Annotated in this window: 43 protein-coding genes; 17 read left to right on the top strand and 26 right to left on the bottom strand. The window is 45.3% G+C overall.

What is annotated here, in order from left to right; genetic code table 11:
* From F8L24_RS10060 to F8L24_RS10045, 4 genes are all read right to left on the bottom strand, one after another.
* Positions 1 to 1,650, bottom strand: a 1,650-nt coding sequence (locus F8L24_RS10060) for a glycosyltransferase family 39 protein (protein ID WP_294955251.1), incomplete at its 3' end; no start/stop codon positions are given.
* 2 nt (positions 1,651 to 1,652) lie between these two features.
* Positions 1,653 to 2,027: a GtrA family protein gene (locus F8L24_RS10055; protein ID WP_294955249.1), complete on the bottom strand. Its 375-nt coding sequence runs from the start codon at positions 2,025 to 2,027 to the stop codon at positions 1,653 to 1,655.
* Positions 2,027 to 2,965, bottom strand: a complete 939-nt coding sequence (locus F8L24_RS10050; RefSeq protein ID WP_294955247.1) for a glycosyltransferase family 2 protein — start codon at positions 2,963 to 2,965, stop codon at positions 2,027 to 2,029. Before F8L24_RS10050 ends, F8L24_RS10055 begins: the two co-directional genes overlap by 1 nt.
* Positions 2,966 to 3,062: 97 nt before the next feature.
* Positions 3,063 to 4,820 (bottom strand): glycosyltransferase family 39 protein, encoded by a 1,758-nt coding sequence (locus F8L24_RS10045; RefSeq protein ID WP_294955245.1) that lies wholly within the window; start codon positions 4,818 to 4,820, stop codon positions 3,063 to 3,065.
* Positions 4,821 to 4,919: 99 nt separating this feature from the next.
* Here F8L24_RS10045 and F8L24_RS10040 point away from each other — a divergent pair, with 99 nt between their 5' ends.
* Complete coding sequence (locus F8L24_RS10040) at positions 4,920 to 5,411, top strand: phosphatidylglycerophosphatase A (RefSeq protein ID WP_294955243.1); 492 nt, start codon at positions 4,920 to 4,922, stop codon at positions 5,409 to 5,411.
* Between the two features lie 15 nt (positions 5,412 to 5,426).
* Here F8L24_RS10040 and F8L24_RS10035 read toward each other — a convergent pair whose 3' ends face one another.
* The 6 genes from F8L24_RS10035 to F8L24_RS10010 form a co-directional block, all read right to left on the bottom strand.
* The gene (locus tag F8L24_RS10035) at positions 5,427 to 5,645 is read right to left on the bottom strand and encodes a hypothetical protein (RefSeq protein WP_294955240.1); all 219 of its coding nucleotides are present in this window, start codon (positions 5,643 to 5,645) and stop codon (positions 5,427 to 5,429) included.
* 60 nt (positions 5,646 to 5,705) lie between these two features.
* Positions 5,706 to 7,112, bottom strand: a complete 1,407-nt coding sequence (locus tag F8L24_RS10030; protein ID WP_294955238.1) for a DUF3482 domain-containing protein — start codon at positions 7,110 to 7,112, stop codon at positions 5,706 to 5,708.
* The gene (locus F8L24_RS10025) at positions 7,097 to 8,479 is read right to left on the bottom strand and encodes a DUF2868 domain-containing protein (RefSeq protein ID WP_294955236.1); all 1,383 of its coding nucleotides are present in this window, start codon (positions 8,477 to 8,479) and stop codon (positions 7,097 to 7,099) included. The genes F8L24_RS10030 and F8L24_RS10025 overlap by 16 nt, the downstream gene beginning before the upstream one ends.
* A 6-nt stretch (positions 8,480 to 8,485) precedes the next feature.
* Positions 8,486 to 9,790, bottom strand: coding sequence for a malic enzyme-like NAD(P)-binding protein (locus F8L24_RS10020; protein WP_294955235.1), 1,305 nt, complete (start codon positions 9,788 to 9,790; stop codon positions 8,486 to 8,488).
* A gap of 174 nt (positions 9,791 to 9,964) precedes the next feature.
* Entirely contained in the window at positions 9,965 to 12,133 is a 2,169-nt protein-coding gene (locus F8L24_RS10015) for a L,D-transpeptidase family protein (protein WP_294955233.1), read from the bottom strand.
* Positions 12,130 to 12,423, bottom strand: a complete 294-nt coding sequence (locus F8L24_RS10010; protein ID WP_294955231.1) for a hypothetical protein — start codon at positions 12,421 to 12,423, stop codon at positions 12,130 to 12,132. Before F8L24_RS10010 ends, F8L24_RS10015 begins: the two co-directional genes overlap by 4 nt.
* 218 nt (positions 12,424 to 12,641) lie before the next feature.
* Between F8L24_RS10010 and F8L24_RS10005 the strand changes: the two genes are divergently transcribed.
* Positions 12,642 to 13,304 carry a L,D-transpeptidase gene (locus F8L24_RS10005; RefSeq protein WP_294955229.1) on the top strand — a complete coding sequence of 221 codons (663 nt, stop codon included), beginning with the start codon at positions 12,642 to 12,644 and terminating at the stop codon, positions 13,302 to 13,304.
* A gap of 45 nt (positions 13,305 to 13,349) precedes the next feature.
* Here the strand turns inward: F8L24_RS10005 and F8L24_RS10000 are convergent, their stop codons facing one another.
* From F8L24_RS10000 to F8L24_RS09940, 13 genes are all read right to left on the bottom strand, one after another.
* Positions 13,350 to 13,805, bottom strand: a complete 456-nt coding sequence (locus F8L24_RS10000; protein WP_294955227.1) for a hypothetical protein — start codon at positions 13,803 to 13,805, stop codon at positions 13,350 to 13,352.
* A 1-nt stretch (position 13,806) separates the two neighbouring features.
* Complete coding sequence (locus tag F8L24_RS09995) at positions 13,807 to 14,277, bottom strand: hypothetical protein (RefSeq protein ID WP_294955224.1); 471 nt, start codon at positions 14,275 to 14,277, stop codon at positions 13,807 to 13,809.
* Positions 14,274 to 15,398, bottom strand: a complete 1,125-nt coding sequence (locus F8L24_RS09990; RefSeq protein WP_294955222.1) for a 4Fe-4S binding protein — start codon at positions 15,396 to 15,398, stop codon at positions 14,274 to 14,276. The genes F8L24_RS09995 and F8L24_RS09990 overlap by 4 nt, the downstream gene beginning before the upstream one ends.
* Positions 15,399 to 15,401: 3 nt before the next feature.
* Positions 15,402 to 16,049, bottom strand: coding sequence for a molecular chaperone TorD family protein (locus F8L24_RS09985; RefSeq protein ID WP_294955220.1), 648 nt, complete (start codon positions 16,047 to 16,049; stop codon positions 15,402 to 15,404).
* A gap of 172 nt (positions 16,050 to 16,221) precedes the next feature.
* A complete protein-coding gene (locus F8L24_RS09980; RefSeq protein WP_294955218.1) occupies positions 16,222 to 19,572 on the bottom strand; it encodes a molybdopterin-dependent oxidoreductase in 3,351 nt (1,116 codons plus the stop codon).
* Positions 19,573 to 19,583: 11 nt separating this feature from the next.
* Complete coding sequence (nrfD, locus tag F8L24_RS09975; RefSeq protein ID WP_294955216.1) at positions 19,584 to 20,531, bottom strand: NrfD/PsrC family molybdoenzyme membrane anchor subunit; 948 nt, start codon at positions 20,529 to 20,531, stop codon at positions 19,584 to 19,586.
* Positions 20,531 to 21,274 carry a 4Fe-4S dicluster domain-containing protein gene (locus F8L24_RS09970; RefSeq protein WP_294955214.1) on the bottom strand — a complete coding sequence of 248 codons (744 nt, stop codon included), beginning with the start codon at positions 21,272 to 21,274 and terminating at the stop codon, positions 20,531 to 20,533. Before F8L24_RS09970 ends, nrfD begins: the two co-directional genes overlap by 1 nt.
* Before the next feature lie 280 nt (positions 21,275 to 21,554).
* A complete protein-coding gene (locus tag F8L24_RS09965) occupies positions 21,555 to 23,111 on the bottom strand; it encodes a hypothetical protein (RefSeq protein ID WP_294955212.1) in 1,557 nt (518 codons plus the stop codon).
* Between the two features lie 114 nt (positions 23,112 to 23,225).
* Positions 23,226 to 24,245, bottom strand: a complete 1,020-nt coding sequence (locus F8L24_RS09960) for a HAMP domain-containing sensor histidine kinase (protein ID WP_294955210.1) — start codon at positions 24,243 to 24,245, stop codon at positions 23,226 to 23,228.
* A gap of 44 nt (positions 24,246 to 24,289) precedes the next feature.
* On the bottom strand, positions 24,290 to 24,706 hold the full coding sequence (locus F8L24_RS09955; RefSeq protein WP_294955208.1) for a thioredoxin family protein: 417 nt from the start codon (positions 24,704 to 24,706) through the stop codon (positions 24,290 to 24,292).
* Entirely contained in the window at positions 24,703 to 25,815 is a 1,113-nt protein-coding gene (gene dapE / locus F8L24_RS09950; RefSeq protein WP_294955206.1) for a succinyl-diaminopimelate desuccinylase, read from the bottom strand. The genes F8L24_RS09955 and dapE overlap by 4 nt, the downstream gene beginning before the upstream one ends.
* 40 nt (positions 25,816 to 25,855) lie before the next feature.
* On the bottom strand, positions 25,856 to 26,200 hold the full coding sequence (locus F8L24_RS09945; protein ID WP_294955204.1) for a rhodanese-like domain-containing protein: 345 nt from the start codon (positions 26,198 to 26,200) through the stop codon (positions 25,856 to 25,858).
* A gap of 54 nt (positions 26,201 to 26,254) precedes the next feature.
* Positions 26,255 to 26,599 carry a ferredoxin-thioredoxin reductase catalytic domain-containing protein gene (locus F8L24_RS09940; protein ID WP_294955202.1) on the bottom strand — a complete coding sequence of 115 codons (345 nt, stop codon included), beginning with the start codon at positions 26,597 to 26,599 and terminating at the stop codon, positions 26,255 to 26,257.
* Positions 26,600 to 26,701: 102 nt separating this feature from the next.
* Between F8L24_RS09940 and gatC the strand changes: the two genes are divergently transcribed.
* The 6 genes from gatC (at position 26,702) to lysS (ending at position 31,320) form a co-directional block, all read left to right on the top strand.
* Positions 26,702 to 26,992, top strand: a complete 291-nt coding sequence (gene gatC / locus F8L24_RS09935; RefSeq protein ID WP_294955200.1) for an Asp-tRNA(Asn)/Glu-tRNA(Gln) amidotransferase subunit GatC — start codon at positions 26,702 to 26,704, stop codon at positions 26,990 to 26,992.
* A gap of 4 nt (positions 26,993 to 26,996) precedes the next feature.
* Positions 26,997 to 27,341 carry an arsenate reductase family protein gene (locus tag F8L24_RS09930; protein WP_294955198.1) on the top strand — a complete coding sequence of 115 codons (345 nt, stop codon included), beginning with the start codon at positions 26,997 to 26,999 and terminating at the stop codon, positions 27,339 to 27,341.
* A gap of 9 nt (positions 27,342 to 27,350) precedes the next feature.
* Positions 27,351 to 28,409, top strand: coding sequence for a type IV pilus twitching motility protein PilT (locus F8L24_RS09925; protein ID WP_294955196.1), 1,059 nt, complete (start codon positions 27,351 to 27,353; stop codon positions 28,407 to 28,409).
* Between the two features lie 66 nt (positions 28,410 to 28,475).
* A complete protein-coding gene (locus F8L24_RS09920) occupies positions 28,476 to 29,108 on the top strand; it encodes a CvpA family protein (RefSeq protein ID WP_294955194.1) in 633 nt (210 codons plus the stop codon).
* An 11-nt stretch (positions 29,109 to 29,119) separates the two neighbouring features.
* Positions 29,120 to 29,572: a transcriptional repressor gene (locus tag F8L24_RS09915; protein ID WP_294955192.1), complete on the top strand. Its 453-nt coding sequence runs from the start codon at positions 29,120 to 29,122 to the stop codon at positions 29,570 to 29,572.
* Positions 29,573 to 29,679: 107 nt separating this feature from the next.
* Entirely contained in the window at positions 29,680 to 31,320 is a 1,641-nt protein-coding gene (gene lysS, locus F8L24_RS09910; RefSeq protein ID WP_294955190.1) for a lysine--tRNA ligase, read from the top strand.
* A gap of 53 nt (positions 31,321 to 31,373) precedes the next feature.
* Here lysS and mltB read toward each other — a convergent pair whose 3' ends face one another.
* On the bottom strand, positions 31,374 to 32,393 hold the full coding sequence (gene mltB / locus F8L24_RS09905; protein WP_294955188.1) for a lytic murein transglycosylase B: 1,020 nt from the start codon (positions 32,391 to 32,393) through the stop codon (positions 31,374 to 31,376).
* A 147-nt stretch (positions 32,394 to 32,540) separates the two neighbouring features.
* Here mltB and F8L24_RS09900 point away from each other — a divergent pair, with 147 nt between their 5' ends.
* The 9 genes from F8L24_RS09900 (at position 32,541) to F8L24_RS09860 (ending at position 43,940) form a co-directional block, all read left to right on the top strand.
* Positions 32,541 to 33,791, top strand: a complete 1,251-nt coding sequence (locus tag F8L24_RS09900) for a serine hydroxymethyltransferase (protein ID WP_294955186.1) — start codon at positions 32,541 to 32,543, stop codon at positions 33,789 to 33,791.
* 148 nt (positions 33,792 to 33,939) lie between these two features.
* Positions 33,940 to 34,440 carry a DUF1882 domain-containing protein gene (locus F8L24_RS09895; protein ID WP_294955184.1) on the top strand — a complete coding sequence of 167 codons (501 nt, stop codon included), beginning with the start codon at positions 33,940 to 33,942 and terminating at the stop codon, positions 34,438 to 34,440.
* A 2-nt stretch (positions 34,441 to 34,442) separates the two neighbouring features.
* Positions 34,443 to 37,535, top strand: coding sequence for an efflux RND transporter permease subunit (locus F8L24_RS09890; protein WP_294955183.1), 3,093 nt, complete (start codon positions 34,443 to 34,445; stop codon positions 37,533 to 37,535).
* 173 nt (positions 37,536 to 37,708) lie between these two features.
* Positions 37,709 to 38,494: an SPOR domain-containing protein gene (locus F8L24_RS09885; protein WP_294955180.1), complete on the top strand. Its 786-nt coding sequence runs from the start codon at positions 37,709 to 37,711 to the stop codon at positions 38,492 to 38,494.
* 4 nt (positions 38,495 to 38,498) lie between these two features.
* Entirely contained in the window at positions 38,499 to 39,905 is a 1,407-nt protein-coding gene (locus F8L24_RS09880) for an anthranilate synthase component I family protein (protein ID WP_294955178.1), read from the top strand.
* A 1-nt stretch (position 39,906) separates the two neighbouring features.
* Positions 39,907 to 40,704 carry a shikimate dehydrogenase gene (locus F8L24_RS09875; RefSeq protein WP_294955176.1) on the top strand — a complete coding sequence of 266 codons (798 nt, stop codon included), beginning with the start codon at positions 39,907 to 39,909 and terminating at the stop codon, positions 40,702 to 40,704.
* Positions 40,701 to 42,032 carry a multiheme c-type cytochrome gene (locus tag F8L24_RS09870; protein ID WP_294955173.1) on the top strand — a complete coding sequence of 444 codons (1,332 nt, stop codon included), beginning with the start codon at positions 40,701 to 40,703 and terminating at the stop codon, positions 42,030 to 42,032. The genes F8L24_RS09875 and F8L24_RS09870 overlap by 4 nt, the downstream gene beginning before the upstream one ends.
* 71 nt (positions 42,033 to 42,103) lie before the next feature.
* A complete protein-coding gene (locus tag F8L24_RS09865; RefSeq protein WP_294955172.1) occupies positions 42,104 to 42,757 on the top strand; it encodes a response regulator transcription factor in 654 nt (217 codons plus the stop codon).
* On the top strand, positions 42,750 to 43,940 hold the full coding sequence (locus tag F8L24_RS09860; protein ID WP_294955170.1) for an ArsS family sensor histidine kinase: 1,191 nt from the start codon (positions 42,750 to 42,752) through the stop codon (positions 43,938 to 43,940). Before F8L24_RS09865 ends, F8L24_RS09860 begins: the two co-directional genes overlap by 8 nt.
* 108 nt (positions 43,941 to 44,048) lie before the next feature.
* Here F8L24_RS09860 and F8L24_RS09855 read toward each other — a convergent pair whose 3' ends face one another.
* Together F8L24_RS09855 and cmoA are read right to left on the bottom strand one after the other, a co-directional pair.
* Complete coding sequence (locus F8L24_RS09855; protein ID WP_294955259.1) at positions 44,049 to 45,404, bottom strand: class II 3-deoxy-7-phosphoheptulonate synthase; 1,356 nt, start codon at positions 45,402 to 45,404, stop codon at positions 44,049 to 44,051.
* A gap of 285 nt (positions 45,405 to 45,689) precedes the next feature.
* Positions 45,690 to 46,400 carry a carboxy-S-adenosyl-L-methionine synthase CmoA gene (gene cmoA / locus F8L24_RS09850; protein ID WP_294955168.1) on the bottom strand — a complete coding sequence of 237 codons (711 nt, stop codon included), beginning with the start codon at positions 46,398 to 46,400 and terminating at the stop codon, positions 45,690 to 45,692.
* Between the last annotated feature and the right edge of the window lie 188 nt (positions 46,401 to 46,588).

Raw genomic sequence — 46,588 nt, 5'->3', positions numbered from 1 at the left:
GTAACGGAAGTCCGTGTTGCAGACCGAAGGGTAGTCGAACATGAATTTCAAGATGAGCAGCAGGTTCAGCAGCAGGGTGGCAAAAAGCAGTTTGTCAAGCAGCGATGCACGGTAGAGCCTGACGATGTATCCGGCGAAACCCAGTACAAAAAGCAGGCCGAGCAGCAGTACTGCCTGCATGACAGGGTGCAGCCAGGTACTTTTGTTCAGGAAATAACTGTAATCGAACTCTCCGAAGAACATAGTGCCGTACTGGTAGGTCAGGAAAGAGAAACGTATGGGGTCTTGCCCGAAAACATGGCTGCAGCCTGCCTCAAAAAGTGTACCGAAATGGAAGGTACCGAAATAGTCCACTCCCAAAGCTGTGATGCTCTGCCCAGGGTAATGGCCGCTGCTGTTGACCATGTGCAGGATGCCTTCAGCGGGCATATAGACCCGCAGCAGTGTCATACCGAGCAGGAACAGCCCTGTAACACCAAAAAGGTAAAGGGCCCTCCCCGTCTGCTTCCGCTCACGCTCCCCTGCTCCTGCATAGGCAACGATCAAAAGAATGAACAAAAGCACCTCCATCGGTACGGTAGATATCTTCGTCATAAAAAGAAGGCTGACACCGAGAAGCGCTGTGTAGAAATCTTTCCCGAACCCACTGCGGTAACTTTTCACCACGTAATACAAAGAGAAAGCTGAAAGCGCCATGACCAGTACATCGTTGTTAATGCGGGCAGACATATAGACCAGGGAAGGTGTTAGGGAGACAAAAAGCACCGCGATTCCCCTCACCCACTCATTTTGTGTCATCAGCGCCATAAAACGGTAACTGTAATAGAGAAAAACAAAAGAGCACAACAGGGAAAAATAGCCTATGCCGAACCATACATCTTTCTGCGCCAGTCCAAACCTGGTCAACAGTGTGTCTATGCCGCCCGTGATAAGATAGTAAAGCGGCTGCTGCGGATACTCCAAACCTTTGGAAGGCAGAGGGAGCGACCAGTGGGCCGAAATGTACTTGATGAACTCTATGTGCCCCTGCCAGTCATGCTGAAAAAGCATGACACCGAACTTGTGAAAGTACAGTACCCGTATGAGCGCTCCGGCAAGAAGTATGCCCAGTATCCATTTGGGAAATGTCTGCATCGCCGATGCTCTTTTCTCTACAGAGGCAGGTGCTGCAGGGCCATTCTTTTTTTTCAGAAGATCAAGCCCCCCTGTCAACAGGTAAAAAAGGAGCGTATAGAGCGGAATACCCATAAAAATAAAAAGGAGCGTATAGTCAAAATAAGTGAGTTTTTGTTTGACAACAGGGGTATAGGGACGATGAAAATTGTATACCTCCACACGGCATACATTGCTTCCTTTTTTCAGGGGGAAGGTACCCTCTTCGGCCATATCCCGGAACCATTGCACTTTTTTATAGGGGAAAAAGATCTTCTTTCCGGCACACTCAATGCGCTTCAGTTTAAAATTGCCTGCCGCTATCTGCAGCTTGGCTGTGTGGGCTGTCTTTGCGTCAATGCTAAATGAAAAAGCGCTTGCCGTGCTGTATGAATGTTTGATATCGATAGGCTTCAGATTTATGAAGTAGTAATATCCCAATCCGAGACAGAATGACAAAAGAAGCAGGAGTGGTTTCATCCAAATATTTCTTTTCATCTTTATACCTTGAAAACCATAAATTTTGCAAGCAGAAAAGAACTGAGCGTATAGACAGCCCCTGCGCCTATCTGTGCCAGATAGGGGTTCATCATGCCAAGAAGCCACTGGAGAGTAAAAAGGTTCAGAAGATAGGCGATGAAGAGAACGGAAAAGAATTTTACCGCGAGCAGTGTGCTGTGCTTGACCCCGCCGAAAGTATATTTTTTATTGAGTATGTAGGAAAGCAGTGCACCAAGCGCATACCCGACGGCATTGCTCGATGTTGCCCCGACGCCAGCGAACATCAGTACAAAAATGATGGAAAAGCCAAAAAGGGTATTGACAATACCTACAAGATTGTAGGTAACGAACTGTTTGAGTGTTTTGACCGGCACTATATCTCTTTGTCGATGATGTATCGCGGACGGGCTTTGCTTTGCTGAAAATTCCGCCCGACATACTCACCGATGATCCCCAGACTCATGATTTGTATGCCCCCTATGAGATAGATGGAGATCATGGTAGAAGCCCAGCCCTGTACCGTACTGTCAAAAAAAAGTTTTTCGATGGCAATCCAAAAAATGGCAAGCAGGGAAAACATAAAAAGTATGAAACCTACCATTGTAATAAGCCGTAGCGGCATAATGGAAAAAGAAGCTATGCCGTCCAGCGCAAAGAAGATCATCTTTTTAAGCGGATACTTGGTCTCCCCGGCAAAGCGTTCTGCGCGTGTATAATAGACAGAACAGGAACGAAAGCCCAGGAGCGGAACAATACCGCGCAGAAACAGGTCCACCTCTTTGAACTGTGCAAGCGCATCGAGTGCTTTACGGCTTAACAGTCTGTAGTCTGCATGGTTGTGAATGGTTTCGATGCCCATGAAATGCTGAAATGTGTAAAAGAATTCCGCCGTTCCCCTTTTGAACTTCGTATCTTTGGACCGGTCTTCCCTGACACCGTAGACAACATCGTAGCCCTCTTTGTATTTTTGCACAAACTCCCTGACCACATTGATGTCATCCTGAAGGTCTGCATCCATGGAAATAAGTGCATCGGCAGTATCTTTAAGCTGCATCAATCCGGCGATCAGTGCATTCTGGTGCCCAAAATTCCGTGAAAGCTTGATACCCTTAAAATACGGTGATTCTTTTTGAAACTGTTCTATAAGCTGCCACGTTCCATCTTTGCTGCCGTCATCGACGTAACAGACAAAACTCTCTTTGTCGATTTCACCGGTTTGGATCATTTCATCGAGCAGTACCTGTAGACGTCTGCTCGTTTCACCCAGGCCCTCTTCTTCATTGTAGCAGGGTATGACTATGCCCAGTTTCATTGCGCTGACTCCTTTATCGTTTAACTAAGGTTTTTGGAGCAGCGACTGAAGTCGCATCCCCATATTGTATGATTGTATTGACCTAATGACATTCTCTTCATAGCCACCAGCCCGGAAACCATTTCAAGCTGTAGTCCACATAGACCTTTGGTACTTCGTATCCGCTCAGTACCGGGTAGAAGGCCAAAAACAGCAGAGCGGTCAATGCCAGATACACCAAATAGTATTGGCGGTATTTCGGGAAAGACCGCGCTGCATCTCTCAACATATAGACAATGGCAAGCATCATGAACGGCACGGCATAGTAAAAATGGTAAATGAACATCAGCCGCCCTACAAAAATATAGGGAAGGTACAAACCTAAAAAAGCAAGCAGTATGAAAGAGGCTTCCAGCGTATTTCGTCTCACCGCGGCATAGATCATATAAAAGAGAGACACGGTTCCCACCCAGAAAATAGCGGGGTTCCCAAACGCCGTTACCGACCTGAACAGCGTACCGTGGATTTCCCTTGTGTAGCACATAGGTCTAAAATCGATCGGCCAGCTCCACCATGGCGAACTGTACGGATGGGTAGCGACCAGTCTGGTATGGTAATCGTACATACTGAACTGGTAATCGATGATCTTATGCCAGCTTCCCGTTTGAAGATAAATATCGAAAAAAGAGACAAAATAGACTGCCCCGGCAATGATACCGTAACTCAAAATACCGTACAGCAGCAAGCGGTACCCGGAAAAACGTTTTTCAAGCGGATAACGGCTGATCAGCAGGTAGACCGCAATAAAAATGAAGCCCAGTGCGGCAAATACAGCCGCCCATTTCACGGCACTTGCCAGGCCGAAGAAGAAACCGCTCCACAGGAGAAGCGAAAGTTTCTGCTGCCGGATGAAACGGTAGAGAAAATAGTAGGAAACGAACACGAAAAAGACACCGAAAGTATCTATGAGCCCAATGCGTGACTGGGTGAGGTGCATAAAACTGTAGGTAAGCAGAAAAGCTGCAGAAAAAGCATAAAGACGTTTTCTAAAAAGCTGCAGGGCAAAATAATACATCATCCAGATAAATGCTGCAGCAAAAAGAACATTGGTAAAACGCCAGCCGAACGGTGTCATTCCAAAAAACTCTATACCCGGAATGATCAGATATTTACCCAGATAGGGATGGGTCGTCTCATACACCTGCATACCGTGCAGTATCTCATACGCTGTTCTGCTGTGATAGATTTCATCAAAGAACATTCCGCCGAAATAGCTTGTATCAATGGCCAGATTCTGTTCATCATTCAGCGATGTTTTGTTGGAGGTGAAAGGGATGGTCCTTCCCTTGTCCATAAAACGGACTTCGCCCAGCATCATTTCATTTTTAGTGACAAACAGACGCGCTTTGGATACAGTGGCATTTTCCTTGACACATCTCCAGCGGAAAGAAAAAGGGAAATTCTCTTTGTACTCATATATTTTCTGCCATCTTTTCCGGTCAATACCGCTAAGCACAAATTTGACATTTTTGTCAATGCCTATGTAATAGCACATTTTGTCTATGTGTACAGGTTTTCCAAAATCGAATGTAGCAATATTGCCCCGTTTCAACGTTTCAAACGTTTGCGGAGCTTCTTTGCTGCCAAGACCGTGAAAAGCATACAGCAGAAAACTGACAAGCAGTATGGAGAGGAGTGAATACCGGATAAGCGCAACATTGTGCCGGTACCGGTAGAGGTTGATCCCCAGCAAACCTGCCAATACCGCGGCCAGAAGCATGTAAATAGAGTTATTATGGGCATAAATGAGGATAAAAAGGATCGGAGGAAGGGTACTTACCAGCTGCATACCCAGTCGTAGTTTATTGGTTTTCATGCTTATGTCTTATAGGTTATTTGGGTTGAATTATAGCATAAGATGTAAAAAAGTATAAAACTTTGATAAAATATGAAAAATAAAACAGCGAGGTCATGCATGACACTACAGAAACTTTTTCTCACTTTCTTCGGTATCGGCCTAAGTACCAAAGCACCGGAGACGGTCGGTACCCTTGCCGCACTCGCGGCGGGGGTACTCATACTTCACTATCTCGGGACGGAAACCCTTTTCATGCTTACCCTTGCCGTTACCGTTATCGGTATTCTCGAAATCAACAAATATGAAGACAACACAGGCATTCACAACCCGCAGGAAATTGTTATTGACGAGGCGGCAGGGATGTGGCTGAGTCTGATGATCGCCTCTTCCGTAGCGGCGACCATGCATTTCCCCTATGCGGATATTTCAGCCATCATACTGAGTTTCGCTTCCTTCAGACTTTTCAATATATGGAAACCTTCCACCATAGGTTGGATAGACAGAGAGCTCAAAGGCGGTCTGGGTGTCATGATGGATGATATTGTTGCCGGAATCGCCGGCGGTTTTTTAGCGGTGGTGGTTATGATGGGGATAGAAAAACTCTTTTAAGGCAGAGCATCCCGATCAGCCAAGATCCAACGTATTTTTGAGAGAAGCATTTCGTTTAACAAATTTTTGATATTCAATCTCTTCAAATACTTTTTCAAAAGAAGAAAGATAGGCACGGGGAATAAAAACACCTTTTACCTGATTGGTCTTTTTATTCACAACTTCCGCCAAATCATCAAGTTTGTCAAAAAGAGACGGATTTTTACTAATATCTGATATACCGACTTTTAGCATCTATTATCCTTTTTTAATATAGGATAATTATATCTGAAACAATACAGGGAGTCAATCTGCTTACTGCACCAAACGTTTCAGCACTGTTTTTACCAGAGATTCATACGTTTTCAATACTTCGGGTTTAACCTCATTCCCCGAACGGAATGCCTTGTGGCATTTGTCCAAAGACTTGCGAAGCGCATCATCCATCCATCTGTCTGTAAAATCCCGTCCCATTTCAAGCATAACTTTGTCTCTGAGCGCATGTGACCTGCCGGCTATTTTGACAGCATGGAACAGGGCACGGTTCAGCAGAATATAGGGGAAATTCACATTCTTCATCGGCCCAGTCTCCAGGTAGCGTTTTCCCAGTTTCTGTCCAAGCACTTTAACATCCGAAAGTTCGCTGAAGCCGAAAAAAGCACTTGTACCGCCTACGACCGCACCGATGGCAGAACCGAGAAAGAGTGTAGCGCCGCCCAGGAGTAGGTCGATTCCCGCACCCGTCACCGCACCGCCGGTTGTACCGGTGATCAGCAGTTCTTTTCTGCTCAGTCCAAAGAGCGAGGCACTCTCTTTGGAGAAAAGATCCATCCCGTCAAAAAGAAGTGCCTGCTGTGCTTTTTCAAGATTTTCATGGTGCCAGACCTGTTCCACTCTGTGCTGTGAGACTTCTTCAAAGGTTCTGAGTTTTGCTTTATAGCGTTCGAATACCAGTATTTTCTCTGCTTCTGTAGCCTCTTCTGTCCTGAGCGGAAGCCTTTCCACATGGGAAAGTGACCTGTACAGCAAATGTGTAATGCTCTGCGCAGTCTGTTCAAACATTTGTTCGTGGTACGTCTTGAAGAGTTCTATGGATTCGCTGACCGGCCCGATCCACTCCTCTTTGAGCTGCGCAATACTCTGAAGCAGGGAGAGGTGCTGAGGGAAAGTCGCTTTCATCGGGTTAAAAAGACGCACCATTTTGAAGTACTGCCCCAACGCCCGTTTCCACTCCTCGACATAATTCGTATCGTCAATAAGGTTGATCAGCGCCATAGAAGGCTGTCCTGTCCAGCGCAGTATTTCCATTTCTGCTTCATACTCTTCCCCGTAGGGCTTGGAACCGTCCACCACGTAAATAATACCGGCACCGTCCATAATGGGCTCAAGCAGTTCTATTTCATCGTTATAGCGGGGATTTTCCCGGTGTTCACCGATAAAGGCCCGCACCGTTTCAGGCCGTTTGTCCGCAGTCACTTCGTGCTGCTGAAGCCAGGAAAGGACAGAGCGTGCCCGCTGAAAACCGGGTGTATCAAAAAGCTCATAGACCACTCTTCCGTCAACCGTGAGCGGAAAACTGCGCTTTTTCGTCGTGGTACCCGGAGTATCGGAAATCTGTACAGAGTCATCGAATGCCAGTGTGGAAACAATGCTGCTTTTACCCTTGTTCGGGTGCCCTACCACAGCAAATTTCGGATGCAAACCGGTCATATTTTCAACCATACTTTCTTCTCTCCCAGATTTTGAAGCTTTCTGCCCCATACGGCAAGTTCCCTGTTTCCGGGAAGATAAGCTTCTTCGCGCATCCCCACAGGTGCCACAGTGATCGTGTCGGCTGTTTTTGCCAAGTCTTCGAGAAAATCAACAAAATCCATCGTGGGCGGTTCCCAGGCTTTGACATAAAGCAGCACCGATCCTTCCGTCCGGGAAACGATCTTCCTGTCTTCTTCAAGACTGTTGGTACCTCCCACATCTTCCATCATCGGGGAAATGACGCCCATTGCATCATTCAGAACTTTCAGGTCATCTTCTGACATTGCCCATCCAAGGGTTCTGTCATAGGCATCGTTAAAGACGTTTATTTCTCTGCTGTAATGCTTTCCTTCTGATTCAAACGCCGGTTCACGTTTCGATGAAGATGTGGTAATGACAGGTTCATTCATTTCTCTTAAAAGTTTTTCCGATCCGTCAAGGTTGAAAAAAGAGCGCTTCAGTATCCGTCTGTATCCGGCAACGGAAAGCAGCCACATACAAAAACGCAGGATAATGGCATAAAAAAGTGTGGCACAGGCAAGAAATTTCCACCATTCACCAAGCTGTGAAGCATGTTTTACCATCTCTGGATTCAGTTTTTCTCCGAGCCGAAAATACTGGCTCTGCTCTATCAGGCTTAATGAAGGGACGGCAGAAGGGAAAAGTCCTTTCCACGGCAGTGCAACTGTTTCAAGCATACGATGGAATTCCTGCGGGGCAATATGCAGTGTGGTACTCCACGCAAAAGCGATATCTTTGGTCACTACCATACCCAGAAGCGCCAGAAGCAGCCCGGCAGAGAAGATCAGCGCAAGCATTTGGGAACGTTTAATTATAAGCCAGTTCACAATGGCCGGATTGATTTGTACCTCATCGAAGGTTTTTTTGACCGATCCGGGGAAAAGACGTATTATTTTTTCCATCCAGTAGGCAGGAGAAAGATGTACCAGAAAACTGCGTGAAGCACCGGCACGGAACATCGAAATGAGGGCCAGAGCCATCGTAAGAAGAGGAAGCAGAATGACCATAGCCATAAAATAGACGACATTGACCGGTTCATGTCCGCTGTAATTCAACAGTGCAATACCCGAAAAAAGGCCGAGTAAAAAAGCGATTATGCCCAATGTCAGGGTAATACCGTAAAGATAGCTGCCTATCTTTTCACTTAGGCGAGGCCGTTTCAAACGCCCTCGGTATTCCTTTGTCCAGAGTAGCAGCTGCTGCAGAGGTTTTTCTTTGAGATTTTCATGTTCCAATCCGAAAGCCCGCCTCTCCTCGCGGCTGCCGCTCTTCTTGTCCAGCAGCGCATACAAATCGAGGTAGGAGGTTAGATTCATATGATTTTAGTGTTTGCCGTCCAGATGCTCAGCCAAATGCTGAAGCTTCTCTCTGTAGGCATCGATGTCAAACTCTTTTATCCGTGCCACACCGTCTTCCACTGCTGCCTGCGCTACGGCTGAAGCAACATAGACAAGTACTCTTCTGTCAAAAGGAGAAGGGATGATGTACTCTGTTCCGAATTCCATTGTCTCACGACCATGTGCTTTTTTAACGCTATCAGGAACTGTCTCTTTTGCAAGTGAAGCCAATGCTCTTGAAGCTGCCATTTTCATATTTTCTGTAATTTTTGTCGCTCTTACATCCAGTGCCCCGCGGAAGATTTGCGGGAATCCGAGTACATTGTTGACCTGGTTGGGATAGTCACTTCTTCCTGTTCCGATGATAACATCCGGACGTGCCTCTTTTGCAAGTGGCGGCTTGATCTCAGGATTTGGGTTTGCACAGGCAAAAATAATTGGGCTTGTATCACTCATTGTTTTTACCCACTCAGGGTCAATAAGGTCAGCACCGGAAAGACCAAGTACCATATCGGCACCTTTCATCGCATCTTCAAGTGTTCTGTCTTCTGTATCAAATGCAAACATTTGTTTTTGTTTATTGAGGTCATCTCTACCACTGTGAATGACACCTTTAGAGTCAAGCATGGTAATATTTTTTACACCAAGTCTTTTGTACATAGAGGCACATGCGATACCAGAGGCACCGGCACCAATAACAACCACTTTTAAATCTTCTGCTTTTTTACCACTCATCTCAAGTACATTGATGAGCCCTGCTGTTGTAATCACGGCTGTTCCGTGCTGATCATCGTGGAATACAGGCACATTACAGATCTCTTTAAGTCTATCTTCGATCTCAAAACATCTTGGTGCTGAAATATCTTCGAGATTGATACCGCCAAAACTGTCAGCCATAGCCGCAACGATCTTGATAATTTCTTCTGTATCTTTGGTATTAAGTTCAATGTCAACTGCATCTACATTTGCAAAAGATTTAAAAAGAACCCCTTTGCCTTCCATAACCGGTTTACCGGCCAAAGGCCCTATATCGCCAAGTCCAAGCACTGCGGTACCATCACTGACAACGGCAACCAGGTTGCCTTTATTGGTGTACTCGTACGCTTTTTCTTCATCTTTTTCAATCTCGAGACAAGGATATGCCACACCGGGACTGTATGCCATAGAAAGTTCCTCTTCTGTATTACACGGTTTTGTTAAAAGTGTTCCTGTTTTCCCGTTCGTATCAAATTCGCCTTTGGCTCTATGATAATTCAGTGACGCTTCCTCAAATGATAATTCTTTTGACATTTTCAACCTTTATAATTTTGATATGATGCTATTATACAAAAAAAATATTAACACTAGAAAACATAAAATACGCAGTCATCTTCCACTTCGGCGAACTACCCCATAAAAGCGAAATTCTCTGCCCCTTGCAGTAAGGTCATCATATTATAATATAAGCCAAAAGCCATGTTGCCGCTATGATGCTTTGGTATTTTTTTCCTGAGAAGAAGAGACTTTCACTTTCGGGGAAGGCAGCCATTTCGCTGTTTCCATTTGAAGTGCATCATAACCGTAGATATCATCCCTGAACTGTACTTTTCCGGTTTTGTCGACCCATGCGGTAATATAGATCATATCTATGGGTATGGAGCGGGAAAGACGAATCGGTGTTTTTTTATTCTTTTCAAGGATCTTCTCTGCCTTTTCAAAATCTACCTTCTTGTCCATCTCCGCAAAAGCTGCCAGCATATCGATAGGTCTGGCCAGCCTCACACAGCCATGGCTGTAGGCACGGATATCTCTTTTGAAAAGTGCTTTCTCCGGTGTATCATGCATATAAACGGAATAACTGTTGGGAAAAAGAAATTTTACTTTTCCAAGGGCATTGAAATTACCCGGAGACTGCATAAACTTATAGGGCGGCAGTTTCCTGCCGTATTTGTGCCAGTTGACTTTATACGGATTTACCCGCGGAGAATGCTCGGAATAGCCGGTATGGATCTCTATATGCTTTTTGTTCGTATAGCCCGGGTCTTTTTTCAATTTCGGCAGTGTTTCATGACGGATGATACTCGGCGGGATACGCCAGTACGGATTGAGTACGATCCGTTTGACCCTGTTGTAGAAAATAGGTGTTTCATGTCCTTTTCTTCCGGTAACGACACGCATCTTTTCCATCGGTTTCCACTCATCATATACAGTGATCATAAAGTCCGGGATATTCACGACAATATGGTAACGGCTGTTATCACGTTTGAGCCATTTCAGACGCGCAAGATTAAGTCTGAGCCGGACATATTTATGTGCAGCCGTTTCTGCCAGTGCCTTACGCGTCATCTTTCCGATGTAGCCTTCTGCTTCAAGTCCGTGCCGGGACTGGAATCGTTTCACGGCTTCAAGCAGACAGCTGTCGTAATGTATACTGTTCGCAGCGATACCGGCACACGGTACATAATCTCCTTCGATCTTCAGTCTTTCACGAAGCAGCGGTACTACAGACGAATGCATACCCGGTTTAAGGTCCTTGAAGTCAGGCAGTTCGGGCCAGCCGCCTGCCTGCGCGATCTTTCTGTACGTACGAAGGGCCTTGACCATGGCATCGTACCCGGGATACGCCGGTTTGACTTTTTCAAATGCATGTTTGAGCGTTTTCTTCTGCACCGATTCGATCAGGAGCAGTTCAGGGGAAAGAAGCACATCATGCACGTCCCATGCCCCGTGTTTATGGGTTTTCCGTAATTTTTGTTTGAACTTCTTCCAGTCGATCGCGCCGTAAAGCAGGTAGCCCATATAGTCCTGATAGAGTTTGGCGATCGCAAATTCTCTGGCAACGATCTCTTCTTTTGTTTTGGGCACCGGAAGGGATTTAAGCTTTTCAAACGTTCTGTAGGTCGGGCCGCTGTGATCGAATATCCTGTCTGTTTCAATGGTATGAAACAATTCTTCGGTATACGAAGAAAGTCCTTTTTCGCTTACCCAGACCGGATGAAAATCCAAACACTTATACATTTCTTTCAGGCGCTCTTTGTCACTTCCTCTGGTCAATTTTTTCGTCAGGTTCCCATCGATCCTGATCTTGCTGCCGAGGATACGTTCATTTTTCCTGATTACCGGTGTCCGTTTCTCAATACGTGCGCTGGCAAGAAGGTTGAAACTGTGTACCAGGCTGTCTCTTTTCAAGGATTCTTTCAACAGTACGGCAGGCGTGAGCCTACTGTCCGTTCCTTTGAGAATGGCATCGATGTAGTCGACATAGAGCTGCATCATCGCCCGTTCGACCTGCAGCTTTTTCTCCATGGAAGAGGATTCACTGAGATCTTTACTCATTTTGATGACAGCCTCATACGGTTGTTTCAGCGACAGAAGTGCCCCATGGTCAAGGTCATCCTTCAATTCCCCGAGAAACATTACGCTGAAAGAAGAGAGATATTCTTTATCTACCCATACCGGCTTGTAGCCGATCGCTGCATAGACTTGCTGTACGGCTCCGGAAGCGGAACCGGCACTGCTGCGTATCTGCGTTGAGAGAGCCTGGCTGAAAGCCCTGTTCGCTTCTTCATGGATCTTTCTGAAATCATCCGCTGAAGCATACAGTACCGTCAACGACAGAAAAAGTATTGCAAAAACCTGTATCATATATCTCATTGGACGGATGTTCCTTTGCAGTGCAAACGCCCATGCTCCCAGCCGGCACGGTAGGATTCATTCGTCTTGAAGCGTCCATGGTCTTTGGTATAGTCCCCGTCTGTCGTACGGCATCCGTCCATAACCCCGCGTCGGTAATCACTGTCCCTGTCCGGACCGAAATCATGTCCTCTGTAAACGAAATCTTCGATGCCCGGTGCCACACTCGACTCGGAACTGACACAGCCGGAGAATAGAAATACCGCCAAGGTACCGGCTGCCAACATTGAAATTTTGGTAAAACGCATCATCTTTTTCCCTCTTGATCATTGATAATTTGGATTAAATTATAGCGGAGATACGATTGAATAACAATATGAAAATAGAGAATTATCATATTTGGTACAAAGTGTTCAGACATATGATAAATTTATGATTATCCCCTCTCTTTTGTGTCTCTTCTCATTCAATCATAATCGCAGACCTGCTACCATAAATCAATTAGATTACATTCTGAGGAGGATTTTCCATGATGAAAACAATACGACTTTTGCTTACGGCATTCCTGCTGTTCACCGGTGTACTGACGGCCCAGACATACAGAAAACACCGTGTGAACATCAAACCGCTCAGTGCCACGAAATTTGAACTGACCGATGTCAATTTTCAGAATCCGCATATCGTGGACCTGAGCGGAAAGGACTTCTTTGTCGTCTCAGTAAGAGAACCCGGCAGCGACGGGCAGGTATATGCAGTTGACCGTGACGGTACCATCTGGTGGCACGGGAAGATCTCTTCAGGTGCCGGCGGCGGACATTTGAAAGAGAAGAACGGCAAATTTGTACCTGTAGGCGGTCATGAGACCAACAACAATCTTTTCCATGTCCTGGCCAAAAGACGTTTCCATATGTCAAAAACACACCCGGACCCCAGCGGTATTAACAACATGGACTTCGAAGTGCAGTTCACTCCTGACGGACAGGCACTCCATCTGGGGCATACCGCTGCCATGTCACACGGATGCATCCATGTGGGAAGACAGGATATTTCAGCCCTTTTCAAGTGGGCAAAAGTCGGTATGCCTGTTGTCGTCATGCGGGGACACTACAGCCAGTTCCTCCATCAGGAAGTGGATCAGTTCAAAAATGATGTCAGGGAATATGATGCCAAGAGAGGGGTAAAAAGCAATTAGACAAACAGAAGCTTTCCCCTTCTTTTGTCTATGGAGCAATAGCGGCTAATCGAAGTACTCTTTGATGATCTGGGGAAAGAGTTTTATCGTTTTTCTTGCTTTGTCGATTTTGGGCTGAAATATTTCCGCAGAAGCAGGGAAATCGCTTATCAGCTCTTCATAGATCAGGATCTTGTCTTCCATATGCTGCTCCAGCGCATCGAGTACAAGTTCCATATTTTCTTTGTCCGCCGCATACTTCATCAACAATTCGAACATACGTTTACGCGGATGGATCGCCATCGATTCTCCCGCAACCAGTGCAATATCCTTGATGTCCCAGCGTGATATATAGACACCGCTGACATACGGTGCGACAAGCTTGGCATACAGCACTTCCGTATAGGAAGGATAATCCTTTAACTCTACCTCTTCGTCACTGCTGCATGTACCATCTGCACATGCGTCTTCGTTCAGGGTAAAGTTCTCAAATTCTTTTCTCAGTGTTTCCATATCTCTCATCTTATTCTCCTATTAGCAGTGGAATATCATCCACATCGATTTTTGCATTGAACCAGCGGGAAGCAAGCAGCATCGTTTTGGCAACAAAAAGTATCTGGTCATCCAGATATTCCGGTTTCCCGAACAGTGCTTTAGCCTCATCATCCAGACAATAGCCTTTGACCTTTCCCTCTTCCACTTCAACAAAATCCACACGACCCTCTCTTTGAGCCGTTTCATTCAGCACGTCACAGTAGGCAAGTGCCTTTTGTGCGAACTCTCTTTCTATCATCATTTTATCCACTTTCGACTGGCCCACACTGCTCATGGTAAAGTCAAAATGTTCATCACCGATATTCAAAGCGATCGCTGTTGCATTGATATGCTGCTGCTTCATGATCTTGTTGAAGTACCTGCGCATATATCCTGTCTGGGCATTGTAGCCCAGAATGGTACACAGACCGGTATCAGGTTTGATCTCTTCAGGTCTCATTCTTTTTCTCCGAACATTTTCTTGGCATTTTCATGCAGAAAGACCGCTTCTTCCTCTTCAACAGCACACCTTGGACATATCTGTTCTCCGCCGCTATAGGTAAAGTAGTTCCCGCATTCATCACAACGCTTTACATCAAAAGATGCCAGTGTACGCTGTGTCGGTTCAAAAAATTCTTTCACTTCAAAACCTTTTTGCAAGTGGATCGCATCGGGTTCACAGGCATCATGGCAGAGACGGCACTTGACGCAAAGCATCGCATCAAAATGGATCATAGAAAACTTTCCGTCCGACGAAAGTGCTCCCGTAGGACAGATGCGGTAACAGATCTGACAGTTGGTACAGTGATCATCTACATATTTCTGGGAAACAAAACTCACATCTTCTTCCGCCAGGACTTCAAAGGTATCCGGCACCTCCGCACGTTTCAGTGTTGTGAAAAGTATTTTGCGCTTGTCCGGAAGCTGTTTGTTTCTGATCTTGGCCACAATGGCATCATCGATCTCAAAATGCTGAAGTTCCTCGGCATTGACTGCTTCGTCAAAAGCTTTTTTCTGCTTGAGCACTTCTTTGACAGACGTTGTTCTTGTCAAAAATTCCCGCCGGGAGGCTACATCTTTTTCATCCTGCTTCCGGATATGCTCGGAATGAGGTATGTCTTGAACATCATCAAGATTGGTCAACAGGGCTTTGTCGGAAAAAGAAGAGAGTACAAAATTGGCTTCTTCAATGCGGTCTTCAATGAGTTCAAAAAGCAGTGTCCCCTCTTCATAGGCTGCCAGGTCAAGCATTACCGGCTCGTCGCTTGCCAATGCCAGTGAAATGAGATGTTCCACACTCAGGACGGAAATACACGGTACATTGACCCTCGGAGAGATGAGACGTACTTTGGATTCCAGAAACGTAAAGAAAAATTCTGTAGTCGAAAATCCGCTCAGGGCAAATGCTTCCGTGGGACAGGCACCCACACAGGCAGAAGCTTCAACCCCTGTCGCTTTTGCAAATTCGGGCAGCTGCTCCGTGATCTGTATACTTTGGGGAGCAGCATCAACACACTTGGTACAGTTGGAAAACTTACTGGCTGCCCTTACGCAGCGTGCTGCATCAAAATGTAATTTCATAGGCTACGCAATATCTTCACAGTAATCAGAGAGCTTCTCTGTGATATATTCATAATCACTCAATAGAAATTCCAGTGCCAATTCGGCACCGTCATGGTACAGCGGTGTTCTCGATTCTCTTTTTGCATTGATGAGGAACATCGGTGCCCATTCAAGAAGGTGGTCCTTCATAAACCCTTTCTGTATCTGGAAAAGTTCGCATATCCCTGTTTTGTCTTCTGCTTCAAGCGCTTTGAGCTGTGCATTGCAGAGCATATACATAAACTCCAGTTCCACACCTATATGATCGCCGCTGACCACTCTCGCTTTTTCAAGTTCCACCCTGAAGTCCAGTGCATCATACAGTTCGATCACAGGATTGCCTTTGCCGCTGTCGATCATTTGGTCATCCCTGACATAAAAACTTTCATACGGTACAAGATGCATTAAAAAGAGACTGGTATAGTCGACATTGTAATACTGCTCAACCAATTCCTTTCGCGTATACTTTTCACGCTTGGACCAGTTTTTATAATTGGGGAACATGGAGAGGAACTGCTCCTCTTTTTCAATGATCTCCAAAAACGCTTCATCCACTTCCGTGACCATCAGTCTTGAGATCAAGGCATAAAGCGCACTTCGGTTTTCCAATTCCTGTTTCATACTATTCATCGTGTGTTGAACCTTTTGTAGGGTACTGTATTCCCACAGCATCCTGCGTTATTATGGTGTGACTATACCACTTTCAAAATAATTTTGACTTAAATAAAACATAAATTATTTGGAAAATCCTATACACAGGGGAAGGCGGGCAAACTGCCCGCCGATATGTATCATATACCTATCAGGTAATATCTACACTGTACGCTTTGAGTGTCAATGGCACAGCCGGTCTTTTAATGTGTACCGGTCTTCTCAGTTTGTCACCACGGGCCAGAGGACGTGTCAGTTTGTCCCTCCATGCCTGATACACTTTGAAGTTATTGTCATAATTGACCCAAATATCACCGATCTTGTCCGTTTTCGATGCAAGCTCAATGCTTACTTTCTGATGCCAGGCATGATTACCGCCGATTGGGTCCGGATGTGAAGGCGCCACAGCATTCTGCCATGCACCTGAAAGCCCGTCCCACCAGATATTGTCAAGGTCTTTATTGAACTCTTTGAACTGCCATGTATCTCTACGCAGCAACATACCTTCCTTGATACCTTCTTTAGGTTTCATGGTACCCACTTTGCCATCCATCGTCATATCGAAGAGCGGTGCACCGAGTCCAAGTACACCCAGCTTATGTCTAAAGCCAGGGATTTCTACCGCATTTTTGAGTTTCCATCTTCCGGCATGGTGTGAACAGTGAACGACACCATGCATAGAACCTTCTGTAGGCACAGCCATTGCGATGAAGTAGCCGGACTCGAGACCGGAAACCGTATCTGAAATAGTCACTTTGATAGCATCGCCTCTTTTGATACCGAGTTTTTTGGCATCTTCTGTATTGATCCAAACCGGGTTGTGGTTCTGAGAGATCTCCATCAAGTGTTTCGAGTTCGCAGAACGCGTATGAATGTTGTACGGCAGTCTGAATACCGTATTTAACGCAAATTCATTCTCTTTTTCCATAAAATCATGGTGTACCTGTGTAACAAGGTGTACCATTCTTTGGCGCTCTATCGCATTTCTTGGGTAGATCGGTATCGCGTATTCAGGCCATTTCCACTCTGCGAGCCACTTGGAATAGAATTCCAGTTTTCCGCTGAGTGTATGCCATCCCTGTACGATCTTTCCGTCAACCTCTACACCGATCGGCTTCATACCGCCGAAGACATGGTCCTCAACCAGCAGTGTACCATACTCGTCTTTTTCAATATCACTTTCATCATATTCATGACCGTGAGCGATATATTTGTCTCCTACTTTTTTGAGCGGTCTCTCCTGAGGTCTGTAGATATGATCTTCTTCAAGCCATGTTCCTCTGTCTCTCATAAACTCAAAGTTTGGATACTTCGAATGCGGATACGCTGCTTTTGCCGCTTTTCTAAGATTCGGCACTTTTTCAAAGGCAGCCTGATACCACTCAGGTATCGTTGTCGCTCTTGACGGATCTTCTTTGGATGCCCAGAATTTTTTGACACCGAGATCTCCGTCCGGATCAACATAGTGAACCATGATATTCATCCAGAATTCCATCTCTTCCCAAATCTCACCGAGACCGGCAGTCATATGCGCTTCCAGTGTTGCACGTGTCGGATCTTTCGGTTTCCATCCAAGTTTTTCAAGTGCAACCCTGAGTGCAGGGTTCTTAAATGCAATAATTTTTGCCGGTTTCGTCGGTTCTGAAGACTGGTCGTGTCTCTCACCCGCAAGACCTACCGGCAATACATAGTCACAGTACCAGTTTGTTTCTGACCACATAGGGGAAAGGTTGAATGTCAATTCGACTTTGTCTTCACGCTTCAGTGCTTCGATCCATCTGAATCCGTCCGGGTTGATCCAGACTGGGTTGTACATACGAGGGATCCATACTGCCAGTTTTTCAGGAATTTTTGTCAAACCTTTGGCTTTCCATTTTGCTCTCCACTCGTCGTCAAGAAGCAGGTGAGGCAAGATATGACTCATTTCAAATGTACTGAGCGGATATTCAGGCGGCCATGCAAGTTCGTTCCATACATCGACACGAGGAGGTCTTTCTCCTGCTACCGTTGCCGCATCACCTTTACCGTTGACAGAAACAACATGCCAGTGGTGCATACCTGTACCACCGATATTTCCTGCAAGCGCACCGCGAAGTGCCAGAGGGAAGAAACCTGCACGTGTATTCATCCAGCTTCCTCTGTGACCGATCGTACCGGCTCTCCAGAGGAAAGTAGATATCTGGTCTCCCGCATCGATGAACATTTCGAACAGTTCATCGAGCTTGTCTCCATATCCTTCCATTCTACACTCTTTGATCACGAATTCTTTCGTGTAGGGAGAATAGATCTCTTGAAGCATTTTAATAAAGCTTGCATAGCTTTCATCCTGAGGAACTTTTTTCATATATCCTTTGGAAACCATTAGTGCCAGCTGTTCTTTATCTGTCATCAGCTGATCCCAGTTGACCCAGTTTTTAAAGAAGGCATGGTTTACCAGCGGTTTTCCGTGCAGATCCGTTTCATTTAGAATTCTGTTCGCAAGGTGAAGATAGAGCGCTGCTTCTGTACCCGGCCATGTCGGAATCCAGAGATCCGCCATACCCGCAGAGTTGGAAAGTCTCGGATCCATAACGACCAGTTTTGCCCCTTTTCTTCTTGCATCGGCAATAAATCCTGCTGACTGCTGGAAGTAGTGTCCTGCATCCGCTGCGTGGGAAGACTGAAGGAAGACCAGTTTTGCATTTGCCCAGTCCGGAGAGTTCCTGTCATCATTCGCCCACTGGATCGTACCTTCACGGGCACCGGCAGAACAGATGTTCGTGTGGGAATCATATCCGTCACATCCAAGAGAATGCGGAATACGGTGGCCAAAACCGTTCTCGTTCGGACGGCCTACATGATACATGATAGATTTTCTGGAAATCTCATCTCCTGATTTAAGGGTATCATGCATTTTTTTACCGATGGTCGCCATTGCTTCGTCCCAGCTGGTTCTGATCCACTTTCCTTCACCTCTTTTGGAGCCTGGAGCTCTTTTTAGAGGGAAAGGAATTCTGTCCGGATCATACATTTGCGTTTCCGCAGCATATCCCTTGGCACAGTTTCTACCGCGGGACCCTGCATGCAGCGGGTTCCCCATGTATTTTCTGACAAAAAGATCTTTCGGGTTCTTTGTTCTTTTATATTCACCGATCTCGACCCATGCAGTCAATCCGCACTGTGCTTCACAGTTGGAGCATACTGTTGGAACCAGCATATATTCATTGACTTTGATCCCGTTGGGATTGTCTGCACTTCTAACGCCGTTTCTTTCTGTACCGCCTCTTTTCCAGTCATCTCCGTCAAGTTCTTTAAAACTGTCCCACTGTTCCAGCGGCGGATAGAATGAAAGTGTTTTGGGTGTAGCCGAGAATGTTTTATCCTCTGCTGCTGCCGGTGTTTCAATGATCGTTTCAAAAACACCCGCTGCCAGTGTTGCTCCTGCAACAGAATAAGCGGTTCCCTTAAGGAAGCTTCTTCTACTTTCTATAAAATTATTATCATTTTTCATTGATTTTGTCATACATATCCTCCTTAACTCAAGTTTAGCATTTGTGGGATCTTAAGCCAGACATCTTTTGCAAGATACAGCCCGATCAATGCCAGTATTGCTGCAAATCTCAGCAGCGTTCTATTGTCTTCTTTCATGTTTCTCACAGCAAGGAAGAACGGAATGATGAATCCAAGTACCATTGCGAACCAGAATTCTGCATTGTATTCACCGCCTGAATGGACATACGCCAGTGTCGCTTCCGCTTCAGCAGACTTGAATGAGAAGAAATATTCACCCATATACATCAGGAAGGAAAAGAGTGTCGCAATCGCCAATACCAGTGCAAGGTCTTTTCTGCTTTCTTTGCTCCAGGAACCGGAAATCATGATCAGTCCGGCAGAACCTGCCAGCAGTGCCGCCCAGATCATTTGCATCACTTCCGCAGGTGTCTGCCACAATTCTCTCGCTGCAGCTTCAGCCATAATGATCGCGGTATAAAGCGTTACCGGAAAAGCAAGAAATACAACGAAAGGAAAGATCTTTTCGTAAAAACTGCTGTTTTCTCTTGCCACTTTTGCCAATTTCCAATTTTTTCCGGTATACGGATGTGCATCAAAATAGCCGATCACCAACATCACTGTGACCAGTGCTGTGAACAGCGATGCCATCCATGCGCCTACAGTAATTGCAGAAGTCCAGTGCGGATGCAGGAAAATGTTGACCATTCTGTACGGATGATGGAGATCTGTCAATGTAAACAGCAGGAAAATATTCAAAAAGATAAACGAAATCAGCGGCATTTGCCATCTGAGGTTCGGCATCTCTTCTTTTTTATGTCTGTAAAGAAGGAACGCTCCTACAATAATGACACCTGTTCCGATACTTTTTGCCCACATATTCAATGTGATCATCCAGCCCCAGATAATACCCGGAAGCGGAACGTCCAATGTTACAACAGCCTGTGTTGCATGAATACCATGTTCTACCATTAGTGACCTCCTTCATATGCTTTATTGTCAAAGTCGACAAAACTTCTGTTATCGAGCTTTTCTTCCGTTTCGAACGGTTCCAGGAACCTGTCTATTACGCTCTCATGCGGATTACCTATATGCTTCAGATGCGTAACATTATTAAAGAGACTGTATCCTTCGATCCTCTGCTGTGCAAGCGGGTTGAGTGTCTGATTGCCTCCGCCGACATAGAAGTGTTTCGGTATCGTATTCTTTTCAGGTTTACGTACCTGAACTGCACCCTGATGCTCCATGATATAACGTGAAATGTGACTCTCGTCATCATCGATATCACCAAAAATATTTGCCTGTACCGGGCAGATCACCACACAGGCAGGCATCATGCCGCTCTCTACACGGTGTGCACAGTACGTACATTTATCCGCCGTATTTGTCTCCGGATCCATGTAGATTGCTCCGTAAGGACACGCCATCATACAACCGGCACAGCCGATACATCTGCTGCTGTCCACGTTCACAATACCGTTTTCAAGATAGTGCAGAGCAGACACCGGACAGATACGTTCACACGGTGCAGATTCACAATGGTTACAGCGCAGCGGCGTAAATGATCTCGATGCTTCGGGGAATGTCCCGATATCAATATATTTTACACGCAGACGCCAAGAGCCTAGCGGTACTTCGTTTTCCACTTTACAAGCTACTTCACAACCTTTACACCCCATACACAGGTTAAGGTCAACTAAGAAACCTAGTTTCATACTTCCTCCTTGAATTTTTTGCTGAACTTATAATAGTTATAAGTACCCGTTAAACCTTGGTTTTACGGGTATTTCGCATGAATTAAGTCTATAAAAGATTGCATTAAAAACGCTTTATAATCTCCAAGAAAGAGATGCATTTTGCTTCTATGTATCAAAAGCGGTACTTTTCATCAATTGTTATGACAGCATCCATAAGTAATAGTGTACTTTGTTTTATTTTGATTGCAAAATCGGAAAAAACAGGTATTCTGTTTTATTACAGTAACTGTTTCTATGGCTAAAAGAGGTAATTGAATTCCAAACGGAATTCATCATATGACCAATCTGGCTTAAATTTCCCAGGCTTCGTGACACTTGGTGTATTGGCATCAGCAACTACGTGTCCGTAACGCATTCTCATCTGAAGGTCTTTTGTAATATTTGTCCATGTATCTATATTAACAATACTGGCGTCTGCCGGGACCGGTTTTGTATCATCATAGTCTTCCACCGCATAACGGATACTGGCTTTCCATGTAGAATTGAACTTGTATACACCTCTGATCATCATTGTTTCTGTATTCGAGAACCAGTTATATTGTGCCATGGCTCTGGTAAATCCGCCTGTAGGGAACCCTCTCCATGGAGCAACGATATCTGCCTCATCCGCTACCTTCGAGTACCCCACTCTGAAGAAACCTTTTTTATCCGGCATCAAAACATCTATTCTGCCGTTAAAGAGATTTGAATCCAATGAACCATTTACACTTGAATCATACCCTATAAGCTTTGCACCCAGAGCATTTGAGTTGCCGGCTACCTCTCCACCGCCATCATCGAACTGCATAAAATACCGAATACCCGGTCGTACTGCCCATCCTGTATCAGAAACAGGCACTTTATAGTGTGCTTCTAGAACGGCATCTTTCAGTACACCAGGGATCTGAAGGTAACTTGCGATGCACTTCAGATTCTTGATATAAGTCGACTTGAAATCAGCAACATACATATTATGGTTAGGATTCTTACCTGCTGAAACAAAGTTGTCATACGTCAGCCCCTTGTGTCCTCCGGAATCGTCATTGTTGTTCCATTTTCCGTATTGGCTGCCCGAACCATCCTTGAATGTGATCACATCATGGTGCTTTTCATGGTCTCTGAGTTTTTGCCAGCCAAACCATGCTACTCTGACTGCTGTTTTCGGCGCAATCTTCAAAGTACACGAAATACCGTCAAAGGTATTGGGGATCATTTTTGTATCGTTTGATTTGGTAAAGACAGACTCAAAAAGCTGGCGTCCGGCCTTCACATCTACTGTACCGTTATGATATTCCAGAAATCCCTGCCCCGGAGTATACAACCCGAAACCGCCGCCGGTTGCGACTTTGTAACGGCTGAATGTATCTTTACCCGCTTTGGCAAAACCGACTTCATCAGCATCCGGTCTGAAAAAATACGGATTCATCGAAGCATAATATCCCAAGGTAAAACCAAAGTGGCTCAAGATGGCAGATTTGTAGATCAAACTACCGCCGATACCCAATTCCTTGGGTGCTTTGTTAGGATAGAGAGGGTCAGTCCAGTGCCAGTAAAAACTGTTTAGCCTGATCCTTCCGTAGAACACACCTTTGGAGAACATATCATATATATTGTCCACGCTTGGCGGGAGTACATTGTAGTGCAGTGTCATATTCCCGTTCAGGGTTCTTTTCGGTTTTGAAACTGCTGCAGTTTTGAGCGTTACAGGCATTGCTCTTTTTTCTATATATCCCATCTGTCCGTCAGCCACGGCATTGCTGCCTATCAAAAATAAAACTGTCGTTAACAGACTTAACGGTATTTTTTTTACTTGCACTGTTCTTCCTTCTGCTGGCATCTTCGCATCATTCAGAATTTTCCTGATAGTTCCATAGTATATTTTTTTTGCATTCTTTCGATATCAATATTTGAACATATTCCTGTCAGAACACTATAGTTGAAAAGAGAAGGTAGAGCCTTCATCCAGTTTGCTTTCTATTTCAAGTGTACTGCCGTGCAGTGTCAACACTGTTTTGACAATGGAGAGTCCCAGGCCCATAGAGTTGTCCCAGTTATGTGTGCCTGAACGGTAGAATTTCTTGGTCACTTTCCCCAAATCTTTTTCACTGATCCCTGAACCTTTGTCAATAACAGAGATACGGTCTTTGTCTATTTTCAGCGTCACTGTATCTTTGGAATATTTCAAGGCATTCTCGATCAGGTTCTTCAATACCAGTTCGATCAGGGTACGGTCCGCTTCCACGGTCCGCTCTTCGCCGATGATCTCTATCTCTCTGTTCTTATAGGATTCCTGCAGTACCGCTTTGACCTCGTTGGCAAGAGAAAGCAGATTGAAGGTACTTTTATGCAGTGTCGCTTCACCGCTTTCGAATTTGTTCCAGAGAATAAGCCTTGAGAGGAGGTCTTCTATCTTCTGTCCGTTATTATAAACCTTTCCGAGGAACTTCACCTGCAGCGCTTTGGGGATATCAGGGTCTTCCAGCAGCGTCTGCGAATATCCCATAATGGATGCGATGGGGTTGCGGAATTCATGGGCGATGGCAGAGAGCATATCGGCACGCTGACGGTTCTTGAGTTTGAGTTTGGCATTGTAGCGCTGCTTGATATCTTCACGTTTCTTGGCACTTTTGAGCACACGGATCAGGTTTTCGTTGATCTCTTCGAACTCATGGGTGAAAAAGCGTGTCTCATAATCAATATGTTCTATCTCGTCAAGGTTCCTGAGGTATTTATTGATCACTTCAAGTTCATTCTGCATGCGTTTTGCACCGCGGTAAATGGAAAATATGAAAAGTGCAAAGGCTATACCGAGCAGCGTCATGGCCAGTATGATATCATCCTGGTCATTCATCACCATAACGATCAGGACAGCAAAGAGTACAAAAACAAAAACACCCAGTGTGACAAGTCTTGCCATAACATATTCTGTAAACTTCGGTTTGGTGAACACGCTTTATCTCTCCTTCGGATCTCTCATCAAATATACAAACGGTTTTACTGTTTTTTCAAGGGCACTTTTTTCTCTACGGTATCTATAAAACTGATAAAATCCGCCGTATCGTAATACCCTACCACGGATTCAATCACTTTTTTGTCAGCGCTCATAAAAAGAATGGTGGGAACACCGTCTATCTTCGGCAGTGTGTTGACCGCCTTTGTATTCTCTTCCATCACTTTGACAGTAATGTAGGGAGCAAGCCTTTTTTCGACATTCTCGTCGCTCAGTGTGCGGTATTTCATCTTTTTGCACCATCGGCAGTGTTCACCTTCAACAAAAACCATCACTGTCTTATGCTCCTGGCGGGCTTTTTCAAATGCAGCAGGAAGGTCTTTTTGCCATACCATCTCACCAAAGAGCGCCGTTCCTGCCAGCAGCACTGCCGCAGCCACTATTTTCTTCATTCCTGTCATGCTTCAGTCCTCTGTGTAAAATGTGCCACCGTATCTTTAAAAACAGTATAGAGTTTTTCCACCTCTTCGATGGAAGTCCGCTCGTTGGGCGCATGTATCGTGTCGTTAATAACACCGAATTCAACAACATCAATACCGAACGCCCCCATAAAGCGCGCATCACTGGTACCGCCTGCTGTTGAGAGCTTTGTTTCCACACCCGTCACTTTTTTAATGCTTCTTGAAAGATGCTTTACGATCTTTGAATCCCGTTTCGTCACAAACGGATAAGATCCCTGTGTCAATTTGAGATCGTAGTCGATCCCTTTTAGTATGTTGGCAATATACAGTGTAATATCTTTTTGTGCAGTTTTCGTGGAATTGCGTACATTGAACATGATCTGCAGTGAACCGGGTGTCACATTCGTTACCTGCATCCCTCCGCGAATATCGGTGATCACCATCTGGCTTGGCGCAAAATCACTGCATCCTGCATCGAGATGGACACCGGCAAGTTCATGGAAAAGATGTGCGATCCTGTGGACCGGATTGACCGCCTTTTCAGGATAGGCCGCATGCCCCTGTTTGCCATGAATCGTAAGATAGCCGTTGATAGAACCTCTTCGTCCTATTTTGATCGCATCTCCGAAAACATGTTCGCATGTCGGTTCGGCCACGATACAGTAGTCCGGCAGCAGCCCGGTTTCTTTGAGATGTTCAAGCATGATCACCGTACCGAATTCAGCTTCGCCTTCTTCGTCGGAAGTCAGCAGAACAGAGAGTCTGCCGCTGAATGTTTCTGTCTCTTTAAGCGCTTGAAGAAATGCGGCCACACCGCTTTTCATATCTTGTGCGCCACGGGCATAAATATTTCCCTCTTTAATGACCGGTACGAAGGGGTTGGTCTCCCAGCCGTCTCCCGGAGGTACAACATCAACATGTCCTGCAAAACAAAGATGGGGACCATCCCCGAATTTTTTGGTTAAAAAAAGGTTTTTAACCCCTCCTTCGTTGACATGCACCGCTTCAAATCCGTCCAGATACTGCTCTATAAAAGAGAGGGAGCCTGCATCATCGGGCGTAATGGATTCAAAACTCAACAATTTCATCAGAAGATCAACAACATTCATTTTATCTCTTTTTTAATGGTGCACAGAAAGGTTCTGTCGTTTAGCGTTCGATCTCTCCGCGGTACGTTACAATACCGCCGGCATGGTTGATTGCACGATCAAAACCGTTACTCTTGAATACATGCTGTACCTGGGCACTTCTGCTTCCCGTTCTACAGGTAAAGATAACTGTTTTGCCGTTATGCTCATTCAAAAAAGATTCTGCCCACTGCTGAAATGTCGATGTCGGCTTAAGCAGATCGACCCCTTTGACGTGTCCCATATCATATTCCATATCTTCGCGTACATCTACAAGGAGAAAATCAGCTTCTCCTTTTTCCCTTGCTTCAAGCAGTGCTTCAAGATCCTCAGAATTAATATTGTCTCTGGCTAAGAGTTCATGCATTACATACCCCTTTCATATAAAAAATAGAGGTGTATTGTACCGAAGTTGCATTAATTAACTGTTCTCTTTGGCATACTCCGGCGTACAGAAAATACCGCAGTGGCATTTTCCTTCATTGGGAACTTCATCATTAATGGCAGGAGGACAGGGGCAAACACGGTCATCCGAACTTTTGAATTTTCCCGGTTTGCTTTCATCGGGTTCTACCATAAAACAGGGACAGAAGCGTTTGCCGTAGAGCATTTTGTGTCTTGCCAGACCAAGCTGTACGCCTTCATTGACATCTTCCATCGGATGGTACACCCAGCCGAACTGCTTGCATACTTTGTCTGTAAATTTTTTGGTTTTTTCCAGTTCTGCCAAAAACTCCGGTGAACTCATGTCTAATTGCTGCATCATATTTTTATCCTTGGTGCTATAGTTTGTTATTGTAGTTATATCTTAAACCAAATTAATATATAATAAGAATATTACTATATTATACATACAAAAAGGCAAACTGTGCAGATAGACAACACTGTTTTGGAAAAACTGGAAAAACTCTCTCATCTTCATATTGATGATTCGAAAAAAGAGGAAGTCATGGGCCAGCTTAGCGAAATCCTCGGATACATCGACAACCTGAACGAACTCGATACCGATGCCCTGGATGCGGCATTCTCGACACTCAAAGGCGGTACACCGCTCAGAGAAGACATACCCAGGACAGAAGACAGCATTGCAAAAGAGATCCTTTCCCGTGCACCTGAGAGTCAGGATGACTTTTTCATAGTACCTGCGATTATTGAATAAGCCTATGCTCAACGTTTACGGCATCAAGAACTGTGACAGTGTCAGAAAAGCATTAAAATTCCTTAAAGCCCACGAGATAGCCTATGAATTCATCGACTTTCGGGAAACCCCTGTCACACAGGAGATCATTGACAACTGGCTTGAAAAATGCGACATCAATACCCTTTTCAATACCAGAGGTATGACTTACAGAACATTGAAACTCAAAGAAAAAAACCTTTCAGACAATGAAAAACGCCACTGGCTGGCTAAAGAGAACATGCTGATCAAAAGACCGGTTATTACCTTTGAAAAGAATATAATAATTGGATATAATGAGTCACAGTATCAAAATTTACTACTGAAATAAAGGATCTTTATGGCTGACTTCGATATCAAAAAACTGTTACAAAGTGTTGTGAAACACGGAGCATCCGACCTTCACCTGGTCAGTAATGCAGAGCCGCAGATAAGACTGGACGGCGCACTCAAGCCCGTAAACCTGCCCAAACTCACCGGAGAAGATATCGAAGAGATGTGCTACTCCATGATCACAGAAAAACAAAAACAGCATTTTGAAGAAAATGATGAACTTGATTTTGCACTGTTTCTGCCCGGCATCGGACGTTTCAGGGCGAACTACTACCGTACACTGGGAGATGTTGCGGCAGCTTTCAGGGTTATTCCCATCGATATACCCTCTCTTGATGATCTCGGGGCACCGACCATTTACAAAAAACTGATCAAGCGGGAAAAAGGCTTGATCCTTGTTACCGGGCCGACAGGTTCAGGTAAATCAACCACTCTGGCAGCTATGCTTAATGAGATCAACCTGACGGAACAAAAACACATTGTTACGGTGGAAGATCCCGTGGAATTCATTCATACCAATAAAAAATGTGTTTTCTCCCACAGAGGTGTCGGTGAAGACACCAAAAGCTTTGCCACCGCACTCAAGTATGCCATGCGTCAGGATCCCGATATTATCCTTATCGGGGAAATGAGGGATAAAGAAACGATCGAAGCGGCATTGACCGCAGCAGAAACAGGCCACCTGGTATTCGGTACACTCCATACTTCTTCCGCACCGGGTACCATCAACCGTATTATCGATGTATTTACCGGAGATGAGCAGCCGCAGATCAGAGCGATGATCTCCACATCCCTGGTTGCCGTGGTCGCACAGGCCCTTCTCCCGAAACTGGGCGGCGGCAGGGTTGCAGCCTCTGAAATACTTGTCACCAACCATGCGATCTCCAACCTGATCCGTGAAGACAAAGTACACCAGATCTATTCACAGATGCAGCTCGGACAGGAAGGTACAGGTATGCAGACGCAGACACAGGCCCTTCTTAAATTTATCAGGGATGGCAAGATCAGCCGTGAAACGGCACTTCAGTTTGCCAACAAGCCTGAAGAGATGACAAAAGCACTGTAAAATGCAGAAAACACAGCTTGACTGGATACAATACGGAAATTTTAGCAAAGGGGCAGTAATAGCGTAATGGCAAATTTTACGATGGTTGATTTTAACTACTTTGATATCACCATAGGTGCGATCGTACTTATTTTGGGTATCAAAGGCTTCATGAACGGATTTATCAAAGAGATCTTCGGTCTGGCAGGGCTGGTGGCCGGTGTCTACTTCGGCTCCCGCTTTGCAGATACCGCAGCCGCTTTCATTAACGACAACTTTTTGCAAATGCAGAATCCTACACTGCTCAAGCTCTTTGGTTTTCTTGCCGTGCTTATTATTGTATGGCTCGGAGCAACGCTGCTGGGGTCCATTCTTTCCAAGCTTACCAGTGTCAGCGGACTGAGTTTTATCGACCGGCTGTTTGGTTTTATTGCGGGGGGAGGAAAATACTTCATCATTTTCGCACTGATCGTAACGGCCCTTTCCAATGTGACACTGGTCAAAGAAAATCTCGGAAAATATGTCAAACATTCCGTACTGTATCCCTATCTGATCAAAACCGGTTCCGCAATTATCCATCTTGACCCTGCTGCACTCGGACTCGGGGAACAGTCCAAAGCCGACATACTGAAAAAAGCTGCCGGGCTGAAGCCGCCCCAAAAACATACAGAGCATAACAAAACGGCAGAAGGAAACATTTCTTCCGCCACGGCAGAATAAAGGATACCGCTATGATTACCTATCCGCTTCTTTTGGACAAATTCAAAACACTGCTTAAAAACAATTCGCTGAAATTCACCAAGCAAAGAGAGCTTGTTCTAAAATTCCTTTATGAAAATGACGGGCATTTCACACCGGAAGACATTTATATTCTGATCAAAAAAGAATATCCGGATGTCACGATCGGCATTGCTACTGTCTACAGGACACTGACCCTGCTTGAAAACGAAGGGATCGCCAGTTCCATTTCTTTTGGTGCACAGGGAAAGAAATACGAACTGGGACTGAAAAAACACCATGACCACCTCATCTGTACTTCGTGCGGAAAAATTATCGAGTTTTTTGATGAAATGATCGAAACCCAGCAAGAAGAGATCGCTGAAAAATTCCATTTCAAAATGACTGACCATACGATGAAGATCATCGGTCTGTGCGAGACATGCCAGAAGAACGAAAACCCGTAAAAAACATACTGAACTTGTTTCAGGATCTGCAAGATCCCACAGACGACTGTAAAAATGACGATCTTGAACCAAGTCCAGAATGACGAACAGAAAGAACAGGAGAAAGCTTGATATTTGAAAATCAATATATTCAGGAACGAATCAAAAAAACGGAAAAGCTAAGAGAAGAGGGGATCAACCCTTATCCCAGCCAAATAGAAAAAGGGGTGTCCTCTGCGCAGTTTCTGCAAGAATGTGCCTACATTAAAGAGCAGGATGCCCAGGAGAAGAAAGACGAGAGCAAACGATACACCCTTACAGGAAGACTCAAGTTCATCCGCATCATGGGAAAAGCTTCTTTTGCCAAGATCGAAGATTCCGAAGGATTGGTACAAATCTATTATACCCGTGATGACCTCCCTGAAGGGTATTACAACAATGTGGTCAAAAAACTTTTTGAAGTCGGTGACATCATTGAAGTGACAGGCTATCCTTTTGTGACGCAGACAGGCGAACTGACGCTGCACTGTACCGATATGAAAATGGTCAGCAAAGCGATCTTTCCGCTTCCCGAAAAGTTCCACGGCCTGACAGACCAGGAGATACGCTACCGCCAGCGCTACCTTGATATGATCATGAATCCGGAAGTCAAACAAACCTTCATAATGCGTTCCAAAATCGTTTCGCTGATCCGAAGATTCTTTGAAGACCACGGTTTCCTCGAAGTCGAAACACCCATGATGCACCCTATTCCCGGCGGTGCCAATGCCAAACCGTTCACGACACACCACAATGCGCTTGGCGTAGACCGTTACCTGCGTATCGCTCCTGAACTTTACCTCAAACGTCTGACGGTAGGCGGTATGGAAGCTGTTTTTGAGATTAACCGGAATTTCAGGAACGAAGGAATGGACCAGACCCATAACCCCGAGTTCACCTCCATTGAATTCTACTGGGCCTATCATACATATTATGACCTCATGAAACTGACGGAAGATCTTTTCGACTATATTTTTGAAAAGCTCGCTATGCCAAAAGAAGTACAATACGGAGAGATGAAAATTGACTTTGGTACACCGTTTGCCAAAGTACCGTTCGTTGAAGCCCTGACCACGATCGGAGGTGTGCCTGAAGAAGCGGCCACAGACAGACAAAAGGCGATCAGCTACCTTGGGGAACATGGGGTAGAGGTCAACCCGAACCTGACACTCGGCTATCTTCAGGCAGAACTTTTTGATGAATTCGTTGAAGCCAAACTCATCAACCCAACCTTTATCACGGACTATCCTATCGATATTTCTCCGCTTTCAAGAAGAAGTGACGAAAATCCTGATATTGCGGAACGTTTTGAGCTTTTTATGGCAGGCAAAGAGATCGCCAACGGTTTTAACGAACTGAACAATCCGATCGACCAGTTCGAGCGTTTCAAGGCGCAGGTAGAAGCAAAAGAAGCAACCGGTGATGATGAGACCATGCACATGGATCTTGACTTTGTCAGGGCACTCGGACACGGCATGACACCCACCGCAGGAGAAGGCATAGGCATCGACCGTTTGGTCATGATGCTGACAAACAACCATTCCATTCGTGATGTCATCCTCTTCCCTGCCATGAAACCCGAAGCCAAACTTGAAGAGAGCCAACCGGGAAATACCTGTAAAAAATGCGGTAACACCAACGAAGAGGAACTTAAACCTGCCAAAAAAGGCAAAGGCTTCTTCTGTATCGACGCAGCAGCCTGCAACAAGAGAGCGCAGGAGAAGAAATAGCCTGTGCTACGCGCATCCAGGGTATTTTCTGCGGGCATGGCGCACTCTGAAGCTTATCTTAAATAGCTGCCGTACTTCTTTTTATATCCTTTTTTGATCTGCTCTGCCAACTGATAGATCGCCATTGCATAATAATTGCTGTGATTGTAGCGTGTAATAACATAAAAATTATGTGTGCCGTACCAGAGTTCGTCAAAACCGTAGCGTTTCAGTCTGATCAAATGTACCTTGCCCTGGTAGTCAAAATGCCATTTGGGAGAAATATGTTTCAGTGATGCACGGCTGTATGTGTAGCGATATCCTGTTTTCCGTCCGGTGAAGCGTTTGCCCGGATAGGAAACACGTACTGCTACAGGCTGCCCTCTGCGCCAGCCGTGACGCTTGAAGTAGTAGGCGATACTGCCTATGGCATCATCCGGACTGTTCATTCTTTTTTTGCCGTCATGGTTGAAGTCTACAACAAAATGCCTGTAGTTGCTCGGCATGAACTGTCCCAGCCCGATCGCTCCGGAAAAAGAGCCTTTGATATGCCGGGGATCCACTTTCTCCCGCCGTGCCATCAGCAGAAATTCTTTGAGCTCTGTACGGTAAAACTTCTGTCTTCTGTTCTTTTCGAATGCCAAAGTCGTCAGAGTATCAAGGACAGGATATCTGCCTGTATTGACACCATAGTGGCTTTCTATGCCGATGATCGCTGTAATGTATTCCGGCTGTACTCCGTATTTTCGGTATGCTCTGAGAAGTATTTTCTGGTGTTTATGCATATAGGCCACGCCTTTCTGTACTTTCGAAGCTTTAAGAAAAACTTCTTCATAGCGGTCCCAGGAGCCCTGTTTCTTTCTTCTTTTCGGCGGCTTCCATTTTGCTCTGTATGCCGGTACATAAATGGCAAGCGCCCTCTTTTGAAAAGTAATGCGGGAAAAGAGCCTGTTCAGATCATTTCTGTTGAAATGATAGTGTGTGACCATACGGTCAATGAAGATACGCACCTCACGTTTTTGGGTGTAGTCTTTCGCCCAGCCTGATATTGACAGAAGCAGTACAAGCAGCAATATCAGTACGGGACGTTTCATTTCTGCTCCTGAAATTTTTTCTGAAGTTATCATAACAGTAAAGTATCAATCAACTGTAAATGAAAGAAATACTCTTTTTTGATTTCATAACCCTTTTAGAGTAATTTTGTTATAAATACATTTAAATTTATTCCCCAAAGGAACTGTATGTCATACGCTATTGAAACTTTTGACCCGGAGATCTTCCAGGCTATCGAAAATGAAAGAGAGAGGCAGACCAACCACCTTGAGATGATCGCTTCCGAGAACTTCACGATCCCGTCGGTTATGGAAGCAATGGGTTCAGTCTTTACCAACAAATACGCCGAAGGCTACCCTTACAAAAGATACTATGGCGGATGTGAATATGCCGATGTGGTAGAACAGCTTGCCATAGACAGGGCCTGTGAGCTTTTTGACTGTAACTATGCCAATGTTCAGCCCCATTCCGGAAGCCAGGCGAATGGTGCAGTCTATGCGGCACTCATCAAAGCGGGTGATAAAATTCTGGGGATGGACTTAAGCCACGGCGGACACCTTACCCACGGAAGCAAACCGAGTTTTTCGGGTAAAAACTACCACAGTTTTACCTACGGCGTAGAGCTTGACGGCCGTATCAACTATGACAGAGTCATGGACATTGCAAAGATCGTTCAGCCCAAGATCATTGTCTGCGGTGCCTCCGCCTATGCCAGAGAGATCGATTTCAAAAAGTTCAGAGAGATCGCTGATGAAGTCGGGGCCATCCTCTTTGCCGACATTGCACATATTGCCGGCCTTGTCTGCGCCGGTGAACATCCAAGTCCGTTCCCGTATGCCGATGTGGTCACAACAACGACACACAAAACGCTTGCAGGGCCAAGAGGCGGTATGATCATGACCAATGACGAAGGGATTGCCAAGAAGATCAACTCAGCGATATTCCCGGGTCTTCAGGGCGGACCTCTTGTCCACGTGGTCGCTGCCAAAGCAGTAGGCTTCAAGCACAACCTCTCCCCTGAATGGAAAGTATATGCAAAACAAGTCAAGACCAATGCCGCAAAACTGGCAGAAGTTCTTGTTGCGAGAGGATACGATGTCGTATCGGGCGGAACGGACAATCACCTTGTTCTCGTCTCATTCCTCAACAAAGAGTTCAGCGGAAAAGATGCCGATGCGGCACTGGGGGCAGCCGGTATCACCGTCAACAAAAATACCGTTCCCGGAGAGACAAGATCTCCCTTCGTGACTTCAGGTATCCGTATCGGTTCTCCTGCACTGACAAGCCGCGGAATGAAAGAACTGGAATTTGAAATCATTGCGAACAGGATCGCAGATGTTCTCGACAACATCAATGACAGCGAACTGCATGCAAAAATCAAGGAAGAGATGAAAGAACTGGCTTCCAATTTTGTCATCTATGACAAACCAATTTACTAACAAAGGACGTTTTTTGAACAAAGTCCCCAAAAACCACACGGATGCCATGTCGACCTGCGACTCGATATTGAGTACCTCGCCTGCACTGCAGTTTCCTTGCCTGTCAGCAGTCGGCTCATACAGTTTGCTGCATTAAAGAGATGCATCTTTGAAAGTTTTTGACTTAGAACTTCATGACAGCCACTACTACATCAAACGCAATACGATCGTCGAAAAGATCCATTTCGACCATCGTACCTTCTATGCCAAGTTTGAACGTATAGAAGAACCTCTCACCCCCCTTCTGCTCAACCAGCATCTCAACAGACAGTATACCGCTGCCGCACCGCTGCTCAAAGAGGGACGCACCAGCTATCTTGTACTGGAATACAGAGGAGAAGAATACCTGCGCTTCTACCACTTGGTCAGACAGCTCTTCAGAACACTGCATATCGAAGCGTATCAAGTCTACCAGGGGAAACATAAAGAAACTGTTCAAGTCTTTATAGAAGTCAAGCCGCTGAGCCTCGAGGAAGCTGACGAAGCCCTGCAGAAGATTTCCGATGCCCTCAAAGAGAAACTCGGCAAAAAATGGAAGACTCTCCCCTCTGCCTCCCTGCCGGAAGCGTACAATATCATTACTTTGCCTTACAAGAAATTTGAAGTATAGCCATGTTTGAGAAACTTTTACGCTTCTTCGTCGAGAACAGCCGCCTCAACTATTTTCTTTTTATACTCATTTTTCTGACAGGAGCGGTACTCTACACCAAAACGCCCAAGGAGATCTTCCCCTCTTTTGAGCTGGATATGGTATCGGTCAACGGACATTATGCCGGAGCCTCCATAGATATGCTCAACAAAATGGCAGTCAAAAAGATAGAGCAGGAGATCAAAAATATCGACGGCATCGACAAGATGGCGACGATTATTTCTGCGGGCAAATTCAACATTGTCCTCGAACTTGAAAAACGTGTAGACAAATACAACACGGCCGAGAAGGTCAAGAATGCCATCGCTTTGACCAAACAGTATCTGCCTGGCGATATGGATACGCCTGTAGTCAATGTACTGGAAGTCAAGCGTGACCTGATGCGTGTGGCGATCTCTTCGAAAAAAGCGAGCCACGGAGCATTGATCGCCGCAGCAGACGACTTGAAAGACAGGGTAAGCAGTCTGAATAATATTTCGGAAGTAACCATTTACGGTGATTCCGACAAATATTACGACATCCATCTCGATACAGACAAAATACGCGCCTACGGGCTGGATGAAAGAGCTGTTGTAGCGGCTTTAAGCGGTCTTTCATACATTTTTCCGGTAGGGATGATAGAAGAGAACGGGGCCAAACACTTTTATCTCTCTACCTACAACGGCCCCAAAGATGCCAAAAAGATGCTGCAGAGCCAGCTGAAAATCGCAGGCAAAACACTCTACCTTAAAGATATCGCAACAGTCTCCAAGCGCTATGAAGACACGGCGACCCTCTTTTCCATCGATGCCGCAGATGCTGTCGACGTAAGCATCAAACAGAGCAATGAAGGCAATGCCCTGAAACTTGCCGAACAGATCAAAAAAATTGTTGCGACCCTCAACAAAAACAGCAAAGAGATCCGCTACACGATACACAATGACCGTTCGGAAAAGATCAAAGACCGTCTCAACATCGTTATTTCCAACATTCTTCTCGGGCTGATACTCATTGCACTGATTGTAGCACTGCTGATCAATAAACGTATGTCTATCGTGATTACACTCGGTATCCCTACTTCATTTGTGATGGGGATCATTTATTTCTATCTCGCGGGATATACGATCAATATGATCTCGCTTGTAGGAGTACTGATCGCTTTGGGGATCATTGTCGATGATGCCATTGTAGTGAGTGAAAACATCCAGCAGCACATAGAAGAAGGCATTGCCCCCAAAGAGGCTGCGGTACAGGGTGCCAAGGAAATGTTCAAGCCCGTCACCATTGCTTCTCTGACCACACTATTTGCCTTCATTCCGGCACTGATGATGAGCGGCAATATGGGAGAAGTCATCAAGCTTATTCCCATTGCAGTATCCGTGCTTGTCGTTGCTTCTCTCATAGAATCTTTCCTCTTTCTCCCCATTCATGCCGCACATTTGCTCAACAAAGATGAAAAGACCACTTCCTGGAAACCGGTGAACCGTATTTACAGCAGGGTGATCCACCTGCTGATGCACTACCGGAAAACATTTTTGACACTTTTTCTGATACTCGTACCGCTGCTGACCGTTCTCGGGGTCAAAGAGAGCCGGTTCCAAATGTTTCCCAAATTTGATGCAAGTACCATACGCGTCACCCTCAAAGCAAATGTCAATTCAACGACAGAACAGACCATGGCTTACCTCAAAGCTATTGAGAAAGACCTGTATGCCCACAGAAAAGCATTCTATATCAAGCATGTAGGCTCTGTAGCCGGATGGAGAAGGGACAGTGCGGGCAACTCGGAAACCTACCCGTACGTAGGGAATATCGACATTGAACTGCAAAAACTCAAAGCACAAAATTTTGTGGACCGCTATATTACCCCTGCACTGAGTTTCTATTATGACAGCAAAGGGCGCACCAGAGAGGAAAAATCTTCCGTTATCTCAGAAAAACTCAGAGCTTTTTTGAAGAAACAGAAGTATAAAGAGCGTTTTGGTCTCAGTGACCTTGCCATTGTTGAGCGAAAAGTCGGACCTATCAAATCAGACCTCAAAATAGGACTGATCTCCGATGACAGCCAAAAGATCATGCAGTATACACAGGCGATCGAAAAGAAGCTTGGTCAAATGAAAGGGATCGTCTCTGTCAATGATTCGATGCATTACGGCGTCGATGAGATCAAACTGAAAGTCAATGCCTACGGAGAGTCGCTGGGTCTTAACGAAAAAAAACTGGGAACCCTGCTTTCAGACTTTTATCTTGAAAAACGTATCGGTTTTGCTTTTGACAGCAGCGATCTGCTTGAGCTCAAAGTACGCAGCAGCCAAAAAGACTCTCTCAAAGCACTCAAGTCGTTTCTCATAAGACTGGATGACGGCTCTTCCGTCGTACTGGAAGATGTTGCTGACTTCCATACGATACGTTCGTTTGAAAAGATCATCAAAGACAACGGAGAGACCAATTTTTACATTTATGCCAATGTCAACAGCAAAGTACTCACTGCCACGGAAGCGATCGCGGCAATAGACCCTCTTTTGAAACAGGCCAAAAAAGAGGGGATCAAAATTGTCTTCAAGGGAGAAGAGGAAAAGAAAAAAGAGCTCAGACATGACATGCTGCTTGCCTCTTCCATGGCAATGCTGCTGATCATGCTCTCCCTGCTCTATCTTTTCAATTCGTTCAGGGAAACATTCATGATGATGTCCGTGATCCCCTTCTCTTTTCTTGGTGTACTGCTGGGACATTTTATCATGGGACTGAATCTTTCCATGCCTTCCATCATCGGTATGCTGGGGCTCTCCGGCGTAGTCATCAATGACGGGATCATCATGCTGATGAATCTCAAAAAAGCTAGGAATCTTGAAGAAATATACTATTATGCCGCCAAGCGCTTCAGACCTATCATACTGACATCCGTCACCACACTTATCGGCCTGGCTTCTCTGGTGTTTTTCCCTGTAGGACAGGCGGCAATCTTTCAGCCTATGGCCATAGCACTGGGTTTCGGACTGGCATGGGGAACCGTACTCAACCTGCTTTATCTGCCGGTACTTTATACCATTATGAACCAGAAAAAACTGGGTTTGTAAAACAGCCTTTGACACAACCGGAACAAAAACAGCACTCTTTCCTCTTTCTGATACATTAGACCCTCCCGGGAGAGGGGTTTTGCTTCATCCATAACAATCTAAAATAAATAAACTTTTCTATACATTCTATAGGGTATAATTATTCCAAAATCGTATCCGGAGACCTTCCCAAAATGAATGACCATAATTTAGATGATCTGATCATCGACAATATTGAACCGAAAAACAACAAGGCAAAAAGTTTTTTAACGATCATCGCACTTATTATTGTTGTTCTGATCGTTGCGATCGTCTTTACAAAAACCGTATTGAACGAGCCGAAAAATACAGAAATCGCACTGGAAGAAAACATGACCGACCTGATCAGTCCGGAACTGACCCTTCAGAGCAAAGCCGAAGCAAAAACTTCCCAAGAAACTCCCAAAGATGAGACAAAACTCTCTTCCATGATCGAAGAGAAACTCACCGCCCCGAAAAAGACAGAAGAGATCAAAAAAGAAACTGTCGAAATCAACGAAGAGAAATCTGCTCCCGGAAAAGAGCATATTGCTTCCGTACCGGAAGTACCTAAACCTGTCTCGGCCAAACCTGCTAAAAAAGAAGTATCTGCTCCTGTTAAGGTACCTACAGTACCAAAAGAGACAAGCAAGCCTGCCCATGCCGACAAGATCGTCGTACCCAAGCAGGTATACCGTGAATCGCCTGCACCTGCTGCCGCAAAAAAAACGGCAGCGGCAGAGCACTATTACATTCAGGTTGGTTCTTTCTCCCAGACACCGAGTACACGCTTTCTCAATACTATCAAAAAACACGGTTTCCACTATAAGATCACCGCACCTACGTCAAACGGAACCAAAAAACTGCTCATCGGGCCTTACCCCAGCAGAGTGGATGCCGACAATGCATTAGTCCGTGTCAAAGACCGCATCAACAAAGGTGCGTTCATCGTAAAGAAGTAAGTCCATGTTAAAAACTGTTCTTTTCGACCAACTCACTCCGGTTGCCCTTTACGGCAAGATCAAAACACTTTTCCCTGACGAGATCACAATGCTTTTTGAAAGTGTTGTCAACACCAGTGACGGGAATTTCTCTTTCATTGCCATCGGTGCACAGGAACGTTTGAAATACAAGGACAAAACGACATACTATACCGATGCTTCAGGCAAAGAAAAAGTTCTCGATGAAGATCCGTTCACATTTATGAAGTCCTATTATCAGGCAATAGACCAGGAAAAATACAAAGAACTGTCTCTTGAAGCCGGTTTTTCTTTTGTAGACGGTTTCATCGGCTTCATTGCCTATGACATGGTCAAAGTCTTTGAACCGGTACTCTGTGAAAGTATGGATACCCTGCTCGATCCGCTGGATACCCCCGATCTCGATCTTATACGTCCCCGGATCATCATTGCCTACTCGCACAAAAGTGCCAAACTCACGCTCATCCTTAATGATGAAAAGATGAAAGAAGGGTTTAATGCGATTGAGGCAATGCTGCATGAAACATTCACCCCCATGGGACTCAAAGCAGTCGAACTCGAAGGGGAAGGCAGCTTCAGCATTGATGAAGAGCGGTTTAAAGCACTTGTCGTAGAATCCAAAGAGAGTATCCGTTCCGGAGACGTCTTCCAAATACTGCTTGCCAACCGGTATACACAAAAAGGCAAGATAGACCCGCTCAGTTTTTACCGGGTACTGCGTTCAAAAAACCCTTCACCCTACCTCTTCCTGCTCGACTATGAAACATTCTCCATCTGCGGTTCCAGTCCTGAAGTAATGGTACGGCTGACTGACGGAGAAATACTTTTGCGTCCTATCGCCGGTACACGAAAACGCGGAAAAACACATGCACGCGACAAAGAACTTGAACTTGAAATGCTGAACGATCCCAAAGAATGTGCCGAACATCTCATGCTCATAGATCTCGGCCGTAACGATGTGGGACGTGTCGCAAAAACCGGAACGGTAGCAGTAACCGACATGATGCGCGTGGAGAAATACTCTCATGTCATGCATATGGTTTCGGATGTAGAAGCGATCATTAGGGATGACAAAGATATGTTCGATCTCTTTGCCGCAACCTTCACCGCAGGAACCATGACCGGTGCACCAAAGATCAAGGCCATGGAACTCATCGCCAATTTTGAAGGACTTAAGCGCGGATTCTACTCCGGCTCCGTAGGCTACTTCTCTTTCAACGGAAACATGGATTCCGCCATTGCCATCAGAACCTCACTCATAAAACCCGATTCTATCACCCTTCAGGCAGGTGCAGGCATTGTGGCAGACTCTGTTCCCGAACTGGAATACCTCGAAGTAAAGAACAAACTGGGTGCCCTGCTGGCCACCCTCAAAGAGATGGAAAATCTATAAAATGGGCACAGATCTCTTTGCTATTTTCGGCAACCCCGTTTCACATTCCAAATCTCCGCTTATGCACAACCTTGCCTTTAAAGGTCTGGGATATGACGGATGCTACAACCGCTACAGACTTGAAGACGGCAGCAAGCTCAAAGAAACCTTTTTCGCTTTGAAACTCAAAGGCATCAATATTACCGTACCGCACAAAGAGCATGCCTATGCTGCCTGCGACGAACTTGACCCTTTTGCAAAAAAAGTCGGCGCGGTCAATACCATCATTGAGAAAGAAAGAAAACTCTACGGCTACAATACCGATGCTCCCGGCTTTCTTAAAACCATCTCCGAATTCGGCGATGTAAAAACAGTCCTCTTTCTCGGTGCAGGCGGTACGGCCCAGTCCACTTCTGCCATATTGCGGGATGAAGGCTATGATGTCACTATACTGAACCGAAGTGCCGGCCGGCTGGAAAAATTTGCCCAAAACGGCTTTACGACAGCCACGTTCGAGACATTCATTCCTGAAACCTATGATCTTGTTATCAATATGACTTCAGCAGGACTGGAAGATGACGACCTACCTGCCCCAGAGGCACTGCTCAATACCGTCATCCCTCCGGCACAAGCCTGTGTCGATGTTATTTACGGCAAAAAGACACCTTTTTTGAAACTGGCACAATCCCACGGAAAACCAACCAAGGACGGCAGCGACATGCTGCTTTATCAGGGGATTATCGCATTTGAACATTTCACGGAGCACCGATATACATTCGATGCCATCAAATCCTATATGCAAAAGGCATTTATATTATGAAAAAATTACTTTTCTGGCTCTTTTTTATTCTGCTCGTTGTTGCGGCATTCATTTACGGAAATATGCCCAAGATCGCCCCGTATTACAAGCAGCTGACCAAACCGCGTGTCGGACTCAACCTCGACCTTCAGCCCAAAGAGCAGAAAGAAGCCCACTTTGTCGGCTCAGGCAAATGCAAAGAGTGCCATAAAGAGCACTATCATGACTGGAAAGCTTCCATGCACTCCAAAATGATACAGGTCATCGCCAAAGATCCCAAAGCGGTCGTAGCCGATTTTTCCAGACTTCCCGAAGATGCAGACTTTACACTCAAAGAAGCGGTCTATACCATTGGAGGCAAGTTCAAACAGCGCTATATGATCCCTGCAACGATCAACGGCAAGTCAGATTTCAGACTGGGGAATTACCAGTGGAACAGCCAAACCAAAAAATGGCAGCATTTTAAACCCTACAAATACTGGTACCATGACTCCTACCCGCATGACAATAAACAGTTCCCGACCTCAACCACATGTGACGGATGCCATTTTACCGGATTTATGGCTACGGGTAAACGGGTGGAACCGGCCATCGCCTGCGAAAACTGTCACGGTCCGGGAAGCAAACATGCCGAAGACCCGAACTCCCCTGTCTTCAAAGCAAGCCTTGTCGACCCCATCAGAACCAATGAAGTATGTTTCCAGTGCCATATGAGAAACCGTGACAAACGCATCGAAACAGAACACGCGACAGCCAAAGAATTATGGATGACGGCTACAGACTATCCCAAAGGATATGCACCGGGGAAACCGCTGATCAGTTACAAACTTCCTGCCCCTTTCGCGCCGGGAAAAGAGACCAAAGAATTCTGGGCCAACGGTGCAGCAAAGAAAAACCGTACCCAGGGGAATGAATATATTCATGACCGTATGTATCAGCACGGGATCACTTGTATCAACTGCCACGATCCGCACAAACTGACCAATACAGCACAGAAACCCCAGGGAAATGCTGCCTGTATGAAGTGCCACTCGTTCGGTTCGATCATCGGGCCGCATCAGGATACGCTGGAACAGCATACCCATCACAAAGCCGGCAGCAAAGGGTCGCTCTGCATCGAATGCCATATGCCGAAAACCGGCAGACATACGGGGAAATCGCCGTTAACGGTACGTTCGCACCGTTTCAGCTTTACCTACCCGGCACAGACGAAAGCCTACGGTATGCCGCCGGAAACCAATGCCTGTTTTGCCTGCCATAAAGACAAAACACTCGACCAGCTTCAGGATGATCTGAAAAAATGGGGAAATCTTGAATGGGAAAAGCTTGAGTCACCTCATATCAGGTGATTTGATTTCAATTAACCTTTCAAGGTTATAATAAAATAAATATACGTCAAGTACAGCAAAAAGGTTTAGCTATGATCAACATCCTAATGATAGAAGACGATCCGGAGTTTGCGGAACTTCTGAGCGAATATCTTTCACAGTTCGATATTAAGATCACCAATTATGAAGACCCGTTCCTCGGTCTGAGCGCCGGTGTCAAGAAATATGACCTGATGATACTTGACCTGACACTGCCAGGGATGGACGGACTGGAAGTCTGCGAAGAGGTCGTACGGAAATATGATATGCCGGTGATCATCTCTTCAGCACGGAGCGACATCAGCGACAAAGTAAAAAGCTTTGAACTCGGTGCCTACGACTATCTGCCGAAACCCTATGATCCCAAAGAGATGTACGCACGCATCATGTCCATTCTGAGCCGTGTCCAAAAGGACGGAGAAAAACAGAATTCCCTTCCCAAAAGTGATTTTGAGATCAAGGGAGATACCATTTACTTTAAAGGACAGGCGCTTACTTTGACACCGGCTGAATTTGAAGTACTCTCCCTGCTTGTCAAACACCAGGGCATCACACAGTCACGGGAACAGATCATCAATACCTCCGGTACTATGAGCATTGATTCACAGGGCAAAAGCCTTGATGTCATCATTTCCAAGATACGCAGCAAGATCGGGGACAACAAACGTATTCAGGCTGTCCGTGGTGTAGGATACAAGCTTGTTTAAAGACTCCCTGCGAAACAAGATCAATCTTGTTTTCTCCATAACGCTGGTTCTCCTTGCCACACTTTTCATTGCTTCGGTCAGATACGACCATGCCAAATTTGAAGAACACAATGCCGCGCATGAACGCGACATAGCCCATTATCTCTATCAGTATTATCTCAAAACGGGAAAAATAGATGAAGCCTATCTTGAGTCACAGAATGTCTCACTTGTCAAAGACAAAGCGCAGGAAGTACAGATAGAGCGCTACTTTAAAGAAAAAGGGAAATACAAGAAATATGCGGTCGATACCTACCGTTTGCAGCGTATCATTCTGATCAACAATGATCGGTTCAAACTTTTTTTGGAAAATAAAAACAGACCGAGATACCCGGTCAAACGTATTATAGTATTTGCCATTGTGCTGCTGTTTATTCTCTTTCTTTACCTGTGGATCGTGCAGAGTCTCAAACCTCTCTCGGAACTCAAAGAGAAGATCAAAACATTTTCCGAGGGCAATCTTGACATACGCTGTGCCAGTGACAAAGATGACGAAATTGCGGAAGTCGCCAATGAGTTTGACCATGCAGTGACCATGATACGCGAACTCATACAGTCGAGACAGCTCTTTTTGCGTGCCATTATGCATGAGCTCAAAACACCCATCGCCAAAGGTCGCCTGATGAGCGAAATGCTTCCCGACGAAAAAAGCAGGGCACGCATGCACAGCATTTTTGAACGCATGAACCTGCTCATAGACGAATTTGCCAAAATAGAAAAGATCACTTCACGCAATTTCGACCTGCATATCAGTCCCTATAAAATGTCAGACCTGGCTGAAGCGAGTATTGACATACTGATGGTAGAAAACCCGGAAAGACTGGTTACCATAGAGATTGAAGAAGACTACATTGTCAAAGCTGACTTCGAACTTTTCACGCTTGCCATGAAAAACCTGCTTGACAATGCTATCAAATACAGCACAGACAAACATGTCACTGTCAAGATCAAAAAAGACCGTGTAGAGATCATCAACAAAGGAGAGGCACTTCCTGAAACGATCGAAAACTATTTCAAACCGTTCCATACATCAAAAAGCGGACTGGGGCTTGGGATCTATATTGTCAAAAGTATTCTGGATATTCACCATATGGAACTGGCGTACAGGTATGAAGAGGGGAATAATATCTTTACAGTGAAATAAGCGGATAGCGGTGCTGCCGGAAGACAGTCACCCTTGCAGATAAATGGCATATACAAACTACGCGGTACGGATTTTCAGCACCGTACCCTGCCAAAACATCAACTGTTTTTATTCGTTGCAGTCGTCACAAATCGTATCGGAAAGCATGAAAGCAAGTTCCAGGGCCTGAGACGCATTGAGTCTCGGGTCACACTGCGTATGGTAACGGCTCGCGAGCCCTTCAGCTGTAATGGCACAGGAAGTACTTCCCGTACACTCGGTCACATCATTTCCTGTCATCTCGAGGTGAATACCTGCAGCGATCGTACCCATCTCTTTATGAATTTCGAAGAACTGTTTTACTTCAGAAAGGATATTGTCAAAATCTCTGGTCTTGAAACCGGTAGAAGATTTTTCAACATTCCCATGCATCGGGTCACAGGACCAAACCACGCTTTTTCCTTCGTCCCGGACACGCTTGAGCAGTCGGGGAAAATATTTTCCGATCTTGTCCGCACCCATTCGAACGATCAGGTTCAGTCTTCCTTCTTCATTGGTCGGATTCAACGCATCAATGAGTCCAATGAGCTCATCTTCCTCCATACTCGGCCCGACTTTGCAGCCGATAGGGTTTGCGATCCCTCTGAAATATTCTATATGTGCTTCCTTGAGGTCTCTCGTTCTATCACCGATCCAGAGCATATGCGCAGAACAGTCATACCATTCACCCGTTTCGGTATCTAAGCGTGTCAGTGCTTCCTCATAATTCAGCAGCAATGCTTCATGAGATGTATAAAGCGTCGTCTGATGCAGTTGTGGCATTGCTTCGCTTGTCAATCCGCATGCTGCCATAAACTTCATGGCATGGTCTATTTTATCGCTCAGTTCGTCATAGCGCTTGCCCAGAGGATTGTCTTTAATAAAATCAAGATTCCACTGATGTACTTTGTTCAGGTCGGCCAGCCCACCCCGTGAAAAAGCACGCAGCAGGTTCAATGTCGCTGCCGATTGGTTATAGGCTTTGATCATATTGTGCGGATTGGGTATTCTTGCCTCTTCGCTGAACTCAACGCCGTTAATGATATCACCACGGTAGCTCGGAAGTTTTATACCGTCTATCTCTTCAAAATCAGAAGATCTCGGCTTGGCAAACTGCCCCGCGATACGTCCGACCTTTACGACAGGTTTGCCTGTAGAGTACATCAGGACCATATTCATCTGAAGCATCAGTTTGAAAAGATTTTTAATGCTTGCGGCACTAAAGTCCGCAAAACTTTCAGCGCAGTCTCCGCCCTGAAGCAGGAAGGCTTCACCGCGTCCGGCCGCAGCCAGTTTTCTTTTAAGATTCCTTGCTTCACCGGCAAAAATGATCGGTGGGTAGGAAGCCAGCTCGGATTCAACCTGTCTCAGTGTTTCCTGATCCTGGTATGTTGGTTGCTGCTTGATGGGAAATGCTCTCCAGCTGCCTGGTGTCCAACTCATAATAGTTCCTTAAAATAAATTGCAAAGATTATAGCTGAAAAAATATGAAAATCATATGGATATGGTTACAATGCTGAAAATATCTTAAATAATCCTTTGTATTTTGGAAGAAATTTGACTTTTTCACCTTGTGAATAAGATGTGAACAACTCATATTAAATAATGAAACCCGTCTGTCCCGGCAAGAATAAAATTATTTGTTTTTTTGATTTTTTCACAGGGTGAATAACATGTGAAAACTCATATTAAATAATGGAACCCGTGTTTTAGGGGCATAACATAAAAGTGTTACTTTTTGGCAACAAATGTTACAAAATTCGCCCATTGGAAAACAGTATTGATATGGACAAACCCTGCTTCTTTGCACATGCGGATATTTTCTTCGATCGTGAAGGGAATCAGGACATTTTCCAGCGCTTCACGCTTTTGTGCGATCTCATATTCGCTGTAACCCTGTATTTTCTTGTAGTCATAGTAAATGTCGATCATTTCTTTGTCAAGGCGCTTATCATCAAAAACCACTTTTTCCGAAAAGATAAAAATACCTTCGCTGTTGAGTCCTTCATACAGTTTTTTGACAAGTTCAATACGCTGCATGGGGCGGATGAACTGCAGGGTATAGTTCGCAACGATAATGTCTTCATTTCGGTAATCATATTCTGTCATATCGGCCAGCTCCAAATCGACGGCAGCACCGAACGCTTTGCATTTCTGTTCTGCTCTTTCCAGCATAGCAGGAGAATTGTCAATGCCTTTAAGCTGCATAGAGACTTCCATTTTACTGTGCAGGTCCAAAAGAAATTTCGCGGTAGATACACCAAGATCAAGTATTTTTTTACCCTCTTTCTGCTCAGCAAGAATCAGGGAGATCACCAGGCGCCTGACTTCATCGTAAAAGGGAACAGAACGGTTGAGCATATCATCAAATACCGAAGCGACTGCCTGATCGAATTCAAATTTTTTTTCAATCTGTTTTGAAAATACTTTATCTTTTTCCATGCTGTTGTCCTTTACATACCAAATAGTGATAGAGCGAATTTTAGCATAATTCAACCGAAACATTAACAATTATTTTCAACATATTTTATATATCAATAGATAAAACTGATAATACACTGTACGTAAAGCTGCCTATACGTATGAATACTTTCAAATCAGCCCTGTTTTAAAGAACTTAAAGCAGCAAA

The organism is Sulfurovum sp. (assembly GCF_015493435.1).
Classification (GTDB): Bacteria; Campylobacterota; Campylobacteria; order Campylobacterales; family Sulfurovaceae; genus Sulfurovum.
This window is presented reverse-complemented; position numbering and strand designations above follow the sequence as displayed.

Excerpts from the sequence above, each read along its gene's own strand:
- F8L24_RS09925 (WP_294955196.1), top strand. The coding sequence starts at position 27,351 with ATGGCTGACTTCGATATCAAAAAACTGTTACAAAGTGTTGTGAAACAC.
- F8L24_RS10005 (WP_294955229.1), top strand. The coding sequence starts at position 12,642 with ATGATGAAAACAATACGACTTTTGCTTACGGCATTCCTGCTGTTCACC.
- F8L24_RS09955 (WP_294955208.1), bottom strand. The coding sequence starts at position 24,706 with ATGACAGGAATGAAGAAAATAGTGGCTGCGGCAGTGCTGCTGGCAGGA.
- F8L24_RS09880 (WP_294955178.1), top strand. The coding sequence starts at position 38,499 with ATGTTAAAAACTGTTCTTTTCGACCAACTCACTCCGGTTGCCCTTTAC.
- F8L24_RS09990 (WP_294955222.1), bottom strand. The coding sequence starts at position 15,398 with ATGAAATTACATTTTGATGCAGCACGCTGCGTAAGGGCAGCCAGTAAG.
- F8L24_RS09885 (WP_294955180.1), top strand. The coding sequence starts at position 37,709 with ATGAATGACCATAATTTAGATGATCTGATCATCGACAATATTGAACCG.
- mltB (WP_294955188.1), bottom strand. The coding sequence starts at position 32,393 with ATGAAACGTCCCGTACTGATATTGCTGCTTGTACTGCTTCTGTCAATA.
- F8L24_RS10045 (WP_294955245.1), bottom strand. The coding sequence starts at position 4,820 with ATGAAAACCAATAAACTACGACTGGGTATGCAGCTGGTAAGTACCCTT.
- F8L24_RS09985 (WP_294955220.1), bottom strand. The coding sequence starts at position 16,049 with ATGAATAGTATGAAACAGGAATTGGAAAACCGAAGTGCGCTTTATGCC.
- F8L24_RS09870 (WP_294955173.1), top strand. The coding sequence starts at position 40,701 with ATGAAAAAATTACTTTTCTGGCTCTTTTTTATTCTGCTCGTTGTTGCG.
- F8L24_RS10010 (WP_294955231.1), bottom strand. The coding sequence starts at position 12,423 with ATGATGCGTTTTACCAAAATTTCAATGTTGGCAGCCGGTACCTTGGCG.
- F8L24_RS09915 (WP_294955192.1), top strand. The coding sequence starts at position 29,120 with ATGATTACCTATCCGCTTCTTTTGGACAAATTCAAAACACTGCTTAAA.
- F8L24_RS09890 (WP_294955183.1), top strand. The coding sequence starts at position 34,443 with ATGTTTGAGAAACTTTTACGCTTCTTCGTCGAGAACAGCCGCCTCAAC.
- F8L24_RS09995 (WP_294955224.1), bottom strand. The coding sequence starts at position 14,277 with ATGAGACCTGAAGAGATCAAACCTGATACCGGTCTGTGTACCATTCTG.
- F8L24_RS10015 (WP_294955233.1), bottom strand. The coding sequence starts at position 12,133 with ATGAGATATATGATACAGGTTTTTGCAATACTTTTTCTGTCGTTGACG.
- cmoA (WP_294955168.1), bottom strand. The coding sequence starts at position 46,400 with ATGGAAAAAGATAAAGTATTTTCAAAACAGATTGAAAAAAAATTTGAA.
- F8L24_RS10025 (WP_294955236.1), bottom strand. The coding sequence starts at position 8,479 with ATGAATCTAACCTCCTACCTCGATTTGTATGCGCTGCTGGACAAGAAG.
- F8L24_RS09945 (WP_294955204.1), bottom strand. The coding sequence starts at position 26,200 with ATGCATGAACTCTTAGCCAGAGACAATATTAATTCTGAGGATCTTGAA.
- F8L24_RS09900 (WP_294955186.1), top strand. The coding sequence starts at position 32,541 with ATGTCATACGCTATTGAAACTTTTGACCCGGAGATCTTCCAGGCTATC.
- F8L24_RS10020 (WP_294955235.1), bottom strand. The coding sequence starts at position 9,790 with ATGTCAAAAGAATTATCATTTGAGGAAGCGTCACTGAATTATCATAGA.
- F8L24_RS10030 (WP_294955238.1), bottom strand. The coding sequence starts at position 7,112 with ATGGTTGAAAATATGACCGGTTTGCATCCGAAATTTGCTGTGGTAGGG.
- F8L24_RS09930 (WP_294955198.1), top strand. The coding sequence starts at position 26,997 with ATGCTCAACGTTTACGGCATCAAGAACTGTGACAGTGTCAGAAAAGCA.
- F8L24_RS10040 (WP_294955243.1), top strand. The coding sequence starts at position 4,920 with ATGACACTACAGAAACTTTTTCTCACTTTCTTCGGTATCGGCCTAAGT.
- F8L24_RS09865 (WP_294955172.1), top strand. The coding sequence starts at position 42,104 with ATGATCAACATCCTAATGATAGAAGACGATCCGGAGTTTGCGGAACTT.
- F8L24_RS09940 (WP_294955202.1), bottom strand. The coding sequence starts at position 26,599 with ATGATGCAGCAATTAGACATGAGTTCACCGGAGTTTTTGGCAGAACTG.
- F8L24_RS09980 (WP_294955218.1), bottom strand. The coding sequence starts at position 19,572 with ATGACAAAATCAATGAAAAATGATAATAATTTTATAGAAAGTAGAAGA.
- F8L24_RS10050 (WP_294955247.1), bottom strand. The coding sequence starts at position 2,965 with ATGAAACTGGGCATAGTCATACCCTGCTACAATGAAGAAGAGGGCCTG.
- F8L24_RS10035 (WP_294955240.1), bottom strand. The coding sequence starts at position 5,645 with ATGCTAAAAGTCGGTATATCAGATATTAGTAAAAATCCGTCTCTTTTT.
- F8L24_RS10000 (WP_294955227.1), bottom strand. The coding sequence starts at position 13,805 with ATGAGAGATATGGAAACACTGAGAAAAGAATTTGAGAACTTTACCCTG.
- dapE (WP_294955206.1), bottom strand. The coding sequence starts at position 25,815 with ATGAATGTTGTTGATCTTCTGATGAAATTGTTGAGTTTTGAATCCATT.
- nrfD (WP_294955216.1), bottom strand. The coding sequence starts at position 20,531 with ATGGTAGAACATGGTATTCATGCAACACAGGCTGTTGTAACATTGGAC.
- F8L24_RS09920 (WP_294955194.1), top strand. The coding sequence starts at position 28,476 with ATGGCAAATTTTACGATGGTTGATTTTAACTACTTTGATATCACCATA.
- F8L24_RS09970 (WP_294955214.1), bottom strand. The coding sequence starts at position 21,274 with ATGAAACTAGGTTTCTTAGTTGACCTTAACCTGTGTATGGGGTGTAAA.
- F8L24_RS09875 (WP_294955176.1), top strand. The coding sequence starts at position 39,907 with ATGGGCACAGATCTCTTTGCTATTTTCGGCAACCCCGTTTCACATTCC.